Below are 56,626 nucleotides of genomic sequence, written 5' to 3'. Positions count from 1 at the left end.
GCACCGGCAAGACGGAGCTGGCCCGTGCCATCCACTACGGGTCCCTGCGGGCCGAACGGCCCTTCTTCGAACTGAACTGCGCGGGCCTTGGCGACGAGGTGCTGGCGGCAGAGCTGTTCGGCGCCCGCCGCGGCGCCCTGCCGGGCAGCCCGCAGACCCGCACCGGCCTGCTGCAGAAGGCGGTGCGCGGCACGGTCTTCCTCAACGGGATCGACACCCTGTCGCCCGCCATGCAGATGGCGCTCTGGCGGGTTGTGACCGAAGGCGCTTTCCAGCCCTATGGCGCGCATGAGACGCTGACCACCAACGCCCGCATCCTGGCCGGCAGCCACCGCGACTTGCGCGCCATGGTTGCCGAAGGGCGGTTCCGCAGCGACCTTTATTACGCGCTGCAGGTCACCGAGCTGGCCCTGCCGCCCCTGCGGGCGCGCGCCGACGACATCGTGCTGCTGGCCGAACGCTTCCTGCACGAGGCGGCGCAGGAGCATGGCAAGCCCGCGCGCGGGTTTGCCCCTGATGCCGCCGCCTTCCTCGAAGGCTACGACTGGCCCGGCAACCTGCCCGAGCTGCGCAACGAGGTGACGCGGATGCTGATCCTGGCGCAGGATGTCACCCTGGGCGCCGACCTGATCTCGCGGCCCATCCTGCAGGCCCGCGACCCGCGCGAGGGCGCCCCCCAGGCCGCCCCGGACTTCAGCCAGCTGGACGGCACGCTGAAGGAACGGGTGGAGATCATGGAGATGCGCATCCTGGGAGAGACCCTGACCCGGCTGCGCTGGAACAAGTCGCGCGCCGCCGCCGAGCTGGGCCTGTCCCGCGTCGGCCTGCGCGCCAAGCTGGACCGCTACGGGATCGAACCCCATGCGTCCGTGTCATCCGAGGAGGACTAGCCGATGTGTCTTGGTATTCCGGGCCAGATCATAGCCATTTCCGACCCCGCCCGACAGATGGGCCTGGCCGAGATTTCCGGCGTGCGGCGCGAGGTCAGCCTGGCCCCCGTCGCCGACCGCCCCCTGGACCGGCTGGTCGGGGAATGGGTGCTGATCCACGTGGGCTTTGCCATGGCCGTCATCGACGCGGCCGAGGCCGCCGCGACCCTGGAGGCGCTGCGCGAGCTGGGCGAGGCGCAGGAGGCGCTGGACCAGATGGCCGAGGGCGACCGCGCCCTGGCCGCATCTCCCGCCCCCGCCGAAGGAGCCGCCTGATGCGCTATGTCGAGGAATTCCGCGACCCCACGAAGGCCCGCGCCCTGCTGAAGGCCATCGCCCGCAGCGCCGAGACCCTGGGCGCCAGCCGCGCTGCGCCAATCCGCATCATGGAGATCTGCGGCGGCCATACCCATTCGATCTTCCGCTACGGGCTGGACAAGCTGGTGCACGAGGGGATCGAATTCATCCACGGCCCCGGCTGCCCGGTCTGCGTCCTGCCCCGCTCGCGCGTGGACGAGGCCGTGGCCCTGGCCGAACGCCCCGGCGTGATCTTCACCACATTCGGCGATGCCATGCGGGTGCCCGGCACCTCGCGCTCGCTTCTGCAGGCCAAGGCACAGGGGGCGGACGTGCGCACGGTCTATTCGCCGCTGGATGCGCTGGAACTGGCCCGCCGCCACCCGGACCGGGAGGTGATCTTCTTCGGCCTCGGGTTCGAGACGACCACGCCCTCCACCGCGCTGTCGGTGCAGCAGGCGGCGTCGGAGGGGCTGACCAACTTCTCGGTCTTCGTGAACCACATCACCGTGCCGCCGCCGCTGAAGGCGCTGCTGGAGGATCCGCACATGCTGCTGGATGGCTTCGTCGGCCCCGGCCACGTGTCCATGGTGATCGGAACGCATCCCTACGACTTCATCGCCCGCGACTACGGCAAGCCGCTGGTCGTGGCGGGGTTCGAACCGCTGGACCTGCTGCAATCGGTGCTGATGGTGCTGAAGCAGATCCGCGACGGCCGCGCCGAGATCGAGAACCAGTATGCCCGCGTCGTGCCCGAGCATGGCAATCCCGTCTCGCTGGCCGCGATCGAGGCGGTCTATGAACCGCGCCCCAGCTTCGAATGGCGCGGGCTGGGCGAGATCGACGCCAGCGGACTGCGCATGCGCGAGGCCTTCCGCGCCTTCGACGCCGAGGCGCGGTTCCAGGTGGGCTATGGTGCGCCACAGGGCCGGGCCCAGGTCCCCGACCCGGAGGGCTGTGCCTGCGGCCAGGTGATGACGGGGCGGATGAAACCCACGGCCTGCCCGCAGTTCGGGCGCGGCTGCACCCCCGACACCCCGCTGGGCGCGCTGATGGTCAGCTCCGAAGGGGCCTGCGCCGCCTACTGGACCTACGGCGGGGCCCGCGTCGCCGCCGAGTGACCGCCCTTTTTCCACCCAGACCCGACGATCCAGAGGATCCGTGATGAACGCCGCTTCGAAACCGTCCCGCCTTCGAGATACCCATGTCACCCTGTCCCATGGCGGTGGCGGCCGTGCCATGCGCGACCTGATCGAGGAGGTCTTCACCGACGTCTTCCGCCCCGAGGGAGACGAGGATCAGGCGCGGCTGACCGACGCGGCCCTGGCCACGCCCGGCGCCCGTTTGGCCTTCACCACCGACAGTTTCGTCGTCACACCGTTGGAATTTCCCGGCGGCGACATCGGCAAGCTGGCGGTCTGCGGTACGGTCAACGACCTGGCGGTCGGCGGCGCCCGGCCCCTGTGGCTGTCGGCGGCCTTCATCATCGAGGAAGGCACCGAGATCGCCCTGCTGCGCCGCATCGTCGCCTCCATGGCGCGGGAGGCGGAGGCGGCAGGCGTGCGCATCGTCACCGGCGACACCAAGGTCGTCGGGCGCGGATCGGGCGACGGGGTGTTCATCACCACCTCGGGCGTGGGGGTGATCCCCGCGGGGCGCGACCTGGGTGCGGCGCGGATCCGCGAAGGCGACGTGGCGCTGGTCAACGGCGTGCTGGGCGATCATGGCGCGACGATCCTGGCCGCGCGCGGGGACCTGGCGCTCTCCACCCCGCTGGAAAGCGACTGCCAGTCCCTCACCCACCTGATGGAGGCGGTGCTGGCCGCCGCGCCGGGCACCCGCGCGGCCCGCGACGCCACCCGGGGCGGGCTGGCCTCCACCCTGAACGAGATGGCCGAGGCGGCGGGCGTCACGGTCGAGCTGGACGAGGCTGCCCTGCCCCTGCGCACGGAGGTGAAGGGCCTTTGCGAGATCCTCGGGCTGGACCCGCTCTACCTCGCCAACGAAGGAACGCTGGTCCTTTTCGTGCCGGAGGCGGAGGCCGAGGCGGCGCTGGCGGCGATGCGCGCCATCCCGGCGGGACGGGATGCGGCGATTGTCGGCCGGGCCGGACCGCGCGGCGCGGTGCCAGTGACCATGCGCACAGCCTTCGGCGGGCAGCGCATCGTCGACATGCTGGTGGGAGAACAGCTTCCGCGTATATGCTGAGGGTCCGCGCGCCTGCCGCGTCGCCCCTCTCTCCCCCTCCGGCCTCCCGCCGTGCCGACCTGGACCTGACCGATGACCGAAACGCCCCCTGCTCCTGCCCCCGACACGCCGTGCGCCGTTGACCACCCGCTGCGCGCCGCCACGGTGGACGAGTTGCACGCTCGTCCCTTCCCGACGATCCCGCCGGGCAGCTTCGCCTGGTTCGTCGCCCTGCGCCCGCTGCGCCGCAGCGATCGCGACCACGCGGCGGAGCGGGCCCAGCTGGACGGGCTGATCCGCGGCGGCTGCCTGACCCCACCGGCGGAGGGGGCGACGCACTGGTCCGGCCGTCTGGGGCCGCTGACCCTGAAATGGGAAAGCCACACGGAGGTGGTGACCTACCTGATCTGGGGCGCGGTGGAGCGTGACGTGACCGACCTGGCCGCGCGCATCCTGTCAGAGGCGGTCGGTTTGCGCATCGCCTCGGCCCGCTTTCGCGTGACCGAGGTGACGGACGACCAGCAGGTGCGCGACTCCCTGGCCGCCGGGCAAAGCGGCGACAGCCTGGCCGTGGCACGGGTGATCGACGACCAGGCGGTGATCGCCGGGGATTTCCACCCCGACCCCGGAGGCGACATGCGGTTTTCGGTCTTCATCCGCCCCGGCACCGGCCCGGGCCGGACGGGGCGGATCCTGCAACGCCTCTGCGAGATCGAGGCCTACCGCGCCATGGCCATGCTGGGGCTGATCCGCGCGCGCGAAATGGGGCCGGACCTGTCACAGGCCGAGGCGCGGCTGTCGTCCCAGATCGCCGGCATCGGCCAGCCCGACAGCGACGCCCAGGCGACGCTGCAGGCCCTTCTGGACAGCGCCGCCACCCTGGAACAGCTGCACGCGCGCGCCAGCTTCCGCTTCTCCGCCACACAGGCTTATGAACGTATCGTCAACGCCCGCATCCGGGTCCTGCGGGAAGCGCGGTTCGAGGGCCGACAAACCTTTGGCGAATTCATGATGCGCCGCTTCGACCCGGCCATGCGCACGGTCGAGGCCACCGACCGCCGTCTGGCCCAGCTGACCGAACGCGCAGGGCGCGCGGGGGAACTGCTGCGCACCCGGGTCGAGGTGGAGCTGTCGCGGCAGAACCGTGAACTCCTGCTGTCGATGGACCGCCGCTCGGACGAGGCGCTGCGTCTGCAACACACGGTCGAGGGGTTGTCGGTGGTGGCGATATCCTACTACGCCACCTCGCTGGCGCTTTATGTCGCGGCCCCGCTGGAAAGCTACACGGGCCTGGGCAAGACGACCCTGGCGGCCCTGCTGACGCCGGTGGTGGTGCTGCTGACCTGGCTGGCGCTGCGACGGATCCGAAAAGCGCTTCACTGACCGCGATCGGCAGCCCCGGCCCGGGGGCTCAGGGCTTGGCGCGGCGCCCGCGCCAACCGCCGCGACGGCCCGTGGAGGCCAGCCGCGCCAAACCTTCCTGCAAGAGCCCCGTCATCGGATGCCCCTCTGCCCCGGTTCCATGCCGGGCCAGCAACTCCTCCAGCGCCGCGCGCTGATCGGTGCCATCAGGCAGGCTCAGCGCCCAGTCCATGAGGATCGAACGGCATTCCGCCTGGCCCACATGCTCCATGCGGTAGGCTTCTCGGATCAGGGCCTTGGGGTCCAAAGCATCACCTTTCATCGCTTTCCTCCTCCGACGCCTGCGGCGGCGCGGCCTCGCGCTCCAGCACCTGGGAGATCAACTCTCCCGCCCGCTGCGTGGCGTCCTCGAACCGTGCCTCCAGCGCCTCCATGCTCTCGGCACAGGTGTCGCGCAGCAAAAGGGCCCGCCCGCCTTCGCCGATCGTCGCGGGATCGAGGCGATGATCGCTGAGCAACTTGCCCACCTGGCCGATGCTCCATAGCAGGCGGTAGGTGTCGGACAGATGCACCCGCTCCTCCTCCCGCATCCAGCCGCTGCCGACCGCCAGCTGAAGCCCGTCGGCAATCCAGCCCTCGGGATCCCCCGCGATCAGCCCGCCGGCCTGTGCCATCAGCTCGATCTCCTGGTTGCGGCCCCAGCCGACCTTCACCTCCCAGGGGGCGCCGGCCCCCTTGGCCGCCAGGATGCGCCGCCGCATCTCCGCCACCTCGCGCAGAACCGCCCCCTTGTCGCGCCCCTGCGACACGATCCCGGCGCGGAAGGCCATGACATCCGCCGCCAGCGCCTCGGGCCCCGCGATCACCCGCGCCCGCGTCAGCGCCAGGTGTTCCCAGGTCCAGGCGCTTTCGGTCTGATAGCTGCGGTAGGCCGGCCAGGAGGTCGCCACGGGCCCCTGGTTGCCCGAGGGGCGAAGCCGCATGTCCACCTCATAGAGCCGCCCCTGCGCCATGGGCGCCGACAGCGCGGTGACCAGCGCCTGGGTCAGGCGGGAGTAGTAGACGCGGGCCGGCAGCGGGCGGCGCCCTTCGGAGGTGTCCTGCCCGTCGGCATCATAGATCACGATCAGATCCAGATCCGAGCGCGCGTTCAGGCGCCCCGCCCCGAGCGAGCCCATGCCCATGACCACCGCCCCGCGTCCCGGGGCGGGGCCATGGCGGCGGGCGAACTCCTCCTGCACCACCGGCCAGACGCCCTGCAGCACGGCCTCGGCCAGCCCGGCATATTCGGCGCCGGCCTCTTCGGGGGCGATCAGCCCGCGCAGGTGGTGCACACCGATGCGGAAGTGCCATTCCTTGGCCCAGCGTCGCGCCGCATCCAGCCGCGCCTCGTAGTCGGCCTCATGCGCCAGCACCTCGGCCAGTTCGGCCGAAAGCGCCTGCACCCCGGGCCAGGGTTCGAAGAAGCCGCCGCCGATCACCGCGTCGAAGACGCCCGAGTTGCGGCTGAGGTAAAGCGCGAGATCCGGCACCGTGCCCGCGATGTCGCAGATCAGGTCCACCAGCTGCGGATTGGCCTCGAAGAGCGAGAACAGCTGCACCCCCGCCGGCAGCCCCTTCAGGAAGCCGTCGAAGGCCTGCAGCGCCTCATCTGATTTTGCCGCCCGCCGCAGCCCGGCCAGCAGCTGCGGGCGCAGGCGCGAGAAGATCTCCCGCGCGCGGGTCGAGGCCAGCGCGGGGTAATGGTGCCAGCGGTCCAGAACCGCCTCGTCAAACCCGCCATCCTCGGTGTCGGGCCCGTCCGAAGGCGGCGTGGCGGCGCTGGCGTCGGGGGCAAAGAAGGCCTCGGTGGCCTCATGCACCGCCTCCAGGCGCCGGGTCAGCTCTGCGTGCAGCCCGGCCTCGTCCCGCCCCATCAGGGCGGCGATGCGCGCCAGACCTTCGCCGTTGCCGGGCAGCTTGTGGGTCTGGGCGTCGTTGATCATCTGCACGCGGTGTTCCACCTCGCGATGCGCGCGGTAGTGATCGGCCAGCTCGGTCGCCAGCTCCGCGGGCAGCCAGCCCGTCACCGCCAGCCGGCCCAGCGCCGGCACGGTGGCCCGGATGCGCAGCGAGGGATCGCGCCCGCCCGCGATCAGCTGGTGGAACTGGGCGAAGAACTCGATCTCGCGGATGCCGCCGCGCCCCAGCTTCATGTCGTGCCCGGGCAGGCAGAGCGGCCCGTGGTAGCCCTTGCTGTCGCGGATCGCCAGGCGCACCGCATGGGCGTCCTGGATGGCCGCGTAGTCAAGGTGCCGCCGCCAGACGAAGGGGCGCAGCGTCGCGATGAACTGCTCCCCCCGGCCCACATCGCCCGCACAGGCGCGGGCCTTGATGTAGGCTGCCCGTTCCCAGGTCCGCCCGACACTTTCGTAGTAGTGCTCCGCCGCCTCCATCCCGACGCAGACCGGGGTAACCGACGGGTCGGGGCGCAGCCGCAGGTCGGTGCGGAAGACATAGCCCTCGCCGGTGATCTCGCTCAGCAGGGACGACATCTTGCGCACCGCCCGTATCAGCGCCGGGCGCGCCTCGCGGTGATCCTCGAACCGATCCTCGTCGTAGAGCGCGATCAGGTCGATGTCGGAGGAATAGTTCAGCTCCCCCGCGCCCATCTTGCCCATGGCCAGCAGGGTGATGCCACAGCCGGTGCCAAGATCGGCCTCGGTCATCTCGGGCAGTTTCTTCCGCTTCAGCTCGGCCGCCAGGCCCGCGCGCAGGGCCACGCCCGCGGACAGGTCGGCGAAATCGGTCAGCGCGCCGGTCACCTCCTCCAGCCGCCAGGCGCCCGACAGGTCGGCCAGCGCCACGATCAGCGCCATGCGCCGCTTGCCCCGGCGCAGTTCCGACCCCAGCGACGGGTCCAGCGGGTCGAGCCCCTGCAATCGCGCGCCTTCGGCGGACAGCGTTGCGCGCGGGGCCTCCAGCGCGCCGCGCAGCCAGTCGGCCTCCTTGGCCATCAGTCCTGCCAGGTAGGGCGAACTGCCGCCCGTGCCCTCCAGAAGCTCCGCCATCCGGCCATCGACCTCCGGAAATAGCGCGCGCACTTCGGCGCCCTTGTCTGGATCGAAGGGACGGGGACAGCGGGTGATCGTGAGGATGTCGTTCATGGCCGGAAGGTGCGGCGCGGCGCGGCTCTGGTCAATCCCCGACAGGCGCGGCATCCTCGCGCCGCAAAAGGAGACGAGCATGAGCAAGAGCCTGAAACGTGTGACGCGCGCCCTTGAAGAGGCCGGGATCGACACCGACATCCAGGACCTGGGCGAGACCCGCACCGCCCAGCAGGCCGCCGACGCCGCCGGTTGCGCGCTGGATCAGATCGCCAAGTCGATCATCTTTCGCGGGGAAGACAGCGGCGAGGCGATCCTGTTCCTGACCGCGGGCGGCAACAGGGTCGATGCGGCGAAGGCCAGCGCCGTGGCCGGGGAACCGCTGGGCAAGGCCGATGCCGCGCTGATCCGGGCGCAGACGGGCTTTGCCATCGGCGGTGTCAGCCCCATCGGGCACCTCAACCCGATCCGCGCCTACCTGGACCCGCGCCTGCTCGACTTCGACCGGATCTGGGCCGCCGCGGGCACGCCACGCCATGTCTTTGCCATGGATGCGCATATCCTCCCCCGGCTGACGGGCGCGCAAACTTCTGATTTCACTGAGTGATCCCGGATAATGTAAAATAGTTTCACATAGGGGCTTGCACGGAGCCTCGGGGATGCCAATCTATTCAATGTGAAAGACGTTCACATCCATCCACGAGGAGACACCAATGACCACCGCCACCTATTCGCCCCGTCACGACGCGCCGCAACGGCGCAGCTGGCTGGGCCGGACCGAGGACTGGCTCGACAGCAAGGGGAAAGGGGCCTGGATCGCCGCGATGGTCCTGGGCTTCATCTTCTTCTGGCCGATCGGCCTCGCCATCCTGTTCTACATGATCTGGGGAAAACAGATGTTCGGAAAATCCTGCCGCAACAGCCGCGCCCGTGACATCCAGGGCCACATGCAGGCAATGCGCCGCTCGGGCTACGCCGCGATGCGCCCCTCGGGCAACAGCGCCTTCGACGCCTACAAGGAAGAGACCCTGCGCCGTCTGGAAGACGAGCAGGAACAGTTCGAGGCCTTCCTGGAACGCCTGCGGGCCGCCAAGGACAAGGCCGAGTTCGACCAGTTCATGGATGAACGCGCCGACCGCGCCCGCGCAGAGCGTGACGCCGTGGCCCGCTCGGGCGACGACGACCAGGCGCCCAAGCCCTACGCCGAGGTCTGATCCCGGCTCCGGCCCCCGCGGGGGCCGGCCGCCCGTCCCTGACCAAGGCGGCATGGGTCCCCCTGCCGCCTGCTTTTCCCGCCACAGCCCCCGAACCGATGCGCCCCGCGTCGCCCTGCCCCTTGCGGCCTGCCCGAAGCAGCGCCAGTCTGGGGCCAGCCCGGGCCTGCGCGCCCCTTCACGGAGACCCCGATGACCCCCGCCTATCCCCTGCCCGATCCGGACCTTTCGCCCGCCCCCTACCAGGGCGTCGCGGTCAAGCGCGGCCTGGCCTGGCTGGTCGACATGGCGCTGATCCTGTTCCTGGCGGCGCTGACGATCCCCTTCACCGTCTTCCTGTCGCTGTTCTTCTTCCCGGCCATGGTGCTGCTGGTGGGGTTCTTCTACCGGCTCTTCACCATCGCCTCCAGCTCGGCCACCTGGGGCATGCGCCTCTTCGGGATCGAGTTCCGCACCCTCGAAGGCGAACAGCTTTCGGGTCAGGACGCCCTGCTGCACGTGCTGGGCTACACCGTGTCGCTGGCGATCTCGCCGCTGCAGCTGATCTCGGTGATCATGATGTGCGTCACCCCCTATGGCCAGGGCCTGACCGACTTGGTGCTGAACACCACCGCGGTGAACAGCCCCCGCCGCTGAGGCCCCGGCCCTGAGGCTTCCACCCGCCGGTCCCCGCCTGCGCCGATGCGGCGCAACGCGAGGGGCTTGGCGGGGGCGACCTTCGTTGCTATCGTCTCGGCAAATCAGACGGCGCCCGGGTGCACTCGCCCGCGGCGCCGCCGACGACTGACCACCCCGCCGGACTTCCCGCGCCCCGCCAGAAGATCCGGGCGATCCCCGATGCCACCGAAAGACCGTCCCGACAGCCGACACAGTTCCGACCCATGCGCCATTCGCTTCCGCTTGCCCCCCAGTTCTACGTGACGGCCCCCCAGCCCTGCCCCTACCTTGAGGGCCGGATGGAACGGAAGCTGTTCACCTCCCTGCAGGGGGAAACCGCGGAGCAGCTGAACAACACGCTGTCGAAACAGGGCTTCCGCCGCTCGCAGAACGTGCTCTACCGGCCGTCTTGCGCCGATTGCGCCGCCTGCCTGTCGGCGCGGATCGACGTCTCGGCCTTCACCCCCTCCAAGAGCCAGCGCCGGGTGATCAAGCGCAATGCCGACATCGAGCGGCGCGCCACCTCCCCCTGGGCCACGGAGGAGCAATATGCCCTCTTCCGCCGCTACCTCGACAGCCGCCACGCCGATGGCGGCATGGCCGACATGGATGTGTTCGAGTTCGCCGCGATGATCGAGGAAACCCCGATCCGGTCGCGGGTGGTGGAATATGTCGACGCGGATGGCGGCCTGTGCGCCGCCGGGCTGACCGATGTCCTCGATGACGGGGTGTCGATGGTCTATTCCTTCTACGACCCGACGATGGAGCGGCGCTCTCTCGGCACCTACCTGATCCTCGATCATATCGAGATCGCCCGCCAGGCCGGCCTGCCGTATGTCTACTTGGGCTACTGGGTGCCCGGCTCCCCCAAGATGGGCTACAAGTGCAAGTTCTCGGGTCTGGAGCTGTATCACAACGGCACCTGGCAGAGGATGCGGCAGCCGTCGGATTACGACAGCACCACTCATCCGCTGAAATCCGATCCGATCGCCGAACAGGTGGCCAACATCACCCTGCCCGACACCCGCGGCCCGCTGCGCTGAGGCCAGCCGCCGCCGGAATGCAGATTTCCCGCCGATGCGGGCTGCAACCACCTGCCAAACTCCGCCGCCCTGCCCGGGACCGGTCCGCCGCTCCGGAACCTGCGGCTTTTCGCCGGTGCTTCCCCTGCGTCCAGCCCCGTCCTGCGGCGACTTCCTGCCCGTTCGGGTCTGCCGCCCCCGATGCCGGACCCGTCCGCCATGTCCCGCCGTTGTCCTGTCACCGACGCCGGGGCGCCGCCCTCTCGCTACAGGCGCCCCGGCATGAAATCGGCCCCCAAGGTCTTCAATGGACCAAGGGCCATCAATGGAAAGGACACGCCATGTTCAAGAAAGCCATCCTCACCGCCGCCGCCGGTTCCACGCTGATCGCCGGGGGCGTCGCCGCCCAGACCGCGACGACCACGACCACCTCGACCTACTCGGTCGACAACTCCGACCAGGTCGAGGACAACGCGCGCTCCGGTCTGGTCGCCGGCGCCACCGCAGGGGCCATCGCAGGCGGCCCGGTGGGGGCCATCGTCGGCGGCGCCATCGGCGCCACGGCAGGCAACCAGCTGACGCCGGACACCAAGACGGTCACCTACGTGCAGCAGAACCCGGTGCGCGTCGTGCCGATGCAGGGCGATGTCGTCGCGGGCTATGTCGTGCCCGACACCGTGACCCTGACGCCGGTGCCCGAGAGCCAGTTCGCCTATGTCTACACGGACCAGGCCCCGGTGATCGTCGATCCGCAGACGCGTGAGGTGATCACCATCGTGCGCTAATCCGGCTTCAATGGCACCACGCAGAACGGCCCGGGCATTGCCCGGGCCGTTTCAGTTTCCGCTCTGGCCTGTCAATCAGTTGCCAATCAGGTCCGGCACGATGGTCACGATGCCCGGCACGAACCACAGCAGCGCCAGCCCCACCACCTGGATCAGCACGAAGGGAATGATCCCGCGGTAGATATGGCCCGTGGTCACGCTCGCCGGGGCTACCCCGCGCAGGTAGAACAGCGCGAAGCCGAAGGGCGGCGTCAGGAAGGACGTCTGCAGGTTCACCGCGATCATGATCGTCACCCACTTGGGATCGAAGGTGCCGCCATAGATGACCGGCCCGACGATCGGGATGACGATGTAGATGATCTCCAGGAAGTCCAGGACGAAGCCCAACACGAAGAGCACCAGCATCACGATCAGGAAGACCTGGAACTCGCTGTCGAAGCTCTTGAGGAACTGCTGGATGTAGTGTTCGCCCCCGAAGGAGATCACCACGAGGTTCAGCAGTTGCGAGCCCACCAGGATGGTGAAGACCATCGAGGTCACCTTCGCCGTTTCCCGCACGATCTTGCCCAGCACCGAGGTGCGCAGCAGGACCCAGCCGGAATAGATCAGGCCGAAGCAAGCGAACATGAAGCAGACCGCAGCGGCGAGATAGGCCAGGTAGCCTTCCACCGCGACCTCGGCCTGGGTGATCCGCAGGTCGAAATTGGCGCCCAACAGGATCAGGGCGATCAGCGCGAAGGTGGACCAGATGATGATCCAGGGATCGCGCCCCTCTTCCTTCAGCTTGCGGTAGGCCGCCAGCAGGATGGCCCCGCCCGCGCCCAGGGCCGCCGCCGGCGTCGGGTTGGTGATGCCGCCCAGGATCGAACCCAGCACCGCGACGATCAGCACCAGCGGCGGGAAGACCACGCGGATCAGCTCGTTCGAAGCCAAGCGCGCCGCGGCGTGTTTGCAGGCCCAGAGCGCGACGACCAGCGGGATCGCGATTATCAGCAGCGTTGCGCCGGCCGACATGGCCGGATGGATGAACAGCACGTCCAGAAGCGCGATCACCGCCAGCGCCGCGGCCCCAATGACCAGCGGACGCCCATCATCGGCCGGGCGCACGCCCCGCGCGGTGGCCAGCACCAGCCCGAGAAGCACGATGATCGTGGCAATGCCGGTGCCGATCGGCGCCGCGCCGGCCGCCTTGGCGGCAATCGCCGCGGTGATCTCCTCGGCGCTCAGTTCGTGACCCTCTTCCAGCCCGCCGGCCGCCATGATGGCCTCCTGCTGGGCGACGGCGAGATCCCACTTGGCCTGGCCGTGCAGTTCAATCATAGCGGCCTGGCAGGTCTCGGAGACATTGGTGCGCAGGATCGCGCCCTCGCCGCCCTGGGCGAAGTTCGACACCGCCAGATCCTGGCTACCGACGACGCCCACCTGGGACAGCACCACGGTGCCGACGATCAGGATGGCAGGGACGACGAAGAACCATGTCAGCGCCTCTTGCCGGGTGATGATCGCGTGCTGGGTATGCTCGCCCGAATGCACCGCCGGGGCGTTCTGCGGCCGCACCAGCGCGTAGAGGAAGGCATAGCCCGCATAGAGGCCCGCGAGCAGGATCCCCGGCAGCATCGCCGCCTGGAACAGCGTGCCGACCGAGACCACGGCCGGACGGCCCAGGTAAGTGAGCGCATCGGTACAGCCGAAGCTTTGCGCCCGCGCTTCCTGTGCGGCTGAGTAGAGATCGCCCGAGAGCGTGCCCAGAAGGACCAGCACGATGGAGGGCGGAATGATCTGACCCAGGGTGCCCGAGGCGGCAATAACGCCGGTGGACAGCTCGGGCGAGTAGCCGTTGCGCAGCATGGTGGGCAGCGACAGAAGGCCCATGGTCACCACCGTCGCGCCGACGATGCCGGTGGAGGCCGCAAGGAAGGCGCCGACGACGACAACCGACACGGCCAGGCCGCCCGGCAGCGGCCCGAAGACGCGCGCCATGGTGGTCAGCAGGTCATTGGCGATCTTCGAGCGTTCCAGGGTGATCCCCATCATCACGAACATCAGCACCGCCAGCAGCGTCTCGATCGACTGGCCGGCGAAGACCCGTTCGTTCATCCGGTTCACGATGAAGCTGATGTTGCGGTCCATCGCGGTTTCCCAACCGCGCTCGAACACCGGCACGCCCACGGTCGGCAGCTCCGGGTATCGGAAATGCGAGATCGTGTCGGGATGCACCCCCGAGGCCGTCAGCGCCCGGTAGGCCTCGCTGCCGGTGTCGATGGCCTGGTGGATCAGGATGCCGCTGGCATCCAGGTAGGCGATGATGGTGAAGGCGAAGAGGCCCGCACCGGGGATCGCGAAGGCCACCGGGAAGCCCGAGAGGATGCCCGCGAAAAGGCTCAGGAATACGATCAGAAGGCCGATCTCGACCCCATCAAGTCCGAAAAGCATGTGTCAGGTTCCCTCAGTGCGTGCCTTCGTAGGCTTCTTCTCCGGACCCGAGCGTGTCGAGATCCAGGTATTTGCCCGCGCTTTCCTCGCCTTCCACGAACTCCAGGTAGGAGCGGTAGAGGAAGGCCACCGCCTGGACGAAGACCAGGGCGACGAAGCACAGGATGAGGATCTTGAAGAGGAAGTAGGCGTTGAAGCCGTCGGGGCTGAAGCCGATGGTTTCCACGTTCCATTTCACGATCCGGGATTTGCGCAGCATCATCTCCAGCTGGTCACTGGCCGAGACCTTGGGCGTGATCAGGTGGCGCCAGAGGAAGAACCAGGAATACATCCAGGTCAGCACCGCCACGGGGATCATGAAGAAGAGCGCGCCGAACATATCCACGGCGCGCTTGGCGCGGTGGCCGATGGCGGCATAGACCAGATCGACCCGCACGTGGGAGCCCTGCACGAAGGCATAGGCCACGCAAAGCGCGACCACGGCGGCGTTCCACAGCTTCAGCCCCTCGGCGTACCAGCCCACCGACTGGGTGAACCCGATGCCGAGCGGCGCGATGGTGATCTCGCCCAGCCGGAAGATGGATTGCAGGAAGACGATCAGGATCTGCTGCGCCACCATGATCAGGCCGGCCCAGGCGGCGGTACGGCCCACGGCATTGCCGAAGCCTTCCAGCACCCGCACGCAGCCCCACATGAAGGGCCGGTAGAGCAGACCAGCCAGGGTCACCAGCAGGAAGATGTCGAAGACGGCGAAGAACAGCTCGACCGAGCCGCCGTAATAGATGAAGCGGATCAGCGCTTCCTTGTCAGACCAGTCCAGCCACAGCCCCGGTTGGGTCACCGCAAGGGCAATGTGGTAAAAGCCAAGACCGATCTGCGTCACGAACCAGATGAGCCCGTCGAGCATCCTGTCCCCCCACCTCGATATTCTTTGTCAGGAAGGGCTGCGCACCGGCGTCGGTGCGCAGCCCGGATCATGTTGCCGATGGCGCGGATCAGCCGCCCAGGACGCGGTTCCGCTGCGCGGTGTAGGCGCTGTCCGACACGCTCATCCAGCCAGAGGCCGAGGCCATCGACGCTTCGGCGGAGTTGCGGATCTCGGCGAAGATCTCGTCATCCATGAAGCCGTCCAGCACCTCTTTCGAGGCGGAGCCATAGGCGTCCCAGACGTCGTCTGGGAATTCCTGCACCTGGATGCCGGTCGAGCGCAGACGATCCAGCGCCGGGCCGTTGTTGGCGATGAACAGCGCGTAGTTATGCTGATGCGCTTCCGCCGCGGCCACTTCGATGATCTTCTGCTGTTCCGGGGTCAGGCCCTCGAAGACGGAGAGGTTGCAGGCCACGGAGAGCGCGGCGCCCGGCTCATGGAAACCGGCCGGATAGTAGTTCTTGCAGACTTCCTGCAGGCCCAGCTTCTCATCCGACCACGGGCCGATCCACTCGGTCCCGTCCAGCGCGCCGGTGGACAGCGCCTGGTAGATCTCGCCGCCCGGCAGCACCTGCACGGAGGCGCCCAGGTTCGACAGCGCCTGGCCACCGAGGCCCGGCATGCGGAACTTCAGCCCCTTGAAATCATCGGCCGAGTTGATCGGGTCACGGAACCAGCCGCCGCCCTGGGCCGCGGTCTGACCGGCCAGGAAGGACTTCAGGCCGAAGATCTCGCCCAGCTGGTGATGCAGCGCCATACCACCGTTGGCATAGTACCAGGTCATCATTTCCGGGGCGGTCATGCCGAAGGGCACGGTGGTGAAATAGGCCCAGGCGGGATGCTGACCGACGAAATAGTAATCCGCGCCGTGGTACATGTCGGCCTGGCCCGCGGTCACGGCGTCGAACACTTCCAGTGCCCCCACCAGTTCGCCGGCAGCCTTTGCCTCGACGACCATGGAGCCGCCCGACATCTCGTTGACATTGTTGACGAAACGCTCAACCGAGTCCCAGACGCCCGCCAGGCCGCGTGGCCAGGTGGTCACCATGGTCAGCTTGACCTGACCCTGCGCGACGGCCGGTGCGGCCAGCGATGCGGCTGCGGCAGCCCCCCCGCCGATGGCGGAAGTTTTCAGAAAAGAACGACGATCCATTTGGGCTCCTCCCCATGTGTCCCCGCCTCTCCCTCCCGGAGAGACGTCCTCAGTGCAGTGGACCCTAGCCGCAGCCCCGAAACCGCGAAATACCAAAGATTACGTAGTTCGCCCGCAATCTTTGCAGAAAATACCCGAACACGCGGGCGTGAACACCAGGTCACACGGTTTTCCTTGCCCCGCTGCGCCGCTATTTGTGGGATAAACGCCCCGTGACCCACGGGAGAGGAATCACCCGGCCGCCCTGCCCTGTGCCGCGTGCGCCGCCCCGACACCGGCCTTCGCGGCCGCCGCGCCGAAAGGTCCCCGACCCGTCCTATGCCCCGCCCTGCCCCCCGGCCCCTTCTGTCCCGCATCAGCCTGACCTACGGCCAGAAGCTCTTCCTTCTGGCCACCCTGCCGCTGATCCTGGCCGTGGCCGCGATCTCGATCCTGGTGCAGGCCCAGTCGCGCGAATTGGCCGAACGCGAGATCGCGGCGCTGGAACGGCAGATGATCCTGGCCAAGCAGGCAGAGCTGCGCAACTACGTCGACCAAGCGCGCAACGGGCTGAACCGGGTCTACGGCATGGCCGGGCCGGACGACCTGTCCGCGCAGGAAACGGTGAAGCAGATCCTGTCGGCTATGATCTACGGCAACGAGGGCTTCTTCTTCGTCTACGACTACGACGGCACCAACCTGGTGTCGCCGCGCCAGACCGACATGATCGGTGAAAACTGGTGGGACCTGCGCGACGGCAACGGCAAATACGTGGTGCGCGAGTTCATCGAGACCGCACGCGAGGGCACCGGCTATGTCACCCACCTCTGGCCCAAGCCGGACACCGGGGAAGAGGCGCTGATGGTCTCCTACGTCACGGCGCTGCATTCATGGAAATGGGCCATGGGCACCGGCGTCTTCATCGACGACGTGCTGGCCACCACCGCCGCCGCCCGCGCCGACGTGGAGGCGCGGGTGCAGCGTACCTTCCTCTACATCGGGGCGATCACCGCCGCCGCGCTGGTGCTGGTCTTCGCCTCCGGCCTCTTGATCAACATCCGCGAACGCCGCCTGGCGGACGCCAAGCTGACGGCGCTGACGCAACGGGTCTTCGACGCCCAGGAAGAGGAACGCGGCCGGGTCGCGCGGGAATTGCACGACGGTATCTCGCAGCTCCTCGTCGGGGTGAAATACGCCCTCGACGCCGCGCGGCGCCGGCTCGATGCCGGGGACGCGCGGGCCGGCGAGCAGCTGGACCGGGGCATGGACAGCCTGTCCGGCGCCATCCAGGAGGTGCGCCGGATCTCCCGCGACCTGCGCCCGGGGGTGCTGGACGATCTGGGCCTCGGCCCCGCGCTGAAGGCCCTGGTGGAGGATTTCGGCGCCCGCACAGGCATCGAGACCGAGTTCACCACCGTCGTCTTCCGCAACCGGCTGCACAATGATGCCAAGATCGGTCTCTACCGCATCGCCCAGGAGGCGCTGACCAATGTCGAACGCCATTCCGGCGCGACCCGGGTGGAGATGGACCTGCGCGGCCACCGATCAGGCGCCACGTTGAAGATCCATGACAACGGTCGCGGCCTGCCGCCCCATGCCGATGAGGCGCGCGGCATGGGCCTGCGCAACATGCAGGAACGGGTCGACCAGATGGGCGGCACCCTGCATATCAGCGGCCAGCGGTCCGGCCCGGACCATGGCACCCGGATCGAGGTCACCGTGCCCCTGTCCAAGGTGATCGACGCCGCCTCTCCCGATCTCGACACCCAGGACCGCCCGACGCGCCCGCAAAAGCCCGACGCAACGAAGGACACCGCATGACCGACACGCCCGAGACACCGCAGATGATCCGCGTCGCCATCGTCGACGACCACCCCATGGTGGCCGAGGGGATCGAGGCGATCCTCGACAGTTTCCCCGACATCGCCGTGGTGGGCACCTATCGCAACGGCCGGGCGATCATCGACGCGGTGGAGGACGTCCGGCCCGACGTGATCCTGCTGGATCTCAACATGCCCGAGATGGGCGGGCTGACCGCCTGCGAGATCCTGCTGGAGGAACACCCCTGGCTGAAGATCCTGATCCTGTCGATGCACGACAGCCCCGAATATATCTCCACCGCGCTGGACCACGGGGCGCTTGGCTACATCCTGAAGGACGTGCCGACGGATGAGATCAAGACGGCGATCGACATGGTGATGCAGGGCGAACGCTATCTCTGCACCGGCGCCCAGGGCTCTCTGGCGCCGCCGCGCGGTGCCGGTCACCTAACCAACCGCGAACAGACGATCCTGCTGCAGCTGGCCCAGGGCAAGTCGAACAAGGAAGTCGCCATCGCCCTCGACATCTCCGTGCGCACGGTCGAGACGCATCGCAAGAACCTGAAGAAGAAGCTGGGCATCTCCTCCACCGCCGGGCTGACCCGCTATGCGATGGAACATGGCGTGCTGCAGGCCCCGGGCAGGAGTTTCTGAGCCCCGCCGCCGGGCACCGCGCCGTCCCGGCTCTCCTATTTGCTGGAAGTATCCCGAGGGGGAGTCGCATCGCAGAGGCGGCCGGGGCACCGTTCCCCGGCCCCGCCTGCCGGCCCGCGCAAAGATTCCCGGCGGCACACGCAACTTTCGGAAATAAAACCGGCCCTTCGCGACATTTTTCTACAGGATTAGCCATTGACCTCGCCCCACCGACCTCCTATTCCTCCTCTCACGACTGAAGGAGCCCTCGGGACATGACCGCACTAGTAATTATTGTAGGAGCTTGGCGCGTGGGCCGGTGAAAGCCGGAAACCCTATCAGGATCCCATGCGCCCCCGGATTGTCCCCCGGGGGTTTTTTATTGTCCGCGGCCCGGCCCGCGGTGTGAGGAGAAGCCGCCCCTGCGGCGACAGACGGAGAAGCAAGATGGCACGTCAGATGAGCGGTGCGAAAATGGTGGTCCAGGCCCTGAGGGATCAGGGTGTGGACACGGTATTCGGCTATCCCGGCGGGGCCGTCCTGCCGATCTATGACGAGATCTTCCAGCAGAACGACATTCGCCACATCCTGGTGCGTCACGAACAGGCCGCGGTGCATGCCGCCGAAGGCTATGCGCGCTCCACCGGCAAGCCGGGCGTGGCCCTGGTGACTTCCGGCCCTGGCGCGACCAACGCCGTGACGGGCCTGACCGATGCGCTGATGGATTCCATTCCGCTGATCGTCCTGTCGGGCCAAGTCCCCACCTTCATGATCGGCACCGACGGCTTCCAGGAAGCCGACACCGTCGGCATCACCCGTCCCTGCACCAAGCACAACTGGCTGGTCCAGGATACCGAGGACCTGCCGCGCCTGCTGCATGCCGCCTTCCATGTCGCCACCTCCGGCCGTCCGGGCCCCGTCCTGGTCGACATCCCCAAGGACGTGCAGTTCGCCACCGGCACCTACACCGCCAAGCCGAAAGCCTCGGAGTTCCGCTACCAGCCGCCCGTGAAGGGCGACATGGAGGAAATCACCGAGCTGGTCGCCGCGCTGGAAACCGCCAAGAAGCCCGTCTTCTACACCGGCGGCGGCGTCATCAACTCCGGCCCCGCGGCGAGCCAGCTTCTGCGCGAACTGGTGGAGGCCACCGGCGCGCCGATCACCTCGACCCTGATGGGCCTTGGCGCCTACCCGGCCTCAGGCGACAAGTGGTTGGGGATGCTTGGCATGCACGGCCTCTACGAGGCGAACATGGCGATGCACGACTGCGATCTGATGATCTGCGTCGGCGCCCGCTTCGACGACCGGATCACCGGCCGCACCGATGCCTTCTCGCCGCATTCGGTGAAGGCCCATATCGACATCGACCCCAGTTCGATCAACAAGATCATCCACGTCGATTTCCCGATCGTCGGCGACGTGGCCCACGTGCTGGAAGACCTGCTGCGCGTCTGGAAGGCCCGCGGCCGCAAGATGGACCGCGAGGCGCTGGCCAAGTGGTGGCAGAAGATCGAGGGCTGGAAGACGAAGAACTGTCTGGCCTACAAAAACTCGGAAACGGTCATCAAACCCCAGTACGCGCTGGAGCGGCTGGAGGCCCTGACCAAGGGGATGGATCGCTACATCACCACCGAGGTCGGCCAGCACCAGATGTGGGCCGCGCAGTTCCTGCATTTCGACGACCCGAACCGCTGGATGACCTCTGGCGGCCTGGGCACCATGGGCTATGGCTTCCCCGCCTCCGTGGGCGTGCAGCAGGCGCATCCGGGCGCGCTGGTCGTCAACGTCGCCGGCGAGGCGTCCTGGCTGATGAACATGCAGGAAATGGGTACGGCCATGCAGTACGGCCTGCCGGTGAAGCAGTTCATCCTCAACAACGAACGCCTCGGCATGGTGCGCCAGTGGCAGCAGCTGCTGCACGGCGAACGCTATTCGTCGAGCTGGTCGGAAAGCCTGCCCGATTTCGTCAAGCTGGCCGAGGCCTTCGGCGCCAAGGGGATCCAGTGTTCCGACCCCGCCGATCTGGACGATGCGATCATGGAGATGATCAATTACGACGGCCCGGTGATCTTCGACTGCCTGGTGGAGAAACACGAGAATTGCTTCCCGATGATCCCCTCGGGCAAGGCGCATAACGAGATGCTGCTTGGCGACGCCTCGACCGAAGGCGCCATCCAGGCCGGCGGCGCCGTGCTGGTGTGATGAACCGAAGGTAAGGCGGGTCCCCCCGCCCTGCCGTCTCAACGGATCTCCTTCGGAGGAAAGAAGATGAACGCTCTGAAACTGAAAAAAGGCTCGACGAGCCATTCGGCCTACAATCTACGCCCCACCTTCTCGGACACGATCGAACAGCACACGCTGGCGGTGGTCGTGGACAACGAGGCGGGCGTGCTGGCACGGGTCATCGGCCTGTTCTCGGGTCGCGGCTACAACATCGAAAGCCTGACGGTGGCCGAGGTGGATCATACCGGCAAGCGGTCCCGCATCACCATCGTCACCCGCGGCACGCCGCAGGTGATCGAACAGATCAAGGCCCAGCTGGGGCGCATCGTGCCGGTCCACCAGGTCAACGACCTGACCGTCGAGGGCCCAACGGTGGAACGCGAACTGGCGCTGATCAAGGTCGCGGGCGACGGCGACAAGCGGGTCGAGGCGCTGCGCCTGGCGGACATCTTCCGCGCCAAGGTGGTGGATTCCACCCTGACCAGCTTTACCTTCGAACTGACCGGCACGCCGGACAAGATCGACGCCTTCGCCGAGCTGATGCGCCCGCTGGGTCTGGCTGAACTGGCCCGTACCGGCGTCGCGGCGCTGTCGCGCGGCGAAAGCTGACGGCAATCCGGCGGCGGGGTCTGGTCCCGCCCCCGGTCACAGCCCCAAAAACAGCAAAAGCCGCGCGGGCCTCGCGCGGCTTTTCGTTTGGCACATCGCTGCGCCTGCCCACCGGGCGACGCCATGCCGCTCAGGCCATGCGCCCTTTCTGACGCTTTTTCGCGTCACGCTGGGCCTTGCCAGGGAAAGGCACCACGATCGGGCGCCCGTTGTCGCCGGGCGGCGTCGGATGCGACCTGGCGCCAGCTTTCGGGCGGATCTCGCCCACTTCGCGCAACTTGCAGGCCAGAGACGGGTAGTGTTCCTCGGCAACCACGCGCGGGTTCTCCACCAGCCGCATGTCGCCCCGCTCATTCAGCTCGAACTGAAGCAGATCGCCGGCATCAAGATGCGGCCGCGCCCCCTTGTTACCCATTGATTCCGCTCGGAAAAACGCCAGATCCCCGTGATCTTCGCACCAGACCACCGCCCTGTCGTTCTCGGCCGCACTCCACAGAACTATCCCGAACATTGGCTTCCCCGTGAATTGAAGACGCGTTTACCCTCGGTTCAGGATGAGTGAAAAGCGCGCGCTTTTACATAGGCCTTTCCGTGTCGTGGTGTCTGTTTTTGTGTCGCATCAATGACGAAATGACGTTATAGAGAAACATGCGTGACGTCTTTTCGCGTCACATCAAGGAAGAAGAAGACACGATCAGTGGAATAATGATGAGCAGACGCCATCAACGCACGTCCGGAGAGATAACAAGTGGTTAGCCTAGGTTTCAAAACCGATCAGTCCGACCTGAAGCCGGTCGAAATCCGCGGCATCTTCGGTGCGAATCTGCGCCAGCTCAGCAGCCAGTACCCGTCCATCGCAGGCCTGTGCCGCGAGCTGGGCATCAACCGCACGCAGTACAATCGCTATCTCTCCGGAGAGAGCTTCCCGCGTCCGGACGTCCTGCACCGCATCTGCCAGTTCTTCGGCACCGACGCCCGTATCCTGCTGGAGCCGGTGAACGAGGTGAAGCCGGCCAACCAGGACCTGCTGAGCCATCCCATCATCGCCGAGTACCTGGGCCGGGCGGCCACGCTGGTAGATGAGCAGATGTTCCCCTCCGGATTCTACCGCTTCACCCGGGTCAGCTTCATCGACAGCGAGAAGGCCGTTCTGGGCCTCGTGCATGTTTCGCGCGAGGACGGGTTCACCTTCCTGCGCGGTTTCGAGGCCCGCGAGGCGATGCGCCAGCAGGGTCTGCCCGACGACCCGCAGACCCGCGAGTTCCGCGGCCTGCTGATGGCGCAGGAACAGGGCGTTGCCGCCCTGGTGTCGCGCCGTGGTTCGGTGACCTGTTCTTTCAACTTCCTTGCCCGGGTAGCGGCCTTCGACAACAATTTCTGGGAAGGCTACACCACCCGCACCATCCGCGAGGCGGCGTCGGGGCCGCGCGCGGCCCGTGTCGTCTATGAACATCTTGGCCGCAACACGGCCCAGGTCTTCGCCAGTGCCCGCCAGGCGGGCCTGATCGACGCGGATCAGATCCCGGCATTTCATCGCCGGCTCCTGCGGCTCAACGAGCCTTTCCGCTGAACGCCGCAATGTTCCCCCACTCACGGTAAACAGGAAAGGGGCGCCCCCGGGCGCCCCTTTCGTCATTCTGCGGGCTGTTTCAGTCGACCAGTGCGCCGCGACGGGCCATGAATTTCTCCAGCCGCAGCAGACCCTCCTCGATATCCTCGGTGGCGCCCGCGTAGGAGAAGCGCAGGGTGCGCAGACCGCGCGCCTTGTCGAAATCGAGCCCCGGCGTCACGGCAACCCCGGCCTCTTCCAGGATCTCCCGCGCGAAGGCGCGCGAGTCTTCGGTCAGCGCGCTGACATCGGCATAGATGTAGAAGCCACCATCGGGCGGGGCGATATGGCCGAAGCCCGCCTTCGGCAGGCCTTTCAGCAGCAGGGCGCGGTTGCGCGCATAGACCGCGCGGCTTTCCTCCAGCTCGTCCATCGCCTCCAGCGCGCCGCAGGCGACAACCTGGCTGGCCGTGGGGGCGCAGATGAACATGTGCTGGGCAAGACGCTCGACCCGGCGCACGTGATCCTCGGGCACCACCATCCAGCCGACGCGCCAGCCGGTCATGCTGAAATACTTGGAGAAGGAGTTGATGACATAGGTGTCGTCGGTGATCTCCAGCGCGGTATGGGCGCGCTCCTCATAGTGCAGACCGTGGTAGATCTCGTCCGAAATCAGGGCGGTGCCCTCGGCCTGGGTCGCCTCCACCAGCTCCGTCAGCGCGGACTTGGACAGCATGGTGCCCGACGGGTTGCCGGGAGAGGCAACCATCAGACCATCCAGGCCCACGCCCCGGATATCCTCCGGCGCGGGCTGGAAACGCCGCGCCTCGGCGGTTTCCAGGACCACCGGCTCAAGGTCCATGGCCTTCAGGATCTGCAGGTAGGACGGGTAGCCCGGCGCGCCGATCCCCACCCGGTCCCCGGCGTCGAAGAGCGATGCGAAGCTGAGCAGGAAGCCGGCGGAGGAGCCGGAGGTGATGATGACCCGTTCCGGGTCCAGGTCGACCCCGTACCAGCGGTCGTAGAGCTTCGCGATGCCCTCGCGCAGCTCCGGCAGACCGACGGTCAGGGAATAGCCCAGCGACTCCGTCTCCAACGCCCTGGACAGCTTGTCGCGCGCTGCCTTCGGTGCTGGCGTCCCGGGTTGGCCGACCTCCATGTGGATGATGTGGCGTCCCTCGGCCTCCAGTTCGGCAGCACGGGTCATCACATCCATCACGATGAAGGCATCAACCTCTCCGCGGGTTGAAACTCGCATGAGCATCTCCGATGATTGTTGCAGATGTCATGGTTTCAACAGGCGCGTAGCGCGAGGTCAAGGAAGAGGGGGCCATATTGGCCCCGGAAGGGGGGCGTTAAATGGTGCACCTGCGCACAGTTTTTGCAGTTCGCCTGATTTTTCCCTCTGCGCCTGCACAGATTTTGATCCATTCGCGTCACCCTGAGGGCCAAAAGCGCCATCGGCGCGGATCGCGCCTGATCAGCCCCCTGCCCGACGCGCCCGTCTATCCATCCCTTGTCCAGCCTGCCGTCCTGCGCCCGAAAGACGCGCGTCTGTCCGGCCGCCCGGCCACCGGGTCCTGTGCCGCAGGGTCGCCCACCTTGGCAAGGCAGGCGGGATGTGTTGAATGCCATGAGGGAGGCGGAGAGACGACCCCGCCCCCGACCCGTCACCGCCGCCTGCGTGCGGCTTCCCCTGGGCCGCGCCGCACCGGCGCAGGTCTTCCGCGTCCCGCCACCCGTCCTCCGGGCGGCCCGAAACGGCCGACAGGCCCGATGAAAGATCCCAGATGATGCAAAGCCTTCGTTCCCGCCCGCTGCTTGGAGCCGCCACCACCGCCGCCCTGGCCCTGGGCGCCACCCTGCTGCCCTCCACCCTGCCCGCGCCCGCGCTGGCGCAGGAAAGCGTGCCCGGCACCACGCCCCTGACCGAGCCCGAGCGCGAACAGTTCCGCGCCGAGGTCCGCGCCTACCTGATGGAACACCCCGAGGTGCTGCTGGAAGCGATCCAGGTGCTGGAGAACCGGCAGCAGGAACAGGCTGCCGAGGCCGAGGTCTCGATGATCGAACAGAACGCCGAGGCGATCTTCAACGACGATCATTCCTGGGTCGGCGGCAACCCCGAGGGCGACATCACCTTGGTGGAATTCATGGACTACCGCTGCGGCTACTGCCGCAAGGCCTTCGAGGAGGTCGAGCAGCTGGTGGAGAGCGACGGGAACATCCGCTTCGTGCTGAAGGAATTCCCGATCCTGGGCGAAGACAGCGTTGCCGCCTCGCGCCTGGCCATCGCCACCCAGATCACCGCCGGCGACGAGGCCTACAAGACGCTGCACGACGCGCTGATGACCTATTCCGGCGGCTACGACGAAGTTTCCGCCACCCGCCTGCTGAACTCGCTGCAGATCGATCCGACCCCCGTGCTGGCCGAGCTGCAAAGCGACGAGGTGAACGCCGTGATCAATGCCAACCGCGCCCTGGCGCAGCAGCTGCAGATCACCGGCACGCCCACCTTCATCATGGAAGACACCATGCTGCGCGGCTACGTACCGCTGCAGGGCATGCGTTCCATCGTGGCGGACCTGCGCCAGGAATGATGCGCCCGCCCCGCGCCCTGGCCCTTGTCGGCCTCGTCGCCCCCGCGATCGCCCTCGCCGCCCTCGGGGCGCGGGCAGACGACCTCTGGCAGTCCCTGCAAAGCGATCCCGCCCTTCTTGGGCAGGAGTTGCGCGCCCTGCTGCTGGAGGAACCCGAGCTGATCGAACAGACCCGCGCCGAGGCCCGGCGCCGCATGGCCGCTGATGCCGCCTCCGACCTGGCCGCCGAGATCGCCGGGGACCGCGCCACGATCGCGGATCTGGCCGAGGCGCTGTTCAACGTCACGCCCCGGGGTTTCGGCGCGGCGAACGGCCCCGCCGGGATCACCCTCTTCACCGCCGCGCGCTGCGCCGACTGCCTGCAGGCCGAGGCCGAGCTGCGCGCGCTGGTGGAGGAGATGCCAGGCCTGCGCGTGGAACGCCGCAGCCTGTCCGACAGCCGTGCCGACCTGCTGGCCCGTGCCCTGGAAAAGGCGAAAGGCGCCGAGGCCGCCCTGGCCTATCGCACCGCGCTGGCCGAAGCGCCCGAGACGGATGCCGATACCGTTCTGCGACAGACCGGCGTCGATCCGCAGAGCCTGCCCATGTCCGACCGCCTACGCGCCGATCTCGCGGCCGAGGCCGCGCTGTTCACCCGGCTGGGGCTGGACGCCTCCCCTTCCTACGTGATGCCAGACCGGCTGATCCGGGGCGCCATGCCCGGGATCGTGCTGAAGCGCTACCTCAGCGAATAAAAGCCGATCACGGCGGCGTGACATTTTCAGGCGAGCCAGGTGTGCTATCTTTCCCGCCATGCGCGAGGAAAGCTTCCATAGACGGCCAAGACGCCTCAGCGACCGGCTCTTGGAGCTGGTGGTGCTGCTGCCTGTCGTGCTGTGGCACGTGGGCCGGGCGCTGTTCGGTATCGCTATAGGCCTGCTGGTCGTGCTGCTTCTGCTGCACGGCAGCTGAGACCGCGGGGCCATCCGCCGACCCCGCGCGGTGATGCCGGATCACTCCGCCGCCTGGGCCTCGACCTTGCCGTCCTCGATCGCCTGGGCGCGCTTTTCCACCTCTTCGACGATGTGATCGACCATCTGGTCGTTCGACATCTTGTGGCTGGCCTTGCCCGCCAGGTAGACCATCCCGCTGCCCGCGCCGCCGCCGGTGAAGCCCACGTCGGTCATCAGAGCCTCACCGGGGCCGTTCACCACGCAGCCGATGATCGAAAGGCTCATCGGTGTCTTGATGTGTTCCAGCCGCCGTTCCAGCGTCTCGACCGTCTTGATGACGTCAAAGCCCTGGCGCGCGCAGGAGGGGCAGGAGATGATGTTGACGCCCCGGTGCCGCAGCCCGAGGGATTTCAGGATCTCGTAGCCGACCTTCACCTCTTCCACGGGATCGGCCGACAGCGAGACGCGCAACGTGTCGCCGATACCCATCCATAGCAGCTGGCCCAGGCCGATGGCGCTCTTGATCGTGCCGGAGGTCAGACCGCCCGCCTCGGTTATCCCGAGGTGGATGGGCGCATCGGTCTGTTCCGCCAGCATCTGGTAGGCCATGGCGGACATGAAGACGTCGCTGGCCTTCACGCTGATCTTGAACTCGTGGAAGTCGTGGTCCTGCAGGATCTTGATGTGATCCATGCCCGATTCCACCATCGCGTCGGGGCACGGCTCGCCATATTTCTCCAGCAGGTGCTTTTCCAGGCTGCCGGCGTTCACGCCGATGCGGATGGAACAGTTGTGGTCCCGCGCCGCCTTGATGACCTCGGCCACGCGCTTCTCATCCCCGATGTTGCCGGGGTTGATCCGCAGGCAGGCCGCGCCCGCCTCGGCCGCTTCGATGCCGCGCTTGTAGTGGAAATGGATGTCCGCGACGATCGGCACGGGGCTTTCGCGGCAGATCTCCTTCAGGGCCTTGGCGCTGTCCTGGTCGGGCACGGAAACGCGCACGATGTCGGCCCCGGCCTCTGCGGCGCGCTGCACCTGGGCGATGGTGCCCTTGATGTCGGTGGTGACCGTGTTGGTCATCGTCTGCACCGAGATCGGCGCACCGCCCCCCACGGGCACGTCACCCACCATGATCCGGCGGCTTTCGCGCCGGTCGATGTTACGCCAGGGACGGACGGGATTATGCGACATGGGACAGGCCCTCTGGTTGCGCTTTGGGCGTTGGATACGACAGGCAGCGCAGCGGTGCAATGCGCCACGCCCGGCCGTCCTTCACAGATAGGAGGCCGGGGCGGCGCGCGAAACCCCATGCGGCCCGACAGGACTAGTCCTTGCGCCATTCCATGACGTGGAACCACGGCAGACGGGTGTATTTCTCCACCCTTTCGGCGGGGCCGCCATGGGGGGCGGGTTCGCTGAAATGGGTCAGGCGCAGGCCGGCGCGCAGCAGTGGCTGCATGTAGGCCTCCATCGGCCGGTGCCAGTTGACGATGCGGATCCCCGCCCATTCCTGCCATTCCGCACGGATCTCCAGGTAGCGGTCAGCGGCGAAATGGAGCGATCGGCCCTCGGCATCCTTCACCCAGCCCCCGGCGGAGCAGAAGGGATTGATGTTGGCGATCAGCAGCTGACCGCCCGGCCGCAGCACCCGCACCATCTCGGCCAGAGCCTCTTCCACCCCGTCAATGTCGATCAGCGTCAGATAGCTGACCAACAGATCGAAACTGCCGTCATCGAAGGGCAGCGCCTCGGCCTGTCCCGCGCAATAGCGCCCCGTCGGGTCGAGCGCCTCGGCCCGCGCGCGCAGGGGCTCCACCGGCTCCAGCCCCGTCGCGGGGATGCCGCGATCCCGCAGGAGGCGGCAAAACCGCCCCTCGCCGCAGCCTACGTCGAGGGCCGCGCGCGCCCTGGGCTGCTGCGCCTCCACCCGCTCCAGCATCACCCGATCGAGGATCCAGCGGCGCGAGAAATCGCCCTCCGCGCCCTGGCTGTCCATCCATGCCTCGGCCGAGGCCACCCAGCCGTTGATCGCATCCTGCATCGCCCTGCCTCGCATCTTTTCGCAAAGAGGCCCCTCCTAAGGGCCGTTGGCGAGGCTGGCAAGACAAGGTTCGATGACGCCTTCCTGCCCTCTCTCCGCGACCCTGAGGCCGCATGGGGTGGCGCGGAATGCAAAACGCCCGGGCACGTGGCCCGGGCGTTTCGGAAACTCATGCGGCGCTGGTGTCGCTCAGTCCTCGACGACCACCTGGCCCAGATCGGCCTCGGCCACGGCGATCATACGCTCGGCCTCGGGGTCGCGCGACAGGTCGGCCACGGCGTAGCTGGTCTTCAGGTCGTCGACAGACAGGCCCACGTTGCGGATCGTGCTGGTGCCATCCCCGGCGGGGCCATAATACTCGCCATCGACCTGGAAGTAGATCGAACCCGACATGCCCGCGCGCAGCACCGGCGCATCCTCGGTCCTGGGCAGCTCGTAGGTCTCGCCCGCATCCAGGATCTTCTCGAAGAGGATGGTGCCGTCATTGCTCTGCACCCGCACCCAGGCGGGGCGCACCGCCACCAGGCTGACGCCAGCCCGGGCTTCGGCGACCACCTGCGGGGAGCCGGGCGCAGCGCCGCCATCGGCCACACCGTCATCACTTTCCAGGCCCAGGGCCAGGGCCACGGCACGGTCCTCGTCGCTCATCTGGCTGCCCGACGGCGCACCGCGCGAGACGAGGCCCGTTGCGCCCGCGCCCGCCTGGGCGAAGGTGCCGATCTGCGACGGGTTCAGCGTGGAAATCGGGGCATCCCGGGACACGACCACCGGCACGTCCAGCGCCTTCGGGCGATAGAGACGGTCCATGCCGTCACGCGGCGGGTTGAAGACGCCGGAGGCCTCGGCGCTTTGCACCGGGTCCTCGACCACGCGGGTCGCGCCCGCCAGCGGGTCGATATCGGCCAGTACGTCCGGGGTGTTCTCGACCGGGGCGAAGCGCACCTGCTGAACCTCGTTCAGCACGCGATAGCCGCCGTAGGCCAGCCCACCGATCACCGCCAGCAGCACCAGCGACGACCCGATGGCCGCCGGCTCGATGCGCGACAGGAAGCTTTCGCCCTGGGGCACGAAGGGGGTGTTGGGGTCGGTGAAGGGATCGCTGCCCGGCGCCCGCTTGGCCTTGCGCGGCTCCAGCCGCGCATCGGGCTTGGCGCGCGAGGAGGCGTCGGCCGACATGCCGTGCGCGGTGGTGAACCCGCTTTCGGCGCAGAATTTCGCGTAGGTCTCATCCGGCTCCATGCCGAGGTAGCGCGCGTAGGACCGCACATAGCCTGCGATGAAACCGGGTGTATCAAATGCGTCGGGGTCGGCGTTCTCGATCGCGGCAATGTAATTTGCCTTGATCCGCAACTCGCGCTGCACGTCCAGAAGCGACTTGCCCATGGTCGCGCGTTCGCCCCGCATCACGTCCCCGAGCCGCAGCTCGAAGTCGTCGAATCCTCTCGGATCGTTGGGTGCTTTTCCCCTGTCAGGCTGCCTGCGCCGTATCATCCCGCTGCCCCGTTTGCCTTGAGTCGACCCGTGAATCCCCCGATTCGAGTCGTGTTCTTTGTTTAGAAGACGGTAACATGTTTCAAGCTATTTGGTGCGCGAATAGCGTGGCCCACGCCACATTTAGGCGTCCTTCCGCGCAGGATGCAAAGATTGTGGGACCTGGTGCCATCTTGCCTTTCCCGCCGCCGCGCCCCCGGGTCGGCCCGGAAAAACCGACCCGTCGGAAACGCTTACGGGTTATCCCGCTGGTAACAGTTCCGGTAACAAAGCGTAAAACCCTTACCGAAGAATGAAGGGCGCTTGGCTTCGGGCGCGCTCCAGCCGCCCCCCTTATCGCAAGCTCGCGCACTTGCCGGCGCACGTCCCTCACCCGAACGCCCCGTCGCTGACATCGAAATGAAACACCCGGGCCTGGCCCGGGTGCTTGCAGATCTGGTCTTGCTGGCGGGATCGCGCCCTGCCCCGTTCAGCCCGCCATTTCCTGGCGGTTCAGGGCGCAGTGCGACCACAGGCTGTCCATGGCGCGGATCAGCTTCTCGGTCTCCAGCGGCCCATGCACCGGGCTGGGGGTGAAGCGCAGACGCTCCGTGCCGCGCGGCACGGTGGGGAAGTTGATCGGCTGCACGTAGATGCCATGATCGTCCAGCAGCATGTCCGACAGCATCTTGGTGTGCACCGGATTGCCGACGATCACCGGCACGATGTGGCTGCCATGGTCGATCAGCGGCAGGCCCAGGGCCTTGAACCGGGTCTTCAGGATGGCGGCGCCTTCCTGGTGCTTGTCGCGCAGCGCCTGGTCGCCCTTCAGATGGCGGATCGAGGCGGCACAGCCGGCGGCCACGGCGGGCGGCAGCGAGCTGGAGAAGATGAAGCCCGGTGCGTAGGAACGGATGGCATCCACCATCTTGGCCGACGCGGCGATGTAGCCGCCCAGCACGCCAAAGGCCTTGGCCATGGTGCCGTTGACGATGTCGATGCGGTGCACGTTGTTGTCCCGCTCGGTCACACCGCCGCCGCGGGGGCCGTACATGCCGACCGCGTGGACCTCATCGATATAGGTCAGGGCGTTGAATTCGTCCGCAAGGTCGCAGATCTCGTCGATACGGCCGAAATCGCCATCCATCGAATAGACCGATTCAAACGCGATCAGCTTCGGCGCCGCCGGATCGTCGGCCTCCAGCAGTTCGCGCAGATGCTCGACATCATTGTGGCGGAAGATGCGCTTGGCCCCGCCGTTGCGGCGTACGCCCTCGATCATCGAGGCGTGGTTCAGCGCGTCCGAATAGATGATCAGGCCCGGGAAGAGCTTCGGCAGGGTCGAGAGAGTCGCGTCGTTGGCCACGTAGGCGGAGGTGAAGACCAGCGCCGCTTCCTTCTGGTGCAGGTCGGCGATCTCCGCCTCCAGCGCCTTGTGATACAGCGTCGTGCCCGAGATGTTGCGCGTGCCGCCCGACCCGGCGCCCGCCTTGTCCAGCGCGTCGTGCATCGCCTCCAGCACCACCGGGTGCTGCCCCATGCCGAGGTAGTCGTTGCCGCACCACACGGTCACCGGGCGCTCGGTCCCGTCGGGTCGGCGCCAGGTCGCGTGCGGGAAATGCCCCTTGTGACGGACGATGTCGATAAAGGTGCGATAGCGCCCTTCATCATGCAGCTTGCCGAGTGCCTGGTCGAGTTGGGCTTCGTAAGTCACGGGCTTGGTCTTTCCTTGCTTCGTCTTCACCTTGGCGGGCCGCTGCCGGTCTGTCACGGGATTTACGAGCCCCGTGCGGGCCCTTGCTGCTCTCGGTCCGTCTCTCATCGGGTCCGCCGCATGGCGGGCCGCCTCGGGTCTGTCCGCGGGCATTGAAACCCCTCGGGCGGTTCGGGTGTAACATCCCGGACCTCACTTTGGAATGAAAATAAGATCATCCCCCCGCGTTGGAAGCGTTACAAAATGCCGCCCCCTGCAACTTTGACATGGGTCAAGCCGGGACGGCTATCTGGCGAAAGGCGCAGGACTTTTCCTGCAGGCTCCCCGGCGCCGCGCCCGCCTGCCTGCGGCCACACCCTGCCGCCGGCGCCAAAAGGTCGGGTATCCCTTACTTTACCGCCCGGCACCGGGCATAGCAGAATGCCCTTACAAGTTTTCCCGTTTTCTTCAGGCCTTTTCAGCACCGACCCTTTTTCGCGACCCCGTCTGCCCCCGGCTGGCGGGGTCGTGCATTTGAGGACCAGCGGCATCCTCCGGCCCCACTCCGGCGCGGCTGGACACTCCGCCGCCCGGTGGTACGCTCCGCCCGAAACCGCGAAAGGAGCCGCCATGTCCGCCTCACCCTCCCTGGATCCCGTGCTGAACCACATCGACGGCGATCTGGATGATGCCACCCAGCGACTGATGGAGCTGCTGCGAATCCCCTCCATCTCGACCGACCCGGCCTACAAGGCTGATTGCGAAACCGCCGCCGACTGGCTGGTGGCCGATCTGACCTCCATCGGCGCTAAGGTGTCGAAGCGCCCCACCCCCGGCCATCCGATGGTCGTGGGCCATGTCGGCCCCGAGGGCGAGGACGTGCCGCATCTGCTGTTCTACGGCCACTACGACGTGCAGCCCGTCGACCCGCTGGAGCTGTGGAACACACCGCCCTTCGAGCCGGAGATCCAGGACACGCCCAAGGGCCGCGTCATCCGTGGTCGCGGGTCGTCCGATGACAAGGGCCAGCTGATGACCTTCGTCGAGGCCTGCCGCGCCTGGACCGAGGTGCACGGGCAACTCCCCTGCCGCATCACCTTCTTCTTCGAGGGCGAGGAGGAAAGCGGCTCTCCGTCGCTGATCCCCTACATGAAGGAAAACGCCAAGGAGCTGAAAGCCGATGTCGCCTTGATCTGCGACACCGCCATGTTCGACCCCAAGACGCCGGCGATCGTCACCATGCTGCGCGGCATGCTGGGCGAGGAGCTGACGGTGACGGGGCCGGACAAGGACCTGCACTCGGGCTTCTACGGCGGGGCGGCGATGAACCCGATCCGCGCGTTGTCCAATGTCGTGGCGGCGCTGCATGACGATCAGGGCCGCGTGACCATCCCCGGCTTCTACGATGGCGTGCCGGAGGTGCCCGCCGAGCTGATGGCACAGTGGGAGGGTCTGGGCTTCGACGCCGACCAGTTCCTGGGCGACGTGGGCCTGTCGAAACCGGCCGGCGAACAGGATCGGACGCCGCTGGAAATGGTCTGGTCCCGTCCCACCTGCGAGGTGAACGGGATCTGGGGTGGCTACACCTCCGAAGGGTTCAAGACCGTGCTGCCCTCGCAGGCGCACATGAAGATCTCCTTCCGCCTGGTGGGCCAGCAGGACCCCCATGCGATCCGCGAAAGCTTCCGCGCCTATGTGCAGGAGCTGCTGCCCGAGGACTGCAAGGTGGAGTTCAAGGCCCATGGCGCCTCCGGCGCGGGACAGATGGATATCTCCGACCCGGCCTTCGAGAAGGCGCGCCAGGCGCTGTCCGACGAATGGCCCAACCCGGCGGCCTATATCGGCTGCGGTGGGTCCATCCCGATCGCGGGGCATTTCGGGCGCCTGCTGGACATGAACGCCATGCTGATTGGCTTCGGGCTGGAAGATGATGCGCTGCACTCCCCCAACGAGAAATACGATCTTAACTCCTTTCATAAAGGAATCAGAAGCTGGGCCCGGGTGCTGGACGCGCTGAGCCGCTGACGAAACCGCCGCGCGTCTCTCCCCCGGCCCGTTTCGCCGGCCGGAGGAGAGACGCCATGGCCCTGAATATCGAAGAAGAGATCGACGCCCGCCTGCATGCCATCGAGGCCGAACCCTATGCCTCGGCGGCGGTGACGGACATCCGGCGGGAGATCCTGCTGGTGCAGGACGTGATCCACACCACCGGCGCTGAGGCCGCGCCCGCGCTGCGCGGCCTCAGCCAGATCGAGGTGACCGGTATCGCCTCGCCCAGTTCCCAGGTGACGCGCGGCATCCTGCGTTTTCGCGCCCCCGAGGACCTGAAGCCCCCCTATTACAAGGAAGAAGACCAGACGATCCGTCTGTGGCTGGACCAGGCGCATCTGGATCACGTCCTCTACCAGCTGCAGCACCGCAAACGCTGGCTGTGGATCGGCATCTGGCCCGATGGGTTCACCTACGCCGATCTACACTCGCGGCCCTGAGAGGCGCGCAGGGGCGGCGTCAGGCCGGGATGCGACGGCGGCGGGGGGCTCTGCCCCCGTCTCCGTGCCGGAGACTCCCCCGGAGTATTTTCGACGACGTGAAGAAGCGGGATGGTGCTTGCCGCCGGCGGATCACGTATGCCTAAGACTGGAGGTCCTGTCGGCTAGAGGCTTCCAGGGCGAGCTTGTTGGGAGCAATCAGGCGCCCTGCTTCGCAGGCCGGGCGTGGCATGCGGCAGAGACAGGCACGGTCGGGAACCGACGCGCGTCGGGGCCACTTCGACCATGGGCATCTGAAGATGATCTGGGAGGAAAGTGGCGCGGTTGACGGGGCTCGAACCCGCGACCTCCGGCGTGACAGGCCGGCACTCTAACCAACTGAGCTACAACCGCGCGTAGGGCGTGGAATAGTCTGGGGCGCCGGGCAGGTCAATGAGAAAATGCGCCCCTCGCGCAAGGAATTTTGGACGGCGCAACGCCTTGGCCGAAAACGCAAAAAGCGCCCCCGAAGGGACGCTTTCTAGGACGGTGATGGCGCGGTTGACGGGGCTCGAACCCGCGACCTCCGGCGTGACAGGCCGGCACTCTAACCAACTGAGCTACAACCGCTCTCTCACCGTGGAGGGCGTTCTAAGCGGAGGGGCCGAAACCGTCAAGCAGGAAAAACAACACTCATGGAAAAAAGACGCATCCCTTTGATAAGTATCGCTTTCTCCATCCTGGCACGGCGCTCGGTGTCGGCGCCCCCCCCTCCCCGCAGGCAAATGGGCTGGGACCGCGCCTGAACACCTTCAAACGCAAGAAGGCCGCCCCAGGGGGCGGCCTTCCGTGTCCGGGTATGGGGCGCGGGATCAGCCCAGCGACCACCAGCCACGTTTCTTGGGCTTGGCCGGGGCGGCCTCTTCGGGCTCCTTCGCAGCCTCGGCCTCGGCCTCGGCCATGGCAGGCTCCGGCGCGCGCTCTTCCTCGGCGGGCGTCTCCTCGGCTTCTGCCGGGGCTGCCTCGGCGGTTTCCGCCTCGGCCGCCTCCGCAACCTCCTCGGCAGCCGGTTCGGCCTCGGAGGCGGGAGCATCCTCGGAGGTCTTCGCAGCGGGCGTCTCGGCCTCGACCGGCGTCGCGTCCTGCGCCGGTGCTTCTTCCGCCACTTCGGCCACGGGAGCGGCCTCCTCGGCTGCCTTGGCCTCTACAGGAGCAGCCTCGGGCTCCGAATTGTCCTTGGCGGAGGCATCTTTCGGCGCCTTGGCCTCTGCCGCCTTCGCCGGCTGCTGATCCTCGCCGGAGACGTTGTCGTCCCCGCTCACGGAATCATCGCCAGACCCGTTGTCGCCCTTGTTCTTCCGACGCCGACGGCGCCGACGACGTTTCTTCTTCGGCTGGTCGCCGTCCTCGCCATTGCCGGAGGGTGCCTCGGAGCGATTGCCCCCCTCGGAGGCAGCGGTTTCCTCCTCCGGGGTTTCCGGAACCTCGCTCTCGTCCTCCTCCTCGCTCGACTCGTCGATGCTGTCCATCAGCGAGCTGCTGGCTGAGATGACATGGGCCACCTCGGCCACCTTGCGGGTGGCGGTCTTGAACTTCTCGATCTCGCAGTCGGGCGAGACCATCGAGGGCACGCCCTCGATCCGCACGGCCATGCCATAGCGGGCCTCGATCATCGCCACATGCTCGCGCTTCTGGTTCATCAGGTAGTTGGCGATGCCCACGGGCACCTTCACCAGAACCTCGCGGGTACGGCGGCGGGTGCCCTCTTCCTCGATCTGACGCAGCACGGACAGGGCCATGTTGTCGTCAGACCGGATCAGGCCGGTGCCGTGGCAATGCGAACAGGGCTGCGTCGTGGCTTCGATCATGCCGGGGCGCAGACGCTGGCGCGACATCTCCAGCAGGCCGAAGCCCGAGATGCGGCCAACCTGGATGCGCGCACGGTCGGTCTTCAGCTTGTCCTTGATCTTCTTTTCGACGGCGAGGTTGTTCTTGCGCTCGTCCATGTCGATGAAGTCGATGACGATCAGCCCGGCCAGGTCGCGCAGACGCAGCTGGCGCGCCACCTCTTCGGCGGCCTCCAGGTTGGTCTTCGTCGCGGTCTCCTCGATCGACCCTTCCTTGGTGGCCCGGCCGGAGTTCACGTCGATCGCCACCAGCGCCTCGGTCACGCCGATCACGATGTAGCCACCGGATTTCAGCTGCACCGTCGGGTTGAACATGCCGCCCAGGTAGCTCTCGACCTGGTAGCGCGCGAACAGCGGCAGCGGGTCGGTGTAATGCTTCACGTTCTTGGCGTGGGACGGCATGATCATCTTCATGAAGTCCTTGGCGTTGCGGTAGCCGCGTTCGCCTTCCACCAGAACCTCGTCGATCTCGCGGCTATAGAGGTCGCGGATCGAGCGTTTGATCAGGTCGCCTTCCTCGTAGATCTTCGCCGGCGCGATAGATTTCAGCGTCAGTTCGCGGATCTGTTCCCACAGGCGCTGCAGGTATTCGTAGTCGCGCTTGATCTCGGTCTTGGTGCGCTTGGCGCCAGCCGTGCGCACGATCAGACCCGCGCCGGTCGGCACGTCGATCTCGGCGGCGATCTCCTTCAGCTTCTTGCGGTCGGCGGCATTGGTGATCTTGCGGGAGATGCCGCCACCACGGGCGGTGTTGGGCATCAGGACGCAGTAGCGGCCCGCGAGGGAGAGGTAGGTGGTCAGGGCCGCGCCCTTGTTGCCACGCTCTTCCTTGACGACCTGCACCAGCAGGATCTGGCGGACCTTGATGACTTCCTGGATCTTGTAGCGCTTGGGGCGCGGCTTGCGCGGCGGGCGGATATCCTCGTGATCGTCGTCATCGGCCACCGACTCGATGTCGCTGTCCTTCTCCGACGAGCTGCGCGAACGCGACCGGCCCTTGCGCGGGGCGTTGCCCTCGCCTTCGCCGTCATCGTCGCTGCTGTCGTCGGAGGCCTCGGCCGCGTCATCCTCGGCGCTCAGCGCCTCGTCGCCGGATCCGTCTTCGGGCTCCTCCACCGGCGTCTCGCGCACGGTTTCCATGGGCGAGCTGCCCTCTTCGGTGGAATCGCCCGCGTCGAGGTCGATGGTTTCCATCCCCTCGATCTGGTCGCTGTCGCCGTCCGTGGCCTCCTTGGAGACCGTCGCATCGGCGCTGTCGGCCTTGGCGGCGCGCGACCGGGTGCGCGAGCGGCTCTTCTTCGGCTTCTCGTCTTCTTCCTCGCGGGCGCGCATCGCCTCGGCATAGGCGCGCTCTTCCTCCATCAGGGCCTCACGGTCCGCGACCGGGATCTGGTAGTAGTCCGGGTGGATTTCCGAGAAGGCAAGGAAGCCGTGGCGGTTGCCGCCGTAGTCGACGAAGGCCGCCTGCAGCGACGGTTCGACCCGGGTTACCTTTGCAAGATAGATATTGCCGGCGAGTTGCCGTTTGTTTTCGGATTCGAAGTCGAATTCCTCGACCTTGTTTCCATCCACCACCACGACGCGGGTTTCTTCCGCGTGGGTGGCGTCGATAAGCATTTTCTTGGCCATGTGTTCCAATTGCACGCCGAAACGCCCCCGTCGCCCGGGCGGAACCCGGGGGGAGCGAAGGCATTGAGGGCGTGACTGTCAGGGGCGACTTGGGCGCCGGCATCGACGCGGCAAGGGCCGCCTGCATGGGCGTGCCTCCGGCCTGTCTCGATCCTGTCGCGCGTCATCGCGTTTCTTCTCCGACGGCCTTCCGGCCCGGTTAAGCCCCCGGTTTCGTGAACCGTCCGAAGCTTCCTGGTGCCGGGCAGCCGCCCATTCTGAACCGAAGCGACCCCGTGAGATCCTTCGGCAAGTGCGAAACCCATGAGGGGTTCAATCGATCTGGCGTCCGAACGGAGGTTCTTCCCGTCACATCCGGGGCCAGCGAAACTCTTCAGGCCTCTGCGAAACCTCGATGGAAACGCTTATGGCCGTTTCATGAACATAAGGTGCATCATGGCCCTCTGACAATGCAGAAAATAACACAACCGAAGCGGGAACAGCGGAATGCCTTCGCTCTGACCACCTCTCCGGCCTGGCAAGGCGGATCGCAAGGCACAAGCGTGCCTCTTTGAGGTCAGTCGGGTGACGTGGCGAGCGGGGCGGCATGGCAAGACCGGAGATCGGCGTAAGGGCCCTCCCCGCAGCTCGTCCCGGAATGGGCCGCCCCACAGGGACGGCCCGGGGGTGACGGGCGGGCCGCGATCCGCGCGCCCCGCCCTGCCCTCAGTTCAGGTAATCGGCGCGCTGCAAGCCGTATTTCGCCATCTTCTCGTTCAGGGTCCGACGCGGCAGGCACAACTCTTCCATGACGGAGGAGATCGAGCCCTTGTGGCGCCGCATCGTGTTGTCGATCAGCATCCGCTCGAACGCCTCGACGTATTCCTTCAGCGGCTTGCCTTCGGTGGTCATCACCGGCTGCATCTCCTCGTTCTCGCTCATCAGCAGCGAGGCGATGGTGCCGGAGCCGCGGCGCGACTGCAGCACGGCGCGTTCGGCCACGTTGATCAGCTGGCGCACGTTGCCCGGCCAGGGCGCCTGCAGCAGCTGCGCGGCCTCCTGCGCGGTGACCTGCGGCGCATCACAGCCGTATTCGTCGGCAAACTGCTCGGACAGGCGGGTGAACAGCGCCAGGATGTCCTCGCCCCGCTGGCGCAGCGGCGGCACGGTGATGCGCAGCGCGGCCAGGCGGTAGAACAGATCGGGGCGCAGCACGTCCTCGCAGGTACGGTCCTGCTCCTGCAGGTTGGAGATCGCGACGATCCGCGTCTCGGATGGCGTGCCCTGCTCGTTGATCGCCGAAAGCAGCCGCGCCTGCAGGCTTTCCGACAGGGCCTCGATGTCTTCCAGCACCAGGGTGCCGCCACGGGCCTCCTCGACGGCCGGCAACTGGCTGTCGTCAGGCTGCATCGGACCGAAGAGGCGTTTCGACAGCTGCTCCTCCTCCAGCGCGGCGCAGGACAGCAGGACGAATTTCTTGCCGGCGCGGGCGCCCACGGCGTGCAGCGCATGGGCCACCAGCGTCTTGCCGGTGCCGGTCTCGCCGTCGATCAGGACGTGGCCATCGGCCTGACCAAGATCGAGGATGTCCTCCCGCAGCCGCTCCATAACCGGCGAGGTGCCGATCAGCTTCTTCATGATCTGGCCACCATCGGACAGCTCGCGCCGCAGTTGGCGGTTGTCCATGGTCAGACGGCGAGCATTGGCCGCCTTCTTGGCCAGGGCCGTCATCTTGTCCGGGTTGAACGGCTTTTCGAGGAAGTCGAAGGCGCCCAGGCGCATTGCCTCCACGGCCATCGGCACGTCACCGTGGCCGGTGATCATGATGACCGGCAGAGAACTGTCGGTGCCCATGAGCTTCTTCAGGAAGGTCATCCCGTCCATGCCGGGCATCTTGATGTCCGAGATCACGATGCCGGGGTAATCGGGGCCGAGCGTCTTCAGCGCCTCTTCGGCACTGGGGAAGGTCTCGGTATCGTAGCCCGACAGGGCCAGCCACTGGCTGATCGACTGACGCATGTCCTGCTCGTCATCGACGATCGCGATCTTCATGGCCTTCTGCATCTCACGTTTCTCCGCTCTTGTCGTTACTCTGCCGCTTCGATCTCATCCGAGAGGATCGGAAGCTGCACCTCGAAAACCGCGCCGCCCGCCTCGGCGTTCCGGGCCGTCAGCCGACCACCTAGGTCGGCAATGATCCCTGACGAGATCGCCAGGCCCAGACCAGTACCGTCACCGGGCTGCTTGGTGGTGTAGAATGGCTCGAACAGGGCATCCAGATCCTGGATCCCCTCGCCGTTGTCGCGCACGGTCAGCGTGGCCGTCTCCCCCGCCGACAGAAGGATGTCGATCTTGGCATCCTCCACGTTGGCGGTGGCATCCAGCGCGTTCTTCAGCAGGTTGATCATCACCTGCTCCAGCCGCACCCGGTCGGCCATGACCATCACCGGGCGTTCGGGCAGCGCGCGGGTGATCCGCACCTTCCGCTGGCGCAGCTGCGGCTCCATCATCGACAGGGACGACGCCAGCGCATCGCCAACGTTTACAGGGGTAAACCCGTCCCCGCCGGTGCGCGCATAGCTCTTCAACTGGCGGGTGATGGCGCCCATGCGACCGATGAGATCGTCGATCCGGCTGAAGCTGGCCAGCGCCTCGTCGGGGCGCGCGCGCTTCAGCAGCAGCTGCGCGCCGGCCAGGTAGGTCTTCATCGCCGCCAGCGGCTGGTTCAGCTCATGCGCCACGGCGGCCGACATCTCGCCCAGGGCCGCCAGCTTCTGGCTCTGGGCGATGGTCTGTTCAGCCACTTCCAGGTTCTTCTCCATGCGCTCCCGTTCGGCGATTTCCCGCTGCAGCCGTTCGTTCAGCGCGCGCAGATCCGCCGACTCCCGCTGGAAAACCGACAGCCGCAGCATGGTCTTGCGCGACAGGGCGTAGAAGGCCAGCGCCAGAAGGATGGCGAAGCCCATGATCTCCAGCGCCAGGACGCCGTTCACCCGCTCGCGCACGGACTGGTAGGAGGTATAGCTGACCACCTGCCAGCCGCGGAACGGAATGCGGGAGCCGACGCGCATCACCGCTTCCCCCTCAAGGTAGCCATCCACCTCGGTCGTCCAGTCGGTGGTGGCATAAAGCGCCCGTTCGATGGCGGACGACGGGGTCTCGCGCGCCACGGCCTGATCCTCTGTCAGGCCCCGCCAAAGCGGCTCGGTCGACAGGATGATCCGCCCCTCGCTGTCCTTGACCAGCAGCGCGTCCGAGATCCCCGCCCAGGAGCGTTCGAACTTCGCCAGATCGGCCTCCACCATGATGACGCCGATCAGGCTGCCCTGAAAGTCGATGCGCCGCGAATAGACGAAGCTGAAGCCGCCGGTTTCGCGGGGAATGACGCTGAACACCGTCCCGTTCGAGCGCTGCGCCTCGATGAAATAGCGGCTCTGGCGGTGGTTCTCGCCCAGGCGGTTGCGGTTGGTGGCCGCCACGATGCGCCCGTCCTCGTCCAGCAGCACCAGCCCCTGGGCGCTGATCTCGTCGAGGAAGGACATCAGCCGCAGGGTCGAGGTGCTGAAATCGTCGCTGTTGAGCGCGCCGATCAACTCCTGGTCGCGGGCCAGCAGCTGCGGCACGATCGAGTTCAGTTGCAACTCACTGACGATATTGGCCCCGAACAGCGCCAGGCGCAGCTCGGCCCGGTTGCGGGTCGGCTCGGTATAGCGCTGCATCAGCATGGCGTTGGTCACGGCCATGATGACGATCACCACGACCAGGAACAACGCCAGGGCGATGCGCGCGCGCCAGGAAATGGTGCGGCCGGAATGACCGGCCGGGGGGCTTTCGTTCTCCATTGGGCGAAATTACACCGCTCGGGACCGTACGCTCAAGCAGACAAGGGCCCGACACAGGCGGCAAAGCGCCGATATGGGGCCGACCAGGGCCATTCCATGCCTCCGACGAACGTATTCAGGGGGATCGGATGCGAGGGGCGCGACGCCCGTTGACCGACGTTGCGCCAAAGGCTCCTATGCCAGGGCTTTCCGGCGCGCCGCCCCTGCCCCATACGATGGCTGCAAGTACTCCGGGGGAGTCGCCCTCGGGCGACGGGGGCAGAGCCCCCTGCCCGGCCCCCAGATCAGGCCCGACGTCAGGTCCGGCGTCAGGCCTCGACCAGCGCGTCCAGGATCCCCTGGAAGACCCCGGCGCCATCGGTGCCACCATGGCCCGCGTCGGCGGCGCGCTCGGGGTGGGGCATCATGCCCAGCACCCGGCGGTTGGCCGAAAGCACACCGGCGATGTCGCCCGCCGAACCGTTCGGGTTGTCGTCGTAGGTGAAGGCCACCCGGTCCTCGCCGCGCAGCTCGGCCAGCAGCGCGTCATCCGCCTGGTAGTTGCCGTCGTGGTGGGCGATCGGGATGTGCACCGTGGTGCCGGCGTTGTACTGGCGGGTGAAGATGCTTTCCGAGGTCTGCACCGTCAGCGGCACGGTCTTGCAGATGTACTTCAGATTGGCATTGCGCAGCAGCGCGCCCGGCAGGATGCGGGTCTCGGTCAGCACCTGGAAGCCGTTGCAGATGCCGATGGCATAGCCGCCCCGATCCACGTGGGCCTTCAGCGAGGTGCAGATGGGCGAGTTCGCCGCGATGGCGCCGCAGCGCAGGTAATCACCGTAGCTGAAACCGCCGGGCACGCCGACGATATCGACACCCTCTGGCAGCTCATGATCCTTGTGCCAGACCATGGTGACCTCGGCGCCGGCCTTCTCGAAGGCCACTTGCAGGTCGCGGTCGCAGTTGGACCCGGGGAAGACGAGGACGGCGGCTTTCATGGCAGGCTCCGTGGCGCGGGAAGGGATCTGAACCGGCTCATACGCGCAAGGGACAGACGGATCAAGCCTGCGCGCCTCGGATCAGACCACTCGCCCAGCACAGGCCGGGATGCTAGGGTCCGCGGGAACCACGATGGAGACCTGCCATGCCCCTGCCGACCCCCGGCGCGCCGCTCACCGGCGCCTGCCGATGCGGCGCCCTGCGGATGGAGATCACGGCTCCACCCTTCATGACCGCCGCCTGCCACTGCACCGGCTGCCAGCGGATGGCCTCCAGCGCCTTTTCCCTGACCATGATGGTGGCCGCCGACGCCTTTCGCGTGACCGAAGGCACCCCGGTGACCGCCGGGGCCGGATCTCCCGACCTGACCCACTACGCCTGCCCGGACTGCCACAGCTGGGTCTACACCCAGGTGACAGGCGTCGATTTCGTCAACCTGCGCTCCGCGCTCTTCGACGACCCAACCTGGACCCGCCCCTTCATGGAAACCCAGCGGGCGGAGGCCCTGCCCTGGGTGCCCGAGCTCGCCCCGCACGGCTTCGACCGCTTCCCGGGGATGGAGAGCTTCCCCGAGCTGATCGCCGCCTTCGCCGCCGAACGGCTCTGAGCTGGTATCCCGTCCCTGCCCTGCGCACCCCCTGACGCAGAAGGAAAAGGCCCCGCCGCAGATCCTGCGACGGGGCCTTCCCAAATCCTTGAGCGCGGGCGCGCTGGCTCAGGCGCCCATCTCGATCGAGTAGCTTTCGATCACCGTGTTGGCGAGCAGCTTCTCGCACATTTCGGTCACCGTCTCCTCGGTGGTGCCATCGGCCAGGTCCAGCTCGATCACCTTGCCCTGGCGGACGCCTTCGACGCCCTCAAAGCCCAGACCACCGAGCGCGTGGCGCACGGCCTCGCCCTGGGGGTCCAGAACACCGGTCTTCAGCATGACATGCACACGGGCTTTCATATCGGGCGGCTCCTTCAGTTGATCAGCGTGGGCTTGGTGGCCCCGTTGGACCGCGGCATCACGCCAAGGCGCTGCGCCACTTCGGTATAGGCGTCGGTCAGGCTGCCCAGGTCGCGACGGAACACGTCCTTGTCCAGGTGCTTGCCCGTTTCGATGTCCCACAGGCGGCAGCTGTCGGGGCTGATCTCGTCGGCCACGATCAGACGCTGGAAGTCGCCCTCGTAGACGCGCCCCACCTCGATCTTGAAATCGACCAGTTTGATGCCGACGGCCAGCATGACACCGGACAGGAAATCGTTCACGCGCAGCGCCAGGTGGACGATGTCGTCCATGTCCTGCTGGCTGGCCCAGCCGAAGGCGGCGATATGCTCTTCGCTGACCAGCGGGTCGCCCAGCTCATCGTTCTTCAGGCAGTATTCCACGATCGGGCGCGGTAGCTGCGTGCCTTCCTCGATGCCGAGGCGCTTCGACATGGAGCCGGCAGCGGTGTTGCGCACGATGATCTCCAGCGGGACGATCTCGCAGCTGCGCACCAGCTGTTCCCGCATGTTCAGGCGGCGGATGAAGTGCGTCGGCACGCCGATGTTGGCCAGCCCGGTCATGAAGAATTCGCTCAGGCGGTTGTTCAGCACGCCCTTGCCCTCGATCACGTCCTTTTTCTGGGCGTTGAACGCGGTGGCATCGTCCTTGAAATATTGCACGATGGTACCGGGTTCCGGGCCTTCGTACAGGATCTTCGCCTTGCCTTCGTAGATTTTCTTGCGTCTTGCCATGGGCGTGCGGCCTCTCTCACGGGCTCTGGTCGGGAACGGGACTCGCCCGCTTTCGCGCTCTCTTAGTGCAAGCGCGGCAGTGGAGCAAGCGTGGCGCCTTGCCGGGCCCCGCGCGGGCCCCGCGACCTTGCGCCGGCGCAACCTCCAAATTGTCGCGCCCTGCGCCGAACCATCTTCACGCAGCGTAAGAGAGCGACTAATCTGATCGCGTCCCGACGAGACGGGGCATCCCAGGCAGAGGGAGGAGATCATCTCATGAGCCATCTGAAGGACCGCGAAGCCGCTTTCGAGTCGAAGTTTGCCCATGACAGCGAGATGCTGTTCCGCGCCGAGGCGCGCTGCAACTGGGCCCTGGGCCACTGGGCCGCGGGCCTGCTGGGCAAGACCGGGGACGAGGAACAGGGCTATGCCGCGTCGCTGGTGAAGGCCGATCTGACCGAACCCGGTCATGAGGACGTCATCGCCAAGCTGGTCGCAGACCTCGACGGGCTGGCGGACGAAGCCACGATCCGCGCCCGCCATGCTGAGGCCCTTGCGGCGGCAAAGGCTGCGCTGGCCGAGGAATGACACCCGGCTGCGCGCACCTCAAGAGCGCAGGGTAATCACCTGTAAGATCAGGGAAATCGCTCAATCCCTGAGCGGGTATCCATGTTCCGTGCAGCCTTGTCCGCGCAATCCGTAGAATGCAACAGACGGGCTGATTGCCTTTTAAGCCTACGGAAAGAAACCTCGCCTACCCCTGTGCCCGGGATCGGGAGAAGGGGATCGGAATGACCGAGGTGATGCGCGTGGCACGCAAGGACCGGACGCGCTGGCTGCGTTACGTGGCACCGCTTACGGTCGGAAGCGCCTGTCTCTGGCTGCTCTGGAACCGTCTGCGAACGCTCGACCCCGACGCGCTGTGGCAGAGTTTCCTCGCGGTCAGCCCGGCGCAATGGGCCCTGGCGCTGGTGGCCACGATCGTCTCCTTCTGGTCGCTGGGCCGCTACGACGCGGTGATACACCGGCATCTCCGCACCGGCATCTCGGCCCGTGATGCCCAGCGTTCGGGCATGTCCTCGATCGCGCTGGCTCAACTCCTCGGCCTCGGCGTGGTGACGGGCACGCTGGCGCGCTGGCGCCTGCTGCCGCAACTCGGGCCGCTGCGCGTGGCCCAGGTCACCGCTGCCGTCTCGGCCTCCTTCCTCATCGCCTGGGCCGTGGTCACCGCGCTCGCCTGCCTGCTGCTCGCGCCGCGCCTGTTGCCCGAATGGCTGGCCCTGCTCGGGCTGGTGTTCTTCCTGACCCTGCCGGCGGCCTCGCTCTTCGCGCCGGAACTGCGGTTTGCCCGGCTGCGCCTGCGCCTGCCATCGCTCAAGGCCATGGGCGCGATCACCTTCTTCGCCGCCATCGACACCTACGCCGCGGGCCTTGCGCTCTATGCCCTGCTGCCCGACCCGCCGGGCTTTGCCGCCTTCCTGCCGGTCTTCCTGCTGGCCCTGGGGGCCGGTCTTTTCGCCGGGACACCGGGCGGGGTCGGACCGTTCGAGCTGTCACTGCTGGCGCTTCTGCCCGCCCTACCGGAAAGTGACCTCTTCGCCGCCATCCTGGCCTTTCGCCTGGTCTACTACCTGCTTCCCGCGACACTGGCCGCGCTGCATATCTTCCGCCCCCGCCCCGTGGTCGAAGCGGCGCCCCGTCGACGCGCCTCCCGCCGGATCCCCGACCTGCTGCTGGACCATGCCCCGCGGGCGGAATGCGGCGTCGCGCGGCAGAACGGCGCGCGACTTCTGGGCTGTGCCGCCAGCGGCGCCCTGTGCATCGACACGCCCCAGACGCTGACCCTGCTTTTTGACCCGCTCTCCGGCGGCCTGGGTCCCTTGCTGCCGCGCCTTTCCGCCGCCGCGCGCAGCTCGAACCGCATCCCCGTGGTTTACAAATGCTCCGCACGACAGGCCCTGGCGGCCCGAAAGGCGGGCTGGCAGATCCTGCACGTCGCCGATGACGCTGTGATCGACCCCGGCGCGCTGACCCTCGACGGCGCCGCCTTCCGGCAGCTGCGCCGCAAGCTGCGCAACGCCGAAAAGGCCGGTGTGACAACCTCTTGCGAGACGGAGTTACCCCTAGCCGACCTCGCGCGACTGGATGCGGAATGGAAGGCACTGCACGGCGTCGCCCGCGGCCTGTCGACCGGGCGCTTCGCCCCCTCCTACGTCGCCCGGCAACGGGTCTTCGGCGCGCGGATCGACGGCGACCTGGTCGCCTATATCACCCTGCACGAGAATCAGAACCAGCTCTGCCTCGACCTGATGCGGCACGGCGCGGACCTGCCCGACGGCACGATGCACGCCCTCGTCACGGCCGCAGCACGGGAGGCTGCACGCCTTGGCCTGCCGCTGTCGCTGGCGGCCATTCCCGCCCGCCCCGGGAATGAGGGCCGCATGATGACCTGGGCCCGTGCCCAGGTCGCGGCACGGACCGGCGGCATGGGGCTGGCGCGGTTCAAGGACAGTTTCGCGCCGCGCTACCAGCCCCTCTACATGGCCGCCCCGGGGCGAGGCGCGCTGGCGCTGGCCGCCGCTGATCTGGCCCTGGCCATGCGACGTCCTGCCCGAACCCGGGCACAGCCCCTTCCCACGGAGAGCGCGCTTGCGTATGAGGGGTCCTGAACAAGCGCGGCCCCCGGCGCGGCCGGGGCGCCCCTGCCAGGAGAGCCCGATGACCGACGCCCTGTCCCGACTGCTGCAATCCCGCGACTGGCTGATGGCCGACGGCGCCACCGGCACCAACCTCTTCAACATGGGGCTGACCGCGGGCGACGCCCCCGAGATGTGGAATGTCGATCACCCCGACCGCATCCGCACCCTCTACCGCTCGGCGGTCGAGGCCGGGTCGGACATCTTCCTGACCAATACCTTCGGCGGCAATGCCTCCCGGCTGAAACTGCACGACGCGCAGTCCCGGGTGACCGAGCTGAACCGCATCGGTGCCGAACTGGGCCGCGAGGTGGCCGATGCCGCCGGCCGCCCTGTCGTGGTCGCAGGTTCCGTCGGGCCGACGGGGGACATCATGGCGCCGATGGGTCCGCTGACCCATGAAACAGCCGTGGAGATGTTCCACGAGCAGGCCGAGGGCCTGAAGGCCGGGGGCGCTGACGTGCTCTGGCTGGAAACCATCTCCGCCCCTGAGGAATACCGCGCCGCCGCCGAGGCCTTCAAACTGGCCGACATGCCCTGGTGCGGCACCATGAGCTTCGACACCGCCGGGCGCACCATGATGGGCCTGACCTCGGAAGCCATGGCGCGGATGGTGGAGAAACTGGACAACCCGCCGATCGCCTATGGCGCCAATTGCGGCGTCGGCGCCTCGGACCTGCTGCGCACCGTGCTGGGCTTCTCCGCCCTCGGGATCGAGCGGCCGATCATCGCCAAGGGCAATGCCGGTATCCCGAAATACGAGGATGGCCATATCCACTACGACGGCACGCCGGACCTGATGGCCGACTATGCGGTCCTGGCGCGCGATTGCGGCGCCACGATCATCGGCGGCTGCTGCGGCACGATGCCCGAACACCTGGAGAAAATGCACGAGGCGCTCTCGACCCGCCCGCGCGGTCCGCGCCCGACGCTCGACCAGATCACCGAAAAGCTGGGCGGTTTCTCCTCCGCCTCCGACGGCACCGGCGAGGATGCCGCCCCGGCCCGCCGCCCGCGCCGGCGCAGTCGGGGCTAAGCAGCCCGGGCGGACGCCGGCGCCTTGCCACGCACTCGGAATGACGCGCCACGGCCCTGCTTCACCTTGTTTGAAATACTCCGGGGACTGGGCCGTGTCCCGGACATCGTCCGATGCACGATTTCAGCGGCGCAGGGGTGGAGCCCAGGAAGAGTTAAGGCCGCAACGGGGGCAGCCCCCCTCCCCTTGCCAGTCGCCCCTCAGTCGAAAAGCGACAGCTGCTCCCCCGGTTTCACCGGCACCCGGAACAGGTCGCTGCGCAACTCGGGCTGTGGTGCGTCCAACCCGTGGCGCTTCACCGCCGCGCGGAACCGTTGAGCGATCATAGCCGCATAGGGCCCCTCGCCGCGCATCCGCTTGTGCCACTGGGCCGAGTAGTCCTGCCCCCCGTGCATCTCGCGCAGGCGGGTCATCACCCGTTTCGCCCGATCGGGATAATGTTCGGCCAGCCATTCCTGGAACAACGGGGACACCTCGCGCGGCAGGCGCAGCATGATCCAGCTGGCGGCCGTGGCCCCCGCGCCCGCACAGGCCTCCAGGATTTTCTCCACCTCGGCGTCGGTCAGCGCGGGCACCACGGGCGAGACCATGGCACGCACCGGCACCCCCGCCCGCGCCAACGCCCGGATCACCTGCAACCGCTTCTCCGGTCCGGGCACGCGAGGCTCCATCCGGCGGGACAGGTCGCGGTCCAGCGTGGTGACGGAAATGCCCACGCGCACCAGGCCGAGCTTGGCCATCTTCCGCAGGATATCCAGGTCCCGCAGGATACCTGTGCCCTTCGTGACGATGGCAACCGGGTGGCGATGCTCCCACAGCACCTGCAGGCAATCGCGCATCAGCCCATGGGTCTTGTCGATCGGCTGATAGGGGTCGGTGTTCGTCCCGATGGCGATCGGCGCGACCTTGTAGCTGCGCTTGCCCAGCTCGGCCGCCAGAACCTCCGCCGCATTGGGACGCGCCACCAGCCGGGTCTCGAAATCCAGCCCCGGGGACAGGCCGAGGTAGGCGTGGCTGGGCCGCGCGAAGCAGTAAATGCAGCCGTGTTCGCAGCCGCGGTAGGGGTTGATCGACCGGTCGAACGGCAGATCGGGCGAGCGATTGTAGGTGATCAGGCTGCGCGCGCGCTCCTCGCGCACCTCGGTGCGGATCTGCACCGGCTCCTCGATCACCTCCCAGCCGTCATCTTCCGCCACCGTCTCCAGCGCCTCGTAGCGGCCGGGGGCGTTGCTGACGGCGCCGCGGCCGCGGCGGGCGCGGGTGTCGATGCCATGGGGCCGTGTCGTTTCGGGCGGGGTGTCGATATTTTCAGCCATGGAAGGATGCGGGGCAGCGGGATCATGGAACATATGGCGAACATACGCACTATCGCGGCAAACCTCCATGATTCCTTTCAGGATTTCTTTGCGCCTTGCATGCCATAGGTCGTCCACATCGTCCGTTTTGTCGCATTCCGCAAAGTCAGCGGGTCGCTTTGCGACAAAGGTCGGGGGATGGGCCAGGCCCGCGCGCAGCAGATCGGGGAAGAACATGTCCGACGAAGAAGAAGAAATCATCCTGTCCGAACTGGACGACGACGAACTGGTCCAGCAGATGATGGACGACCTCTATGACGGTCTGAAGGAAGAGATCGAAGAGGGCGTCAACATCCTGCTCGAACGCGGCTGGACCCCCTATCGCATCCTGACCGAGGCCTTGGTGGGCGGCATGACGATCGTCGGCGCCGACTTCCGCGACGGGATCCTCTTCGTCCCCGAGGTGCTGCTGGCGGCCAATGCGATGAAGGGCGGCATGGCCATCCTGAAGCCGCTGCTGGCCGAAACCGGCGCCCGCACCATCGGCAAGATGGTCATCGGCACGGTGAAGGGCGACATCCACGACATCGGCAAGAACCTGGTGTCGATGATGATGGAAGGCGCGGGGTTCGAGATCGTCGATCTGGGCATCAACAACCCGGTCGAAGAGTACATCGAGGCGATCCAGCGCGAAGAGGCCGACATCCTCGGCATGTCCGCCCTGCTGACCACCACCATGCCCTACATGAAGGTCGTGATCGACACGATGAAGGAACAGGGCATCCGCGATGACTACATCATCCTGGTGGGCGGCGCGCCGCTGAACGAGGAGTTCGGACGCGCCATCGGCGCCGATGCCTATTGCCGCGACGCCGCCGTGGCGGTGGAAACCGCCAAGACCTTCATCGCGCGCAAGCACAACCAGGCCACCGCCTGATCCCAGCCCGGCGCGGGCCCCGGCCCGCGCCCCTCCCGGAGGCGAACCGCCTCGACCCTGCGCGCGGGGAGGCCACCCGATGCCCGATCTTCCCGACGACCAGACCCTGACCCAATCCGGCGCCAGCCTGACGGACACGCATCTGAGCGAGGGCGGCGCGGCCACCCTGCTGATCGCCTGCGGGGCCCTGGCCCATGAGGTGCTGGCGCTGAAACGCATGAACGGGCTGGATCACCTCGACCTGATCTGCCTGCCCGCCATCCTGCACAACAGGCCCGAGAAGATCACTGATGCCGTCCGCGCCGCTGTGGAACGGCACCGCGACCGCTACGCGCGCATCCATGTTCTCTACGCCGATTGTGGCACCGGCGGGCTGCTGGCCGCTGAATGCGACCGCCTGGGGGTGGAAATGCTGCCCGGTGCCCATTGCTACGCCTTCTTCGAAGGGGTCGAGCGGTTCGAGGCGCGGGGCGAGCTGACCGCCTTCTACCTGACCGACTTCCTCGCCCGGCAGTTCGACGCCTTCGTCTGGGAACCTCTGGGCCTGGACCGTCACCCGGACCTGCTGCCGATGTATTTCGGCCATTACACCCATCTGGTCTACCTCGCCCAGACCGACGATCCGGCGCTGACCGAGAAGGCGCGCGCGGCCGCCGACAGGCTGGGCCTTGAATTCACCCGGCGATTCACGGGATATGGCGATCTCGCCACCGCCCTGACCCGGAAGCCATCGTGACCTCTGACGCCCCAGACCTGCTGAAAACCGATTGTTCCAAATGCGCCGCGCTCTGCTGCCTGGCGCTGGCCTTCGACAAGGGCCGCGACTTCGCCTTCGACAAGAACCCGGGCGAACCCTGTCGCAACCTCTCGGGCCATATGTGTTCGATCCACGACAGCCTGACCGAGAAGGGCTTCCCCGGCTGCGTCGCCTATGACTGCCTCGGCGCCGGCAACCGCGTGGTGCAGGAGGTCTTCGCCGGGCGCAGCTGGCAGGACGAAGCGCGCCTGACCCGCCCGATGATGGAGGCGTTTTCCGGCATGCGCGAGGTCCACAAGCGTATCGACCTGCTGCGCGCCGCCGAGACGCTGCCGCTGGAGGCGCGCGACGACCAGACCCGGCGCGACTACCTGGCCCGGCTGGAACAGCACCGCTGGAGCGGGCAGGAGTTGAACGATTTCGAGGTCGGCCTGGCGCTGGAGATCGACATCTTCTTCCACGGCCTGCGGAAGTACATGCCCGAGCGCTAGACGCCTCCTCATGCAAAAGGGGGCCGCAGCCCCCTTCCCCTGTCCACGGCGTCCGGATGCCGCTCAGGCCTGTTCGCGGATCCGCTCGATCATCGCACGCAGCCCGTTGGACCGTTGCGCCGACAGGTGTTCCTGCAGGTTCAGCCGCCCCAGCTCCGCCATCGGGTCCACCTGACCCAGCTCGGCCATCGGCACGCCATCGTAAAGCGCCTTCAGCACCGCGATCAGGCCGCGCACGATCATCGCATCGCTTTCACCGTCGAAATGGAAGATGCCGTCCTCGGGGCGCATGTGCAGCCAGACCTGGCTGGCACAGCCTTCGACCTTGGTCGCTGGCACCTTCAGGGCGTCGGGCAGCGGCTCCATCGCCTTGCCCAGATCGATCACGTGACGATAGCGGTCTTCCCAATCCTCGAGAAACTCGAAATCCTCGACGATTTCCTCGAATGCGGGCTGCGCCATGGGGCTCTCCTTGCGTGGTCCGTCTGTCTGCCTGCCCCGGGGTTACGCCGCAGGCGGCGGAAGGTCCAGCCCCGGCAAAGGGGCCGCACCTTCCAGCTACGGCAAAGGCTTGGCTTTTCAAGCCCTCGCCACTGCGCTAGAGGAGGAAGGAAGTACAAGGGAAAGCCAGGGGGGCTCCGATCCATGCGCAAGTTTCTTCCCGTCGTCCTGATCGCCGCCATTGGGCTGTCGGGATGTGGATACGTGCGGGACAGCCGCCTGAACCCGTTCAACTGGTTCGGCCAGAGCAGTTCGCGCCCGGCGACCCCGCAGGAGGTCGAGAGCACCAACCCCCTGATCCCCAAGCGCAGCGCCTTCGCCCGGAAGCCGGACCAAGATCTGCGCCAGCCGATCGCGGGCCTGGAAAACCTGACGGTTGAACGTATCCCCGGCGGCGCGATCATCCGCGTGACCGGCGTCACGGCCCAGACCGGTGCCTACGACGTGGAACTGCGCCCAGAGAACGACGGTGACCCGGTGGATGGTGTCGCCCGCTACGTGATGGTCGCCTATCAGGCCCCTGGCGGGACCGCCGGCCCGATCCAGACCCGCCGCGTCACCGCCGCGGCACGGCTGTCGAACATCGAGCTGACCAATGTCAGCTCCATCGAGGTCATCAGCGCCTCCAACGTTCTGACCTCGCGCCGCTGATCCGTGGCATCACCACAACGCAAAAGGGCGCGGCCGGATGGCTGCGCCCTTTGTCTTGTCTGGCCGTGTTGATCAATCCAGGTCGACGGTGATGACCTTCTGACCCTTGGTCGCCAGGCCGATCTTGCCATCGCAGAGCCGCAGCGCATCGGCGCCGAAGACATCGCGTCGCCAGCCGTGCAGAGAGGGCACGTCGCGCTCCCCGGCCGCCAGTTCGTCCAGCTCGGAGGTGGCCGCGATCAGCTTCGCCGCGACGCCGGAATTGTCGGACTTCGATTTCAGCAGGACGCGCAGCAGATCGGCCAGCGCCGGGTTCACCTGAAGCTTTTCCTTGGTCTTGTCCGGCTTGGGCAGGTCCGCATCCGGGCAGTCCATGCCCGCCTTGATCGCCGCCAGGATGCCCTCGGCGATCTCGCCCTTGCGGGCCTCGCGCAGCAGCAGGCGCGCGCGCGACAGATCCTGCGGGGTCTGCGGCTTGGTCGAGGCCAGCTCGACCAGGGCGTCATCCTTGTAGACCCGGTTGCGCGGCACGTTCTTCGACTGGGCATAGGATTCCCGGAACTTGGCCAGCTCCCGCAGCACGCCCAGGAAACGGCCCGAGTTGGTGCGGGTGCGCACGCGCTTCCACGCCTCTTCGGGGCGCACGATATAGGTCTCGGGATTGGTGAGGATGCCCATTTCCTCCGCCACCCAGGCCGCGCGCCCGTCCTTTTCCAGCTGACGGGCCAGGTATTCGTAGATCTGGCGCAGGTGCGTCACGTCGGCGATGGCATATTTCTTCTGCGCCTCGGTCAGCGGACGGCGCGACCAGTCGGTGAACCGCGACGACTTGTCGAGGCTTTCGCGGGCGATCTTGCGCACCAGCGTTTCGTAGCCCACCTGTTCGCCGAACCCGCAGACCATGGCCGCGACTTGGGTGTCGAACAGCGGTTCCGGGATCAGCCCGGCATCGACGTAGAAAATCTCCAGGTCCTGCCGCGCAGCGTGGAAGACCTTGACCACGTTGGTGTCGCGGAAAAGCTCGTAGAGGGGATCCAGCGACAGGCCTTCGGCCAGGGGATCGACCAGTACCGCATCGGTCTCGTCGTCCTTGCCGGGCACCGCGAGCTGCACGAGGCACAGCTGAGAATAATAGGTGCGCTCGCGCAGAAATTCGGTATCGACCGTGACATAGGGTTTGGACCGGGCCATGGAACAATAGGCTGCAAGGTCCTCGGTACGGGTAATCGTCTGCATCTAAGGCTTTCTTCTGATAGCTTCACGTCCTGCCGTCATGCCCCCGTCATACTTGCCTTGTCACGGGATGGAAAGAGGGCGAAGGGCGCGCGAAACCACCCCGCTGGGAAGAAACAAGACCCCAGACCCATCAAAATTCGTTAGCGTGAGGCGATCAATCATTCATTTTCGTTAAGCGCACTCACGGGGTAGACACGGGCAAAGACCTTCTTTCCCTCTTCCCCGAAAGGACCTGTCATGGCCCAAGTCATCAATCTGAACCGCCCCCACTACGCCCCTGCCCCCGCAACCTCGTCGGTGCGCCTGCCGCTGAAGGCAGCCGTCGCCCTGGCCTTTGTTCTGGGGATGGTGGCGCTGTCCACCGTCGTGCCGCAGACCGAAGTCGCGCCCGACATGGCCTGGCGCGGCAACTCCGGCTCGCTGGAGATGATCCGCTAAAGGCTCTCGGCGAACCTGCGCAGCATGGCCGGGTACAGCTGGTGTTCCTGCACCAGAACCCGGGCGGCCAGCGTCTCTGGCGTGTCGCCCGGCTCAATGGCGACCCGCGCCTGGCCAAGGATGGGGCCGTCGTCCAGCTCTGCCGTAACCTCATGCACGGTGCAGCCGGCCTCGGTCTCGCCCGCCTCCAGGGCCCGCGCATGGGTGTGCAAACCCTTGTACTTAGGCAGCAGCGAGGGGTGGATGTTCAGCATCCGCCCCTCGTAGTGCCGGATGAAGCCGGGCGTCAGGATCCGCATGAACCCCGCCAGACACAGGATGTCCGGCTGCGCGGCATCCAGGTGGCGGATCAACTCGGCCTCGAAGGCCGCGCGGTCTTTGCCGAAGGGGCGATGATCAACCGCGAAGGTCGGCACGCCCATCTCGGTGGCCTTCACCAACCCGCCCGCCTGCGGATCGTTGGACCCGACCAGCACGGGGCGCGCCGGGTGATCGCCGGTCATGCTTTCGACGAGGCGGACCATGTTGGAGCCGCCGCCGGACACCAGGATTGCAACGCGTTTCAAGGGATCAGCCCTGCAGCGCCGGATAACGGATGCCCGCCTCTTCGGTGACCGTCCCGATGCGGCTGACGGTCTCGCCGGCCTCGGTCAGCAGGGCGGTCAGGGCCTCCGCCTCAGCCGCATCCACCACCAGCACCATGCCCAGACCGTAGTTGAAGGTCTTCAGCATCTCCGCCTCGGAAATGCCGCCCTGTTCCTGCAGCCATTTGAACACGCCGGGTTTTTCCCAGGCGGTCAGGTCGATCTCGGCGCCCAGGCCCTGCAGGACGCGCGGCAGGTTCTCGGTCAGGCCGCCGCCGGTGATATGGGCCAGCGCATGCACGCCACCCGCGCGCACCGCGTCGAGGCAGGATTTCACGTAAAGACGGGTCGGCGTCAGCAGCGCCGCCCCCAGCGAGCCGTCGGCCCAGGGGCAATCCGCCTCCCAGCCAAGGCCCGAGGTTTCGACCAGCTTGCGCACCAGCGAATAGCCGTTGGAATGGACCCCGTCGGAGGCGAGCCCCAGCAGGACATCCCCCGCGCCCACGCCCGCCGGCAGATCCTGCCCGCGCTCCATGGCGCCCACGGCAAAGCCCGCCAGGTCGAAATCGCCCTTGGCGTACATGCCCGGCATTTCCGCCGTCTCGCCACCGATCAGGGCGGCGCCGGAGTTGGCACAGCCCTTGGCGATGCCCTCGACGATGGCGGCAGCCTGGTCGAGCTCCAGTTTGCCGGTGGCGAAGTAGTCGAGGAAGAACAGCGGTTCGGCGCCCTGGCAGACCAGGTCGTTGACGCACATGGCCACCAGATCGATGCCGATGGTGTCCACATGGCCGGTGTCGATGGCGATGCGCAGCTTGGTGCCGACCCCGTCGGTGGCCGCCACCAGGATCGGATCGTCGTAGCCGGCCGCCTTCAGATCGAAGAGCGCGCCGAAGCCCCCCAGTCCCGACATGGTGCCGGGCCGGTTGGTGGCCTTGGCCGCCGGCTTGATCCGGTCGACCAGGTCGTTCCCGGCCTGAATGTCCACACCAGCGTCCGCGTAGGTGATCCCGTTCTTGCCGTCGCTCATGACCCTGCCCTCGAAGCCTTGGAAATTGGGCCGGTCAGTAGCCGATCCCCCCCCTTCGCGCAACGACAAAGCGGCCCGCCGCTGCCGCAACGGCAGATGCGGCGCCGGTCGCCCACCCGAAAGCCGTACACGGTCGCAGCTTCGGAGCAACCAGCCCTCACGCACCACACGACGTTCCTGCCTGCAGGCCTACGCCGAGCTGCGGCCATCGCTTCGGGACACGCATCCTCGGCGCGGCATACAGGCCACGGTTACCGCACTGCGGCCGCGTCAGTCCCTTGAAGGCGCCCGGCGCCCTTCCACGCGCTTGACCCTCGCGGCCGCGCACCATATTCCTGAGCGCGGTCGGGCCTGTAGCTCAACGGTTAGAGCAGAGCGCTCATAACGCTTTGGTTGCGGGTTCAAATCCTGCCGGGCCTACCAGAAATCCGATTTTCCCCAATGAAATCAAAGGCAATGTGGACCACGCTGGCCCACGGACGTCCACCACTTTTCAATGAGTTACGAGGCAAGTGGACCACGATTTTCGGAGGTTCGATGCCGATGCCGTCAACCTAAATCACGCGTTCATCTTCGGAAGTGTTATGAATTTATCTGCTCGGCTGGCTTTGAAGCACTCCTTCTGAAGAACTGCCGACAGATCAGATCCTGCATGCATGGCTGCAGTTCTTCAGGGCCAGACATCCCCGCAAGCATCCTCTGGCAGATTTCGACTTTGAGGCTCACTTCGTCCTAGGGTCAGGACCCATTGTTTTCCGCAGGTTGGCGTGATTCACGGCTCGAAAAACGAGCGGTGACATGTCTGACCTTTTCTGGCTGACCGACGTGCAGATGGCGCGTCTTGAGCCCTACTTTCCGAAGTCCCATGGCA

At 67.0% G+C, this 56,626-nt stretch carries 50 protein-coding genes and 3 tRNA genes (1 of these 53 cut by a window edge); 29 read left to right on the top strand and 24 right to left on the bottom strand.

The window, feature by feature from the left end; translation table 11 throughout:
- The 5 genes from LC066_RS00265 to LC066_RS00245 form a co-directional block, all read left to right on the top strand.
- Positions 1–890, top strand: the 3' portion of a protein-coding gene (locus LC066_RS00265; protein WP_224896064.1) for a sigma-54-dependent transcriptional regulator. Its footprint begins 589 nt before the window's first position; the window shows 890 of its 1,479 coding nt (coding positions 590–1,479); its start codon lies beyond the left edge, outside the window; it ends in the stop codon at positions 888–890.
- Between the two features lie 3 nt (positions 891–893).
- Positions 894–1,205, top strand: coding sequence for a HypC/HybG/HupF family hydrogenase formation chaperone (gene hypC, locus LC066_RS00260; RefSeq protein WP_222479305.1), 312 nt, complete (start codon positions 894–896; stop codon positions 1,203–1,205).
- Positions 1,205–2,347: a hydrogenase formation protein HypD gene (gene hypD / locus LC066_RS00255; RefSeq protein WP_224896063.1), complete on the top strand. Its 1,143-nt coding sequence runs from the start codon at positions 1,205–1,207 to the stop codon at positions 2,345–2,347. The genes hypC and hypD overlap by 1 nt, the downstream gene beginning before the upstream one ends.
- Positions 2,348–2,390: 43 nt before the next feature.
- Positions 2,391–3,434 (top strand): hydrogenase expression/formation protein HypE, encoded by a 1,044-nt coding sequence (hypE, locus tag LC066_RS00250; RefSeq protein ID WP_224896062.1) that lies wholly within the window; start codon positions 2,391–2,393, stop codon positions 3,432–3,434.
- 72 nt (positions 3,435–3,506) lie between these two features.
- On the top strand, positions 3,507–4,796 hold the full coding sequence (locus LC066_RS00245; protein ID WP_224896061.1) for a DUF3422 family protein: 1,290 nt from the start codon (positions 3,507–3,509) through the stop codon (positions 4,794–4,796).
- A gap of 28 nt (positions 4,797–4,824) precedes the next feature.
- Here LC066_RS00245 and LC066_RS00240 read toward each other — a convergent pair whose 3' ends face one another.
- Positions 4,825–5,097: a hypothetical protein gene (locus LC066_RS00240; RefSeq protein WP_224896060.1), complete on the bottom strand. Its 273-nt coding sequence runs from the start codon at positions 5,095–5,097 to the stop codon at positions 4,825–4,827.
- Entirely contained in the window at positions 5,087–7,921 is a 2,835-nt protein-coding gene (locus LC066_RS00235) for a bifunctional [glutamine synthetase] adenylyltransferase/[glutamine synthetase]-adenylyl-L-tyrosine phosphorylase (RefSeq protein ID WP_224896059.1), read from the bottom strand. Before LC066_RS00235 ends, LC066_RS00240 begins: the two co-directional genes overlap by 11 nt.
- A gap of 79 nt (positions 7,922–8,000) precedes the next feature.
- Between LC066_RS00235 and LC066_RS00230 the strand changes: the two genes are divergently transcribed.
- The 5 genes from LC066_RS00230 (at position 8,001) to LC066_RS00210 (ending at position 11,539) form a co-directional block, all read left to right on the top strand.
- On the top strand, positions 8,001–8,468 hold the full coding sequence (locus LC066_RS00230) for a YbaK/EbsC family protein (RefSeq protein WP_224896058.1): 468 nt from the start codon (positions 8,001–8,003) through the stop codon (positions 8,466–8,468).
- A gap of 106 nt (positions 8,469–8,574) precedes the next feature.
- Complete coding sequence (locus LC066_RS00225; RefSeq protein ID WP_222479319.1) at positions 8,575–9,075, top strand: DUF2852 domain-containing protein; 501 nt, start codon at positions 8,575–8,577, stop codon at positions 9,073–9,075.
- Between the two features lie 192 nt (positions 9,076–9,267).
- Entirely contained in the window at positions 9,268–9,711 is a 444-nt protein-coding gene (locus LC066_RS00220) for an RDD family protein (protein ID WP_224896057.1), read from the top strand.
- A 245-nt stretch (positions 9,712–9,956) separates the two neighbouring features.
- Positions 9,957–10,775 carry an arginyltransferase gene (locus LC066_RS00215; RefSeq protein ID WP_224896056.1) on the top strand — a complete coding sequence of 273 codons (819 nt, stop codon included), beginning with the start codon at positions 9,957–9,959 and terminating at the stop codon, positions 10,773–10,775.
- A gap of 320 nt (positions 10,776–11,095) precedes the next feature.
- Positions 11,096–11,539: a DUF1236 domain-containing protein gene (locus LC066_RS00210; protein WP_224896055.1), complete on the top strand. Its 444-nt coding sequence runs from the start codon at positions 11,096–11,098 to the stop codon at positions 11,537–11,539.
- Positions 11,540–11,614: 75 nt separating this feature from the next.
- Here the strand turns inward: LC066_RS00210 and LC066_RS00205 are convergent, their stop codons facing one another.
- The 3 genes from LC066_RS00205 to LC066_RS00195 all read right to left on the bottom strand — a co-directional run bounded on the left by LC066_RS00205 (position 11,615) and on the right by LC066_RS00195 (position 16,053).
- Complete coding sequence (locus tag LC066_RS00205; RefSeq protein ID WP_224896054.1) at positions 11,615–13,972, bottom strand: TRAP transporter large permease; 2,358 nt, start codon at positions 13,970–13,972, stop codon at positions 11,615–11,617.
- A gap of 13 nt (positions 13,973–13,985) precedes the next feature.
- Positions 13,986–14,879, bottom strand: a complete 894-nt coding sequence (locus LC066_RS00200) for a TRAP transporter small permease subunit (RefSeq protein ID WP_224896053.1) — start codon at positions 14,877–14,879, stop codon at positions 13,986–13,988.
- 88 nt (positions 14,880–14,967) lie between these two features.
- Complete coding sequence (locus LC066_RS00195) at positions 14,968–16,053, bottom strand: TRAP transporter substrate-binding protein (RefSeq protein WP_224896052.1); 1,086 nt, start codon at positions 16,051–16,053, stop codon at positions 14,968–14,970.
- A 318-nt stretch (positions 16,054–16,371) separates the two neighbouring features.
- On the opposite strand from LC066_RS00195, the gene LC066_RS00190 reads away from it, so the two are divergent.
- The 4 genes from LC066_RS00190 (at position 16,372) to ilvN (ending at position 21,317) form a co-directional block, all read left to right on the top strand.
- On the top strand, positions 16,372–17,853 hold the full coding sequence (locus tag LC066_RS00190) for a cache domain-containing protein (RefSeq protein ID WP_224896051.1): 1,482 nt from the start codon (positions 16,372–16,374) through the stop codon (positions 17,851–17,853).
- Entirely contained in the window at positions 17,850–18,506 is a 657-nt protein-coding gene (locus LC066_RS00185) for a response regulator transcription factor (protein ID WP_222479333.1), read from the top strand. The genes LC066_RS00190 and LC066_RS00185 overlap by 4 nt, the downstream gene beginning before the upstream one ends.
- A gap of 426 nt (positions 18,507–18,932) precedes the next feature.
- A complete protein-coding gene (locus LC066_RS00180) occupies positions 18,933–20,687 on the top strand; it encodes an acetolactate synthase 3 large subunit (protein ID WP_222479335.1) in 1,755 nt (584 codons plus the stop codon).
- Between the two features lie 66 nt (positions 20,688–20,753).
- Positions 20,754–21,317, top strand: coding sequence for an acetolactate synthase small subunit (gene ilvN / locus LC066_RS00175; protein ID WP_224896050.1), 564 nt, complete (start codon positions 20,754–20,756; stop codon positions 21,315–21,317).
- Between the two features lie 130 nt (positions 21,318–21,447).
- On the opposite strand, the gene LC066_RS00170 is transcribed toward ilvN, so the two are convergent.
- A complete protein-coding gene (locus LC066_RS00170; RefSeq protein WP_224896049.1) occupies positions 21,448–21,828 on the bottom strand; it encodes a hypothetical protein in 381 nt (126 codons plus the stop codon).
- A 237-nt stretch (positions 21,829–22,065) separates the two neighbouring features.
- Between LC066_RS00170 and LC066_RS00165 the strand changes: the two genes are divergently transcribed.
- Positions 22,066–22,887 (top strand): helix-turn-helix domain-containing protein, encoded by an 822-nt coding sequence (locus LC066_RS00165; protein WP_222479343.1) that lies wholly within the window; start codon positions 22,066–22,068, stop codon positions 22,885–22,887.
- A gap of 79 nt (positions 22,888–22,966) precedes the next feature.
- Here LC066_RS00165 and LC066_RS00160 read toward each other — a convergent pair whose 3' ends face one another.
- Complete coding sequence (locus tag LC066_RS00160; RefSeq protein ID WP_224896048.1) at positions 22,967–24,124, bottom strand: pyridoxal phosphate-dependent aminotransferase; 1,158 nt, start codon at positions 24,122–24,124, stop codon at positions 22,967–22,969.
- 532 nt (positions 24,125–24,656) lie between these two features.
- Between LC066_RS00160 and LC066_RS00155 the strand changes: the two genes are divergently transcribed.
- Positions 24,657–25,463, top strand: a complete 807-nt coding sequence (locus tag LC066_RS00155; protein WP_224896047.1) for a DsbA family protein — start codon at positions 24,657–24,659, stop codon at positions 25,461–25,463.
- The gene (locus tag LC066_RS00150) at positions 25,460–26,197 is read left to right on the top strand and encodes a hypothetical protein (protein WP_224896046.1); all 738 of its coding nucleotides are present in this window, start codon (positions 25,460–25,462) and stop codon (positions 26,195–26,197) included. Before LC066_RS00155 ends, LC066_RS00150 begins: the two co-directional genes overlap by 4 nt.
- Positions 26,198–26,455: 258 nt before the next feature.
- Here LC066_RS00150 and ispG read toward each other — a convergent pair whose 3' ends face one another.
- From ispG to hemA, 4 genes are all read right to left on the bottom strand, one after another.
- Entirely contained in the window at positions 26,456–27,586 is a 1,131-nt protein-coding gene (gene ispG / locus LC066_RS00145) for a flavodoxin-dependent (E)-4-hydroxy-3-methylbut-2-enyl-diphosphate synthase (RefSeq protein WP_222479352.1), read from the bottom strand.
- A gap of 133 nt (positions 27,587–27,719) precedes the next feature.
- Positions 27,720–28,436, bottom strand: coding sequence for a class I SAM-dependent methyltransferase (locus LC066_RS00140; protein WP_224896045.1), 717 nt, complete (start codon positions 28,434–28,436; stop codon positions 27,720–27,722).
- Between the two features lie 189 nt (positions 28,437–28,625).
- Positions 28,626–29,840: a RodZ domain-containing protein gene (locus LC066_RS00135; RefSeq protein WP_222479356.1), complete on the bottom strand. Its 1,215-nt coding sequence runs from the start codon at positions 29,838–29,840 to the stop codon at positions 28,626–28,628.
- Between the two features lie 556 nt (positions 29,841–30,396).
- Positions 30,397–31,620: a 5-aminolevulinate synthase gene (gene hemA / locus LC066_RS00130; protein ID WP_222479358.1), complete on the bottom strand. Its 1,224-nt coding sequence runs from the start codon at positions 31,618–31,620 to the stop codon at positions 30,397–30,399.
- 609 nt (positions 31,621–32,229) lie between these two features.
- Between hemA and LC066_RS00125 the strand changes: the two genes are divergently transcribed.
- Both LC066_RS00125 and LC066_RS00120 read left to right on the top strand, forming a co-directional pair.
- The gene (locus tag LC066_RS00125) at positions 32,230–33,624 is read left to right on the top strand and encodes a M20/M25/M40 family metallo-hydrolase (RefSeq protein ID WP_224896043.1); all 1,395 of its coding nucleotides are present in this window, start codon (positions 32,230–32,232) and stop codon (positions 33,622–33,624) included.
- 56 nt (positions 33,625–33,680) lie between these two features.
- The gene (locus LC066_RS00120; protein ID WP_222479361.1) at positions 33,681–34,088 is read left to right on the top strand and encodes a hypothetical protein; all 408 of its coding nucleotides are present in this window, start codon (positions 33,681–33,683) and stop codon (positions 34,086–34,088) included.
- Between the two features lie 316 nt (positions 34,089–34,404).
- Here the strand turns inward: LC066_RS00120 and LC066_RS00115 are convergent.
- From LC066_RS00115 to purQ, 6 genes are all read right to left on the bottom strand, one after another.
- Positions 34,405–34,481, bottom strand: a tRNA-Asp gene (locus LC066_RS00115).
- A 139-nt stretch (positions 34,482–34,620) separates the two neighbouring features.
- Positions 34,621–34,697 (bottom strand) — tRNA-Asp (locus LC066_RS00110).
- Between the two features lie 242 nt (positions 34,698–34,939).
- Positions 34,940–37,603 (bottom strand): Rne/Rng family ribonuclease, encoded by a 2,664-nt coding sequence (locus LC066_RS00105; RefSeq protein WP_224896042.1) that lies wholly within the window; start codon positions 37,601–37,603, stop codon positions 34,940–34,942.
- A gap of 705 nt (positions 37,604–38,308) precedes the next feature.
- Complete coding sequence (locus LC066_RS00100) at positions 38,309–39,646, bottom strand: sigma-54-dependent transcriptional regulator (protein ID WP_085888218.1); 1,338 nt, start codon at positions 39,644–39,646, stop codon at positions 38,309–38,311.
- Between the two features lie 23 nt (positions 39,647–39,669).
- The gene (locus LC066_RS00095) at positions 39,670–41,424 is read right to left on the bottom strand and encodes a sensor histidine kinase (RefSeq protein ID WP_222479367.1); all 1,755 of its coding nucleotides are present in this window, start codon (positions 41,422–41,424) and stop codon (positions 39,670–39,672) included.
- 308 nt (positions 41,425–41,732) lie between these two features.
- A complete protein-coding gene (gene purQ / locus LC066_RS00090; protein ID WP_222479369.1) occupies positions 41,733–42,401 on the bottom strand; it encodes a phosphoribosylformylglycinamidine synthase subunit PurQ in 669 nt (222 codons plus the stop codon).
- Positions 42,402–42,547: 146 nt separating this feature from the next.
- On the opposite strand from purQ, the gene LC066_RS00085 reads away from it, so the two are divergent.
- Positions 42,548–43,009, top strand: coding sequence for a GFA family protein (locus tag LC066_RS00085; RefSeq protein WP_224896041.1), 462 nt, complete (start codon positions 42,548–42,550; stop codon positions 43,007–43,009).
- A gap of 108 nt (positions 43,010–43,117) precedes the next feature.
- Here LC066_RS00085 and purS read toward each other — a convergent pair whose 3' ends face one another.
- Both purS and purC read right to left on the bottom strand, forming a co-directional pair.
- A complete protein-coding gene (gene purS, locus LC066_RS00080; protein ID WP_085888222.1) occupies positions 43,118–43,351 on the bottom strand; it encodes a phosphoribosylformylglycinamidine synthase subunit PurS in 234 nt (77 codons plus the stop codon).
- Between the two features lie 14 nt (positions 43,352–43,365).
- A complete protein-coding gene (purC, locus tag LC066_RS00075; RefSeq protein ID WP_222479372.1) occupies positions 43,366–44,124 on the bottom strand; it encodes a phosphoribosylaminoimidazolesuccinocarboxamide synthase in 759 nt (252 codons plus the stop codon).
- A 255-nt stretch (positions 44,125–44,379) separates the two neighbouring features.
- Here purC and LC066_RS00070 point away from each other — a divergent pair, with 255 nt between their 5' ends.
- From LC066_RS00070 to bmt, 3 genes are all read left to right on the top strand, one after another.
- On the top strand, positions 44,380–44,691 hold the full coding sequence (locus LC066_RS00070; protein ID WP_224896040.1) for a DUF1476 domain-containing protein: 312 nt from the start codon (positions 44,380–44,382) through the stop codon (positions 44,689–44,691).
- A gap of 203 nt (positions 44,692–44,894) precedes the next feature.
- Complete coding sequence (locus LC066_RS00065; protein ID WP_224896039.1) at positions 44,895–46,772, top strand: phosphatidylglycerol lysyltransferase domain-containing protein; 1,878 nt, start codon at positions 44,895–44,897, stop codon at positions 46,770–46,772.
- Positions 46,773–46,821: 49 nt separating this feature from the next.
- On the top strand, positions 46,822–47,835 hold the full coding sequence (bmt, locus tag LC066_RS00060; protein ID WP_222479378.1) for a betaine--homocysteine S-methyltransferase: 1,014 nt from the start codon (positions 46,822–46,824) through the stop codon (positions 47,833–47,835).
- Between the two features lie 200 nt (positions 47,836–48,035).
- Here the strand turns inward: bmt and LC066_RS00055 are convergent, their stop codons facing one another.
- Positions 48,036–49,151 (bottom strand): PA0069 family radical SAM protein, encoded by a 1,116-nt coding sequence (locus LC066_RS00055; protein ID WP_224896038.1) that lies wholly within the window; start codon positions 49,149–49,151, stop codon positions 48,036–48,038.
- A 214-nt stretch (positions 49,152–49,365) separates the two neighbouring features.
- Between LC066_RS00055 and LC066_RS00050 the strand changes: the two genes are divergently transcribed.
- The 3 genes from LC066_RS00050 (at position 49,366) to LC066_RS00040 (ending at position 51,315) form a co-directional block, all read left to right on the top strand.
- Entirely contained in the window at positions 49,366–50,067 is a 702-nt protein-coding gene (locus LC066_RS00050) for a corrinoid protein (protein WP_222479382.1), read from the top strand.
- Between the two features lie 79 nt (positions 50,068–50,146).
- Complete coding sequence (locus tag LC066_RS00045; protein ID WP_224896037.1) at positions 50,147–50,803, top strand: DUF1638 domain-containing protein; 657 nt, start codon at positions 50,147–50,149, stop codon at positions 50,801–50,803.
- Entirely contained in the window at positions 50,800–51,315 is a 516-nt protein-coding gene (locus LC066_RS00040) for a hypothetical protein (RefSeq protein WP_224896036.1), read from the top strand. Before LC066_RS00045 ends, LC066_RS00040 begins: the two co-directional genes overlap by 4 nt.
- A gap of 63 nt (positions 51,316–51,378) precedes the next feature.
- On the opposite strand, the gene LC066_RS00035 is transcribed toward LC066_RS00040, so the two are convergent.
- The gene (locus LC066_RS00035; protein WP_224896035.1) at positions 51,379–51,777 is read right to left on the bottom strand and encodes a SufE family protein; all 399 of its coding nucleotides are present in this window, start codon (positions 51,775–51,777) and stop codon (positions 51,379–51,381) included.
- A 183-nt stretch (positions 51,778–51,960) separates the two neighbouring features.
- On the opposite strand from LC066_RS00035, the gene LC066_RS00030 reads away from it, so the two are divergent.
- Entirely contained in the window at positions 51,961–52,467 is a 507-nt protein-coding gene (locus LC066_RS00030; RefSeq protein WP_085888231.1) for a hypothetical protein, read from the top strand.
- Positions 52,468–52,539: 72 nt separating this feature from the next.
- Here LC066_RS00030 and rnd read toward each other — a convergent pair whose 3' ends face one another.
- The gene (gene rnd, locus LC066_RS00025; protein WP_222479390.1) at positions 52,540–53,703 is read right to left on the bottom strand and encodes a ribonuclease D; all 1,164 of its coding nucleotides are present in this window, start codon (positions 53,701–53,703) and stop codon (positions 52,540–52,542) included.
- A gap of 237 nt (positions 53,704–53,940) precedes the next feature.
- Between rnd and LC066_RS00020 the strand changes: the two genes are divergently transcribed.
- A complete protein-coding gene (locus LC066_RS00020; protein ID WP_224896034.1) occupies positions 53,941–54,141 on the top strand; it encodes a hypothetical protein in 201 nt (66 codons plus the stop codon).
- Here the strand turns inward: LC066_RS00020 and purN are convergent.
- Positions 54,138–54,707 (bottom strand): phosphoribosylglycinamide formyltransferase, encoded by a 570-nt coding sequence (gene purN / locus LC066_RS00015; protein ID WP_224896033.1) that lies wholly within the window; start codon positions 54,705–54,707, stop codon positions 54,138–54,140. The genes LC066_RS00020 and purN overlap by 4 nt on opposite strands.
- A gap of 4 nt (positions 54,708–54,711) precedes the next feature.
- The gene (gene purM / locus LC066_RS00010) at positions 54,712–55,755 is read right to left on the bottom strand and encodes a phosphoribosylformylglycinamidine cyclo-ligase (RefSeq protein ID WP_224896032.1); all 1,044 of its coding nucleotides are present in this window, start codon (positions 55,753–55,755) and stop codon (positions 54,712–54,714) included.
- Between the two features lie 347 nt (positions 55,756–56,102).
- On the opposite strand from purM, the gene LC066_RS00005 reads away from it, so the two are divergent.
- Positions 56,103–56,178: transfer RNA gene (locus LC066_RS00005), tRNA-Ile, on the top strand.
- The last annotated feature ends 448 nt before the right edge of the window (positions 56,179–56,626 follow it).

It is taken from the genome of Pseudooceanicola marinus (genome assembly GCF_020177265.1).
GTDB classification, from domain to species: domain Bacteria; phylum Pseudomonadota; class Alphaproteobacteria; order Rhodobacterales; family Rhodobacteraceae; genus Pseudooceanicola; species Pseudooceanicola marinus_A.
This window is presented reverse-complemented; position numbering and strand designations above follow the sequence as displayed.

Bases quoted from the DNA above. Each gene is read 5' to 3' on its own strand.
- LC066_RS00205 (WP_224896054.1), bottom strand. From the start codon at position 13,972: ATGCTTTTCGGACTTGATGGGGTCGAGATCGGCCTTCTGATCGTATTC.
- LC066_RS00155 (WP_224896047.1), top strand. From the start codon at position 24,657: ATGATGCAAAGCCTTCGTTCCCGCCCGCTGCTTGGAGCCGCCACCACC.
- LC066_RS00235 (WP_224896059.1), bottom strand. From the start codon at position 7,921: ATGAACGACATCCTCACGATCACCCGCTGTCCCCGTCCCTTCGATCCA.
- LC066_RS00045 (WP_224896037.1), top strand. From the start codon at position 50,147: ATGCCCGATCTTCCCGACGACCAGACCCTGACCCAATCCGGCGCCAGC.
- LC066_RS00135 (WP_222479356.1), bottom strand. From the start codon at position 29,840: ATGCGGGGCGAACGCGCGACCATGGGCAAGTCGCTTCTGGACGTGCAG.
- hypC (WP_222479305.1), top strand. From the start codon at position 894: ATGTGTCTTGGTATTCCGGGCCAGATCATAGCCATTTCCGACCCCGCC.
- LC066_RS00030 (WP_085888231.1), top strand. From the start codon at position 51,961: ATGCGCAAGTTTCTTCCCGTCGTCCTGATCGCCGCCATTGGGCTGTCG.
- LC066_RS00170 (WP_224896049.1), bottom strand. From the start codon at position 21,828: ATGTTCGGGATAGTTCTGTGGAGTGCGGCCGAGAACGACAGGGCGGTG.
- LC066_RS00050 (WP_222479382.1), top strand. From the start codon at position 49,366: ATGTCCGACGAAGAAGAAGAAATCATCCTGTCCGAACTGGACGACGAC.
- LC066_RS00210 (WP_224896055.1), top strand. From the start codon at position 11,096: ATGTTCAAGAAAGCCATCCTCACCGCCGCCGCCGGTTCCACGCTGATC.
- ispG (WP_222479352.1), bottom strand. From the start codon at position 27,586: ATGTCGCATAATCCCGTCCGTCCCTGGCGTAACATCGACCGGCGCGAA.
- ilvN (WP_224896050.1), top strand. From the start codon at position 20,754: ATGAACGCTCTGAAACTGAAAAAAGGCTCGACGAGCCATTCGGCCTAC.
- LC066_RS00070 (WP_224896040.1), top strand. From the start codon at position 44,380: ATGAGCCATCTGAAGGACCGCGAAGCCGCTTTCGAGTCGAAGTTTGCC.
- bmt (WP_222479378.1), top strand. From the start codon at position 46,822: ATGACCGACGCCCTGTCCCGACTGCTGCAATCCCGCGACTGGCTGATG.
- LC066_RS00190 (WP_224896051.1), top strand. From the start codon at position 16,372: ATGCCCCGCCCTGCCCCCCGGCCCCTTCTGTCCCGCATCAGCCTGACC.
- purQ (WP_222479369.1), bottom strand. From the start codon at position 42,401: ATGAAAGCCGCCGTCCTCGTCTTCCCCGGGTCCAACTGCGACCGCGAC.
- hypD (WP_224896063.1), top strand. From the start codon at position 1,205: ATGCGCTATGTCGAGGAATTCCGCGACCCCACGAAGGCCCGCGCCCTG.
- LC066_RS00100 (WP_085888218.1), bottom strand. From the start codon at position 39,646: ATGCAGAAGGCCATGAAGATCGCGATCGTCGATGACGAGCAGGACATG.
- purS (WP_085888222.1), bottom strand. From the start codon at position 43,351: ATGAAAGCCCGTGTGCATGTCATGCTGAAGACCGGTGTTCTGGACCCC.
- purC (WP_222479372.1), bottom strand. From the start codon at position 44,124: ATGGCAAGACGCAAGAAAATCTACGAAGGCAAGGCGAAGATCCTGTAC.
- LC066_RS00195 (WP_224896052.1), bottom strand. From the start codon at position 16,053: ATGGATCGTCGTTCTTTTCTGAAAACTTCCGCCATCGGCGGGGGGGCT.
- LC066_RS00185 (WP_222479333.1), top strand. From the start codon at position 17,850: ATGACCGACACGCCCGAGACACCGCAGATGATCCGCGTCGCCATCGTC.
- LC066_RS00215 (WP_224896056.1), top strand. From the start codon at position 9,957: ATGCGCCATTCGCTTCCGCTTGCCCCCCAGTTCTACGTGACGGCCCCC.
- LC066_RS00020 (WP_224896034.1), top strand. From the start codon at position 53,941: ATGGCCCAAGTCATCAATCTGAACCGCCCCCACTACGCCCCTGCCCCC.
- LC066_RS00225 (WP_222479319.1), top strand. From the start codon at position 8,575: ATGACCACCGCCACCTATTCGCCCCGTCACGACGCGCCGCAACGGCGC.
- LC066_RS00095 (WP_222479367.1), bottom strand. From the start codon at position 41,424: ATGGAGAACGAAAGCCCCCCGGCCGGTCATTCCGGCCGCACCATTTCC.
- hypE (WP_224896062.1), top strand. From the start codon at position 2,391: ATGAACGCCGCTTCGAAACCGTCCCGCCTTCGAGATACCCATGTCACC.
- LC066_RS00240 (WP_224896060.1), bottom strand. From the start codon at position 5,097: ATGAAAGGTGATGCTTTGGACCCCAAGGCCCTGATCCGAGAAGCCTAC.
- LC066_RS00035 (WP_224896035.1), bottom strand. From the start codon at position 51,777: ATGGCGCAGCCCGCATTCGAGGAAATCGTCGAGGATTTCGAGTTTCTC.
- LC066_RS00140 (WP_224896045.1), bottom strand. From the start codon at position 28,436: ATGCAGGATGCGATCAACGGCTGGGTGGCCTCGGCCGAGGCATGGATG.
- LC066_RS00105 (WP_224896042.1), bottom strand. From the start codon at position 37,603: ATGGCCAAGAAAATGCTTATCGACGCCACCCACGCGGAAGAAACCCGC.
- LC066_RS00150 (WP_224896046.1), top strand. From the start codon at position 25,460: ATGATGCGCCCGCCCCGCGCCCTGGCCCTTGTCGGCCTCGTCGCCCCC.
- LC066_RS00245 (WP_224896061.1), top strand. From the start codon at position 3,507: ATGACCGAAACGCCCCCTGCTCCTGCCCCCGACACGCCGTGCGCCGTT.
- LC066_RS00200 (WP_224896053.1), bottom strand. From the start codon at position 14,879: ATGCTCGACGGGCTCATCTGGTTCGTGACGCAGATCGGTCTTGGCTTT.
- LC066_RS00160 (WP_224896048.1), bottom strand. From the start codon at position 24,124: ATGCGAGTTTCAACCCGCGGAGAGGTTGATGCCTTCATCGTGATGGAT.
- LC066_RS00085 (WP_224896041.1), top strand. From the start codon at position 42,548: ATGCCCCTGCCGACCCCCGGCGCGCCGCTCACCGGCGCCTGCCGATGC.
- LC066_RS00125 (WP_224896043.1), top strand. From the start codon at position 32,230: ATGTCCGCCTCACCCTCCCTGGATCCCGTGCTGAACCACATCGACGGC.
- LC066_RS00055 (WP_224896038.1), bottom strand. From the start codon at position 49,151: ATGGCTGAAAATATCGACACCCCGCCCGAAACGACACGGCCCCATGGC.
- LC066_RS00230 (WP_224896058.1), top strand. From the start codon at position 8,001: ATGAGCAAGAGCCTGAAACGTGTGACGCGCGCCCTTGAAGAGGCCGGG.
- purM (WP_224896032.1), bottom strand. From the start codon at position 55,755: ATGAGCGACGGCAAGAACGGGATCACCTACGCGGACGCTGGTGTGGAC.
- LC066_RS00220 (WP_224896057.1), top strand. From the start codon at position 9,268: ATGACCCCCGCCTATCCCCTGCCCGATCCGGACCTTTCGCCCGCCCCC.
- LC066_RS00180 (WP_222479335.1), top strand. From the start codon at position 18,933: ATGGCACGTCAGATGAGCGGTGCGAAAATGGTGGTCCAGGCCCTGAGG.
- LC066_RS00120 (WP_222479361.1), top strand. From the start codon at position 33,681: ATGGCCCTGAATATCGAAGAAGAGATCGACGCCCGCCTGCATGCCATC.
- rnd (WP_222479390.1), bottom strand. From the start codon at position 53,703: ATGCAGACGATTACCCGTACCGAGGACCTTGCAGCCTATTGTTCCATG.
- LC066_RS00065 (WP_224896039.1), top strand. From the start codon at position 44,895: ATGACCGAGGTGATGCGCGTGGCACGCAAGGACCGGACGCGCTGGCTG.